The following is a 57671-nucleotide window of genomic DNA, read 5'->3' on the forward strand; positions in this document are numbered from 1 at the left end:
GGCCCCCGCCGACCCCCCCCCCCCCCCCCCGCCCCCCCCCCGCCCCCCCCCCCCGCCGCGGCCGATCCGTCCGGCAGTGAGTTGCTGCTCGTGCAGGCGGCCAGGATCGCCCCCGCCCACTCCACCCGCGACGAGACCGGCCTCGACCCCGCCTCCCTCCGCCCCGTCCCCCTCACCGATGCCGGAACGATCAACTGGACCGCCCCCGCCGACGGCGACTGGCTCCTCATCTCCTACTGGCAACGCGGCTCCGCCCAACGCCCGGAATCGGGCCCGCACACCACCCCCGAGTCCTACGTCGTGGACCACTTCAGCCAGGCAGGCACCCAGGCGGTGATCGACCACTGGGAATCGGCGCTCCTCACCCCCGCCATCCGCAAGCTGCTCAAGCGCTCCGGCGGAGCCCTGTTCGAGGACTCCATCGAGATCGAGACCGACGCCCTCCCCTGGACACCGGCCCTCCCCGCCGAGTTCGAGCGCCGCCGCGGCTACCCCCTCACCGACATCCTGCCGGTGGTGATGCTGGCGGACGAGGACCCGGTCTTCGCCTACGACCCCGTCCTGACCCGCCGCGCCCGCAAGGACTACTGGGACACGGTGTCCGAGCTGTTCAACGAGCACCACTTCACCGCGCTGCGCGACTGGGCGCACTCGATCGGCCTGCGGTTGCGGGCGCAGCCGTACGGGCTGCAGACGGACGCGATCGAGGCCGCGGCCATCGTGGACGTGCCGGAGGGCGAGTCGCTGGGGTTCAAGAACCTCGACGACTACCGCTGCCTGGCCGGGGGCCGGGACGTGGCGGGGCGGGAGGTGCTGTCCTGCGAAGCGGGGGCGTACCAGGGCGGGGCGTACACGACGACGTGGAAGAAGCTGCTGCGCACGATGGGCGGGGCGTACGCGGCGGGTCTGAACCAGACGGTGCTGCACGGTTTCTCGTACGCCGACGCGCCCGGCGCCGGGTGGCCGGGGTTCGCGGCGTTCACGCCGTACAACGGCACGGTGGGGTACGCGGAGTCGTGGGGCCCGCGCCAGCCGACCTGGGACCACATCGCCGACATTTCCGGATATTTCGCGCGAATTCACTTGATCATGCGACAGGGTGTGCCTCGCGTGGACGTGGCCGTCTTCCGGCAGACCGGGTACACGAAGACCGGCATCGGCGCCTCCTGGTTCACCGCGAGCGGCGTGCCGAGCGGCTGGACGCACCAGTTCGTCAGCGGGCCCGTCCTCGACCTGCCCGGCGCGCGGGTCTCGGACGGGCGGCTGGGCCGGCCCGCGTACCGGGCGCTGTTCGTGGAGGGCGACCGCTTCTACGCCAACGCGTGCACGATGACGCCGGGAACGGCGAACCGGCTGCTGGAGTACGCGCGGTCGGGCCTGCCCATCGTCCTGCTCGGCGCGTGGGAGTCGGCGTCCGTGCCGGGCGTGCCGCGCGACGGCGCCGACGAACGCCTGCGCGCGCTGCTGACCGCCCTGCTCGCCGAGCCCACGGTCAAGACGGTCGCGACCGCCGCCGAGGTGCCCGCCGCTCTCTCCGCCCTCGGCGTACGCCCCGATGTCCGGTACGCGACCCCGTCCACCCTGCTCACCATGCGCCGCGTGGACGGCGAGGTGGACTACTACTACCTGTGCAACGGCAAGCACCAGGAGAACGCCAAGCCACCCGTGACCGCGATCGACCACGACGTCACGCTGTCCCGCACCGACCCGAACGGCGTCCCCTACCTCCTCGACCCGTGGACGGGCGGCATCTCCCGCGTCGCGCACTACAACCAGGACGGCGACGGCATCCGCCTGCGCGTGACCCTGCAACCGGGCCAGGCCAGGATCGTGGCCATCGGCCGTCCTGGCCTGTTCGGCGACCGCGGGGGACGGCGGGCGCACGCCACCGCCACGGACGCCGACCTGGTGCGCTACGACGGAAGCCGCCTCGTGGTACGGGCCGCCGAGGCGGGCACGTACACCACCATCCTGTCCGACGGCCGCACGCTCACCTCCCGGATCGGCCCCGTCGCGGCGCCCACCGAGCTCGGCGCGTGGCGGCTCACGGTCGAGGACCGGGGGCCTGCACGGGCCGTGCGCTCCGTGACCCTCGACCGGCTCGTCCCCTGGTCGCAGATCCCGGAGCTGGCCGACGTGTCCGGCGTCGGGACGTACACGGCCACGGTGCAGGCGGACGGCCCGGCCTACCTGGAGCTGGGCGAGGTGACGGACACCTGCCGGGTACGCGTCAACGGCCGTCGCCCCGGCCCCGTGGACCAGCTCCACCCCGTCCTCGACCTCGGCCCTTACCTCCGGCGCGGCCCCAACACCATCGAGGTGGAGGTCGCCACCCCGCTCGGCAACGCACTCCGGGTCGCGGACCCGGCCGTCTACGGCGGGCTGACGCGGCAACCCTACGGGCTGCTCGGGCCGGTCAGGCTGGTGCCGTACGGGGAGGCGCCGCTCGAATGACCCCGCCCCGGGACCGGCACCCCAAGAATCCGGACCGCCTGCCCGCCTTCTGCTGATCCCCCGGCCACACCAGACCCACAGTGTCGGCCATGACCGACTTCACTCCCCGTTCCCCCTCTTCCGATGACCGGCCCACCGACCAGCCCACCATCCAGTCCGATGACCAGGCCGCCAACCAGGACGCCGGCCGAACCCCCGGTCGGGGCGCCGCGCCCCGGCCCGGTTGGCTGCGCGCGCCGGCCGCCCTCGGACGCCGCTGGCCGACCTGGCTGGCGCTCGCCTGGGCCGCCTTCAGCCTGTCCGACGTCACCGACGGCCTGGAGTACACGATCGTGTTCGTGGTGCCCGCCGCCGGCTACCTGTTCCTCGCGGTGGCCGACCGGCGCCGCATCACCTGGGCGGTGGTGCTCGCCGCCCTGGCCACGGTGGTGATCCTGCGCGTGCTCGGCATCGACCCCGGCCCTCCGCTGGCACTCACCGTGATCGCCCTCGCCGCGCTGGGGCTGATCAACGGACGGCTGCGCGGGCCGCACCTGTACGCCCTGCAGACGCCGGGCGCACTCGCCTTCATCGCCTACGGCCTGCTGGTGGTCTCCGTACCTCCCGTCGCGGGAGGCTTCCTGGTGGCGGCGGGGCTGCTGGGGCATGCGGCTTGGGACGCGTACCACTGGCGCGCGGACAAGATCGTCGCGCGGTCGTTCGCCGAATGGTGCGGCATGCTGGACCTGACGCTCGGCCTGGGCCTGCTGGTCATCCTCCTGACCGGTTGACCAGCCTCCATCGCGGCATGCAGCATGGCACTTCCGGGTACCCCGAGGAGCCGCGTCATGGCCAGGCCTCCACCCCGGGCATCGCCCGGCGACGAACCCCCGCCGGCCTCCGCCACCGGTCCACGCAGGCCCCGCCGCCTGACCTTCACGCCCATCGTGCTCGGGCTGGGCCTCGGTAGCTGCCTCAGCGCACTCAACGTCATCCTGGCGTTCAAGGTCGGAACCGGCTTCGGCGGCGCGATCGTGACCGTCCTGCTCGGCGGCGCCGTCCTGCGACTGCTGCGGGGGCTGCACTGGCGGACGCTCTTCCTCACGTACGCCATCGCCTCAGGCGGCACCCTGGCCGTCACCGCGATCGACACCAGCATCGGCGCCGGCCTCCTGAGCGGCGCCGCACCACCGCCCTGGCCCGCCCTGATCGCCCTCGGCCTGACCGCGAACCTGCTGGGCCTCCTCCTGGGCATCCTCCTGGCGCCCTCGATCATCGACGACCACGGCCTGCAGTACCCGGCGCTGTGGCCCGTCATCGACCTCATGCACGCCCTCACCGGCGAACGCGACCACGAAACGACGTCCGGCCGGCAACGCCTGATCCTCATCGGCGCCGCCGTCGCAGCCGGCCTCTCCTTCGCAGCGACACTCGCGAACCGCGCCTCCCTTCCGCTTGCGCCCGGCCTGTCCCCCTACCTGGCCGTATCGCTGTCACCGATGCTCTTCGGGCTCGGGATGCGCATCTCCGGGACGGCCGCCGCCTGGGTGGGGGCCGGTGCGGCGTACTCCTTCGTCGTGTGGTGGCTCGGGTCGCCGCAGCGGGCGCCCGCCTACATCGAGCACCTGGCCTCGCCCTGGATCCTCGCCGTCGGGGTGGGCCTCCTCCTGGGGTACGCCTGCGGCTTCCTCGCGAAGTTGTCCGCCGGAAAGCTGCGCGGCTGGAGGCAGGGCGTCGTCACCGTCACCAACGCTGACGCCGGCTTACCCGCACCCGGCAGGAGCCGCCGCCGCTGGAAGGCGACCCTGGCCGGCACCGCAGTGCTGCTCCCGATCGCGATCGCGGCATCGTCCCCATGGCTCCCACCCACCACGACGCTCATCCTCATCGCCCTGACCCCGCTCTTCGCCCTGCTCCTCAACCGCGTCAACGCCGCGACCGGCATGGCCCCCGTGGGCGTCTTCCAGTACCTGACCCTCGTCGTCCTTGCCCTCCTGCACGTACCAGCGCACACGACGTACCTGCTCATCGCCTTCATCTGCTGCTCAGCCCTGGCCTCCGCCTACTACATCGAGGCCGCCAAGGTCGCCTCCACCTCCCCGGCGGGCCAGCTCCCCGCCAGGCACCGGCTCTTCGCCTACCAGGCGATCGGCAGCCTGGCCGGAGTCGCGACCGGCATCGGCCTGCTCTCCGCGATCACCGAACTGGGCACCCTCGGAACAGCCGACTTCCCCGCCCCCGCCTCAGCCGCCATGAACTTCCTGAACACCCTGCTCAGAGGCTCAACCGACTACACACAGGAGACCACGATCTTCCTCGTCTGCGCGGGTGTGGCCGGCCTGGCCCTCGCCTGGTCCGGCGCCATGCCCACCATGCTGGCTCTCGGCGTCCTGCTCCCGGCCGCGACCTGCGCCGCCATCCTGCTCGGCAGCCTCACGAGGCTCGCACTGGAACGCCGCAGGCACGACCACGGCACCTTCGCCGCCACCCTCGGCTCCGGGCTGATTCTCGGCGGCGGCGTCGCGAACGCCGCCCTCCTGCCGCTCCAGGTTCTTGCCTCATGAGCAGCCGACGCCAAAGCCCGGTCATCATGAACGACCGTCACAAGCAGTGAACAATCCGATACGCTACGCGTCATGCCGTCCCCCCCGCATGACGCTCTCGTCCAATTGTTCACCGATCGCCCTCAGTTGGTGACGGAGATCCTGCGCGACCTCATGCACGTCGAACTGCCCGACACTCCACTCATCCAAAAGGAGCAGCACACCTTCAACACCCGCATCTCCGAGGACATCGAGCCGGACCTGATCTTCACCATGGGTCCGAGACAAAGCCCCCTGCACGTGATCATCGTGGAGGTTCAGCAGGGCAGCGGGAAGAATCCCCTGCAACTTGCTCGCTACGCCGCCGCCGCGTGGCTGCTGCTCAAGCTCAACGTCACAGTTTTGGTCGTCTGCCCGAAGCAGTCAGACGCCGACCACTACGCGCAACCCATCGCCACGGGGCTGAACGGCTACCGCTTCCAGGCCCAGACCTTGGGACCAAGGGACATTCCGGCCATCGTAGACCCTGAGGAGGCTGCGGCCGACCTGCCGCTCGCGGTCATTTCCGTCATGGCCCAAGGCAGCGATCGCAAGGTCATCGAGGCGTTCGCCACCGCACTGAACGACACCTCCGATGAACACGCTACGAAGTACTATGAATACGCGTACAGCATGTCCGGACCCGAAATCCGGAAGATCCTGGAGGAGATCATGACGTCCACCGCCTGGCCCGTCTACAGTCCCTTCGCCCGCGAACACTTCGGTCGAGGCCGGGAAGAGGGCCGAGCAGAGGGCCGGGAAGAAGGCACGGCCAAGGAGGCCGCCGAGGCGGTGCTGCTCGTGCTGGCCAGCCGCGAGTTCAACGTCCCGGACAGCATCCAAGCCATGATCAAAAGCACCAAGGACCTCACTCAATTGCACGATTGGCTCATCCGCGCAGTAGCTGCCCCGACACTCCAAGACGTGTTCGGTGAGCCCGCCGAGCAAGGCAAAGAGTAGGAATCTCCCCGCCCACCGCGACACGTTGATCGCCGCACTCGGGCAGTTCCTGATCAGGTCGGCCGCTTCAGCCCGGCGGCCCGCTTCAGGAACACCTCCCGCTCACGCGCGTTCCGGGTCAGCCCGGCCGCGCGCCGGAACTCGGCGGCGGCTTCCTCCACGCGGCCGAGCTTGGCCAGCAGATCACCGCGAACGGTCGGCAGGTGCGCGTAGTCGCGAAGCGCACGCTCCTCCAGGAGGGCGTCGGCGATCTCCAGGCCCTGGGCGGGGCCGTCGGCCATGCCGACCGCGACCGCCCGGTTGAGCTCGACCACGGGTGACGGCGTGAGGTGGGTCAGCAGCCGGTACAGGGCGGCGATCCTGGCCCAGTCGGTGGCCTGCGGGGTGAGGGCCTGGGCGTGACAGGCGGCGATGGCGGCCTGGAGGCCGTACGGGCCGAGCGTGCCCAGGGCCTCGGCGCGGCGCAGGGCGTCCAGGCCGCGGCGGACGAGGAGCCGGTCCCAGCGGCTGCGGTCCTGGTCGAGGAGGAGGATCGGGGTGCCGTCGGGGGCGGTTCTGGCCGGGAGGCGGCACGCCTGGAGCTCCATGAGTGACAGGAGGCCGTGCACCTCGGGTTCGGCGGGCATGAGGCCGGCGAGCACCCGTCCGAGGCGCATCGCCTCCTGGCAGAGGGACGGGCGCGTCCAGTCCTCGCCCGCGCTGGCCGCGTAGCCCTCGTTGAAGATCAGGTAGATGACTTCGAGGACGGAGGCCAGCCGGGCGGGCAGTTCGGCGGGTGGCGGCAGCTCGATGGGGATCCTCTTGTCGGCGAGCGTGCGCTTGGCGCGGGAGATGCGCTGGCCGACGGTGGGTTCTGGGGTGAGGAAGGCCCGGGCGATCTCGGCGGTGGTGAGGCCGCCGAGCAGCCGGAGGGTGAGGGCCAGCCGCCCTTCGACGGGAAGCTCGGGGTGGCAGGCGGTGAAGATGAGGCGTAGCAGGTCGTCGCCGATGTGGTCGTCGAGGGCGTCGTCGAGCTCGGCCTCCGCCCACTCCTGTCGCAGCTCCATGTCGCGGCCGATCTGTTGCAGTTTGCGCTGGTAGGTGTCGCGGCGGCGGAACTGGTCGATGGCGCGGTGCTTGGCGGTCTGCGTCAGCCAGGCGCCCGGATTATCCGGTACGCCGTTGCGCGGCCATTCCTCGAGCGCCGCCACCAGGGCGTCCTGGGCCAGCTCCTCCGCCAGCCCGATGTCGTTGACCATGCGGGCCAGCGCGGCGATGACCCGGGCGGACTCGATGCGCCAGACCGCTTCGACCGCCCGGTGGGAATCGGCTACCGTCATGCGTCCTGAATATCGCGATCAGGCGGGCGGGGCGAAGTCCGCGGGGCCGAACAGCCGGAGCACGTCGGCCTGCCCCTCCCAGCCCGGCCACAGCTCGTGGTGCAGCCTGACGAAGCGGGAGGCCCACTCCACGGCCTCCTCCTTGGTCCTGACCTCGTACAGGGCGTAGCTGATCATCTCTTTGGCCTCGGCGAACGGGCCGTCGCTGACGATCAGCCGGCCGCCGCCGACCTCGACCCTGGCGCCTTCCGAGCTGGGGGCCAGGCCGCTGGTGTCGAGCAGTGCGCCGGATTCGGTGGCTTCCTGGCCGAGTTTGATGATGGCGTCCATGAGGTCGGCCGGGGGCGGGCCGTCGGGCTGGGCGGTGACCTTGAGGGTGACGAGGTAGCGCATGGTGGCGAAGCCTTTCAGTGAGGTGCCCATGGTGGTGGCGGCAGGGGTTGCGTTCAGGCCGTGGGGGCGGCTGGGAAGCGGGGTTCAGGCGGAGGAGGGCGGTTGGGAGGCGGGGTTCAGGCCGAGGAGGGCGGCTGGGAGGCGGGGTTCAGGCGGAGCGGGACAGGTTCAGCGACATTAGCGACATCCACGTCCAGAGCGCGAGGATGCCGGCGACGAACGCCAGGTTGGTCCAGGCGACCCCGCCGCCGCTCGCGATGCCGAGGAACGAGCCGAGGAAGACGATGCCGGTGACGCGGGAGTACCAGGCCCAGCCCTTGTGGCCGTCGCGGGCGTACCGGGAGGCGATGACCTGGCAGGCCGCGACCGCGCAGAGGAAGCCGACGCCGCCGACCGCCATGTGCAGGGTTCCGGAGAGGGTGATGGCGCCGGGGCCTTCCGGGGTTCCGGCGGGGAAGCCCATGGCGGGGTCGGCGGGGAAGAGGGCGGCGCCGATCATGCTGACGCCGAACGCGCCGAGGAGGATCGGGGCCCACCTCGCGCCGCGTCCCGGGGTGAGGGCGTGGCGCAGGCCCGCGGCGGCGGCGATGGTGGCCAGGGCGGTGAGGACGAAGTTGAGGGTCTGGATCCAGCCGAGGTCGCCGTTGGCCAGGTAGCTCCAGGGGTGGCGGGCCAGGTCGAAGCCCTCCCTGGTGAACGCCTGGGCCAGGGCGACGGTCACGTACATCGGGCCTGCCAGGACACCGCAGCCGAGCAGGAGGCGGTGACGGGAGATCGAGCGGGTCCGGTTGTGAGCGAGCTGGGTCATGGTGAGCCACCTTGCGTTCGCGGGGCCGGTCGGTCCGGCTCTCTGGCATGGCGGCGAACGAGCCGGGCCGTTTTCGACACGCCCCCGAAGTTTTTTCGCGGGCGGGTGCCGCTCTGTGTCGTCTGGCATATGCGCGGCCGGTCCTGCCGCGTCTACTGCTGCCATGGTGATGGGGATGGTGGGCCGTGACGGTGAGACGGCTGTGCTGCTGGGGCTGATCGGCGAGGCTCGGCTCGGCAGGGGCGGGGTCGTGCTGGTCACGGGTGAGGCGGGGATCGGGAAGTCGCGGCTGCTCGCCGAGTGCGGTGATCTCGCTCGTGCGGCGGGGCTGGCGGTGCTGGGCGGGCGGTCGGCCGAGGGGGGTGGCACCTTTCGAGCGGTCGCGCAGGCGCTGGCCGGACGGGCCTCGCCCGGGGCGCTGCCGGAGGAGTTGCGGCCGTATCGGGGGATGTTGGGGCGGCTTCTGCCGGAGTGGGCCGAGCCGGGTGACGCGCCGCCGCCGCACGTGGATCCGATTCTGGTGCTGGGTGAGGGGCTGCTCCGGCTGCTGAGGGTGGTCGGGGAAGACGCGGGCGATGCTGGGGGTGGGGGTGGTGGCCCTGGCGGAGGCGAACACGCGGGTGGAGGTGGTGGCCCTGGCGGAGGCGAACACGCGGGCGGGGGCGGTGGCCCTGGCGGAGGCGAACACGCGGGCGGAGCCGGGGGCGGGTGCGTGCTCGTCCTGGAAGACGTCCACTGGGCGGACGCGGACACGCTCGCCCTCATCGAGTACCTCGCCACGGCCAGCAGCCGATGGCCCGCCCTGATCGTGGTCTCCGCCAGGGACGACGAGCCCGGCGCCCCCGACCACCTGAGCCGCCTCCTCCTGCTGCCGGAGGTGACCACGCTACGACTCGGCCGCCTGTGCGACGCCGACATCGCGGTGCTGGCCAGAGGCCGCGCCGGCACGCTCGCACTTCCCGACGACCTGCTCAGCCACGTGGTGGTCCAGTCCGACGGTCTCCCCTACCTGGCGGAGGAACTGGTGGCCGGGATACTCGAATCGGGCACACCCCAGGTCACGCCCCGGCTCGCCTGCCGTATCGCCGCCCGCCTGACGACGCTCACGCCCGCGCAACGCACCGTGCTGGAGGCGGCCGCGGTGCTCGGCGACGAGGTGGACGCGACGGTGCTCGGGCCGGTGACCGGCCGGCCGGAGCCCGAGGTGCTGGCCGCGCTACGAGCCGCGGACCCGCGGCTGCTGGTGCGGGCGGCGGACGAGGTGGGAGGGCGGTTGCGGTGGCGGCATGCGCTCACGCGCGAGGTGGTGCTGGCCTCGGTGACGCCGCCCGAGCGGGCCGCGGTGGCCCGCCGCGCCGCCGAGGCGCTGCTGAGCCGGGCCGATCCGCGGCACGACGCGCACGCGGCCGCGCTGCTGGCGGCGGCGGGCGAGCAGGAGAGGTCGGCCGGGATCCTGCTCAGGCTGGCCAGGCTGGACCTGGCCGGCGGCGCCCTGCACAGCGCGGAGGACCTGCTGGCGCGGGCGTCCGAGGCGCCGGCTCTGCGGCCGGTCGTGACGATCGAGCAGGTACGCCTGCTGACCCTGCTCGGCCGGCCCCACACCGCCCTGGAGTCCGGTGCCTGGGCGCTGGAGGAGCTGACCGGCGACCGGCATGCCGAGCTGTGCCTGCGGCTGGCCGAGGCTGCCGTCGTCGCCCGGCGCTGGCGTGCGGCCGACCGGTACGTGGAACGCGCCGGACGTCCGGGCGACCCGTGGGCGCTGGTCCTCGCCGCCGATTCCGCGTTCGGGGCGGGTGACCTGCGGCGGGCGGTCGAGTTGGCGGCCGTGGCCGTGGAACGGGCGAAGCGGGCGGGACGCTGGGAGACGGTGTGCCGGGCGTTGACGACGATCGGCCGGTGCGCGCTGGGGCACGACCCGGAGCTGGCGCGCGAGGCGTACGGGCTGGCGGCGCGGGTGGGGGCGGAGCACGGCCTGCTTCCTGCGCGGGTGACGGCGCTGTTCGGGCTCGCCGCGATCGAGTTGCTCGGCTCGCCGGACTCGCCGCTGCTGGCGGAGGCGCGTGAGCTGGCCCGGCGTACGGGGTTGCTGGCCGAGGTGGTGCGGACGGATCTGCTGCGGGTGAACTCGGCCGTCACCGTGGAGGGGCCGCGTGCGGCCCGCGACCTGGCCGTGCGCACGGCAACCCAGGCCGGACGGCTGCGGCTGCACGGGATGCGGGCGGTCGCGGAGGTGTTCGCCGCCATGGGGTACGCGGCCGAGGGCGACGCGCCCCGGATGGAGGCCGTGCTGGCCGACGCGGCGGCCCGTCCTGATCCGCCCGTCGAGGTGGCCGCGCAGGTGCACGCCGCCCGCGGGCTGCTGCACCTGCTGCGGCACGACCTGCCGGAGGCGACCGCGCTGTTCGACGCCGCGTTGCGTGACCTGGTGGGGCGTTGCGAGGCGGGGCCCGTACACCATTGGGGCCTGTGGGCGCTGCTGCGGACGGTCGTCGCCGACCGTGGCGCCGAGGCGCGCGAGACGCTGCGCCGCTCGCCCGCGGTGTTCCGGGCCGCGAACAGGGCGGGGCTGCAGTACGCCGACGCGGTCGCCGCCGGGCGGGAGGGGCAGCGGGAGCGGGCGGCGGCGCTGTTCGCGGACGGTGACAGCACGCTGGCCGGGCACCACTGGTGGCGGCGGCTGCTGCGGCTGTTCGCGCTGGAGGCCGCGATCGCCGACGGCTGGGGCGATCCGGTGCCCGCTCTCCGTACCGACCTGGAGGCGCATCTGCGCGCGGGCGACGCTCAGCTCGCCCGCATCTGCCGCGATCTGCTGCGCGGGGCGGGCGCGCCCACCCGGCGGGGCCGCGGGCTGGCCACGGTCCCGGACGGGCTGCGCGCCGCCGGGGTGACCAGCCGGGAGATGGACGTGCTCGGCCTGGTCGCCGAGGGGCTGTCCAACAGGAAGATCGCCGAGCGGCTGTTCATCTCACCGCGCACCGTGGACACGCACGTGTCGAACCTGCTGGCCAAGACGGCCTCCACCGACCGGGCGGACCTACGTGCCCGGGCCCGCCGTCCTTAACTCGGTGAAAACCACGGATCCGCCGCCACCCCCGCCGCGGCGAAGCTCGTTCACAGAGTCACTCATCTGTGAAGGAGTTCCATGTCCACCGCAACGGTTCGGCGCCGCGTCAGCGCGGCCCTGCTCTGCACCATCGCGCTCTCCGGTCTGACGGTCGCCGCCGCCCCCGCTCAGGCGGCGGTCTCGCACGTCGAGTTCGGCCTGAAGACGCCGCTCGGCACCCTGGTGCTCACGGCTCGCGAGCCTGTGCCCCACTCCAAGGTCGGCTTCACCTTCGACAACGACAGCAGCCTGGCCCAGTGGGCCTTCATCAGGGAGCCGGACAACTCGACAGGCCGGTACGTCCTGCGGCACACCGAGAACACCGGCAACCCGCTCTGCCTCGACGGCCTCCCCGGCTTCGTCACGCTCCAGCCCTGCAACGGCAGGCTCGAACAGCTCTGGACCTACAGCAGCAGCCTCGGCCTGAAGACCTCGCTGACCGGCCAGACCGCCTTCCTGCCGGCGGGCGACGTCCTCAGCCCGGGGACGAACCTGATCACGAGCACGCAGACGACCCGCCTCACCCGGCTCTTCGTGCCCTGATCGCGAACGAACGGGGCTCACAACCCTTGACCCAGCCTGTTGAGCGGTGTCATATATATTCACCGCCAACTATCCATTCGCGCGTAGAGAGGCCGAATGTGAAGGCATCGATCCCCGTTCTCGTCACAGCGCTCGTCTTAGTCACGACCCCGGCAGCCGCGGAGACCGGTCCCCGGTTCTCGGCGCCGGGACGTGGCGGGACCTGCGTGGACGCCCCCCTCACGATCACCTTCCCCGAGCCCGTCACGCTGGGCTCGGCGGGAGCCATCGAGATCCGGCGCGCGGACGGCACGCTCGCCGACCGCATCGAGGCGGCCACCGCCAGGACGGACAAGAAGAACATCGGCCAGGCGATCTCGGACACGGGGCTGCCGCACGACTTCTCGTACGAATCGATCATGGTGGACGGGAGCACCGCCACCGTCCACCCGCACCACCAGCTCGACTACGACCAGCGGTACACCGTCACCGTCGAGGCCGGCGTCTTCGCCGGGCAGGACGCCGCGAGCTGGAGCTTCGCCACCAGGAAGCACCCGCCCCGCAACCTGCGCCACCTGACGGTCTCCGCCTCCGGCGCCGGCGACTTCTGCACCGTCCAGGGCGCCGTGGACGCGGTGCCGACGGGCAACACGCGGCCGGTCACCATCGACGTCAAGCGCGGCGTCTACACCGAGATGGTGTACGTCCGCGAGGACCGGCCGCACCTCACCGTCAAGGGCGCGGGCGCGGGACGCACCGTGATCCAGTACCCCAACAACGACCTGCGCAACGGCGACAAGGCGCTGGTCAACGGCGGTCCGGCCGACGTGTGCCCGCGCCGCGTGCTGGAGACGTCCGACCTGCACAACTGCTGGCGGCAGACGTTCGGCGTGGACGCGGCCGACTTCCGGCTCGCCGACCTCACCGTGCACAACACGACCCCGGACGGCGGCTCGCAGGCCGAGGCCTTCCGGGGGAACAACGACCGCATCGCGCTGGAGCGCGTGAACCTGTTCAGCAACCAGGACACGCTGCGGCTGCAGGGCAAGGGCTTCGTCACCGACAGCCACATCCGCGGGGACACCGACTTCGTGTGGGGCACGGGCACCGTGTTCGTCCAGGACTCGGTGCTGGAGTCCACCGACCGCGGCTACATCTCGCAGAGCCGCAGCGACGCCACGCGGCCTGGCTACGTGTTCGTGCGCACCAGGTTGACGCGGTCGGCCGGGGTGCCGGACGCGTCCGTGGTGCTGGGGCGGACCGCGGTGTGGCGCTTCACCCACAGCCAGGCGGTGTTCATCGACACGAAGATGGACGCGCACGTGGCGCCGGTGGGGTGGCAGATCGATCCGAACGACTGCGCGCAGGCCGGGTCGGCGTCGTTCTGGGAGTACAAGAGCACCGATCTGGACGGGCTGCCCATCGACACCTCGCAGCGGCTGGCCTGCTCGCGGCAGCTCACGGCCGAGGAGGCGGGGCGGTGGAGTGATCCGGCGTTCGTGCTGGGTGGCTGGGATCCGGAGGCCGGGCGTTGACGGAGGGAAGTGGCGAGATGACGGACACAGCAGGCAACCAGGGTGCGAGCCGGCGCGGCATGCTCGGCGGCGTGCTGGGCGGGATCGGCGTGGCGCTGGCCGCCGGGGTGCCGGCGGGCGCCGCCCACGCGGCCGTTCCCGGCGAGAACGCCGCGGCCAGGCGTGGCGGCAAGCTCCCGCCCCGCCCGGTGGCGCCCGTGAACCAGGAGTCGGCGGCCAAGTTCGGCCCCGAGTACAAGACCCTCCCTCCAGCGGCCGCGGGCGTGGACATCGAGCCCCTGATCGGCATCACCACCCTCGAAGAGATCACCGCCCGCCGCCAGAAGATGATCGACTTCATCTGGAAGGGCGCCGGCCTCCCGAAGACGACCCCCACCGTCGAAACCGGCGTGGCCACCCCCGACGACCTCGCCTCCCTCACCGGAGTACGCAGGATCGACCTCCTGACGGTCCCGCTCAAGTACAGGATCACCGCCAAGGTCTACGACCTCCTCCCCCGCAAGCCGTGGAACCACCGCCTGGCCCTCTACCACAACGGCCACGGCGAGCCCCTCGACACCATGCTCCGCACCATCCAGCCGCTCCTCGACCGGGGCTACCGCGTGATGATCTACGCGATGCCCTTCCACCACTGGAACGCCGGCCAGCAGATCGAGGACCCGAAGACCCCGGGCACGATGCTCCCGAGCCCCTCCCACAAGGAGCTGGGCCCCTGGGAGAGCGACACGTTCTCGACGCTGACGTTCTTCCTGGAGCCGCTGGTCGTCACGCTCGACCACGCCCAGGCCGGCTACCGCCCGAGGTCGGTGGAGATGCTCGGCCTGTCGGGCGGCGGCTGGACGACCACGGTGTACGCGGCGCTGGACCCCCGGATCAACCGCAGCTACCCGACGGCGGGCTCGCTGCCGTTCTTCCTGCGGGCGGCCTCGCCCAAGCCGAGCCCGACCACCGGTGACTGGGAGCAGACGCGGGCGTCCTTCCCCGGCTTCTACTCCTCCATCACGGCGGGCACGGCCGACGACTACCTGCAGATGTACGTGATGGCGTCGGTCGGTGAGAACCGGGGGCAGTTGCAGATTCTCAACCGCTTCGACGAGTGCTGCTTCAACGGCGTGAGTCACCGCGTCTACCAGGCGCCGGTGCGTGACCGGGTGGCGCTGCTGGCGGGCGGGCGGCCGGAGCGGGGGCGGTGGGACCTGCTGGAGGACGCCACCCACGACGATCACACGATCTCGCCGCACGCCCTTGACGTGATCCTCTGGGATCTTGACACGGCAAATGTCACAACCTAATATCGGAATATAGATACATCGATGAATAAATATTCATGACGGGAGTCGCATGGCGGGCAGAACCTTTTCCCATCGGCGCCGGGTGATCATCAACACCGATGCGAAAAACGAGGCGGACGACCAATTCGCCATTGTGCACGCCCTGCTCTCCCCCAGCCTGGATATCCGCGGTCTGGTGGCCGCGCATTTCGGCAACCGGCGCACCCGGTCGAGCCTGGAGGAGAGCCGGGCGGAGATCGAGCTGCTGCTGCGGCTGATGAAGCTCGACGGCCGGGTGCCCGTGGCGGACGGCGCGCCGTACGCGCTGCCCGACGCCGGCACTCCGGTCCCCGCACCGGGCGTCGAGCTGATCGTCGAGGAGGCCATGCGCGACGTGGCCGAGCCGCTCTACGTGGCCTTCCTCGGCCCGCTCACCGACATGGCCTCGGCCCTGATGCTGGAGCCGCGCATCGCCGAGCGGGACGTGACGGTGATCTGGATCGGCGGCGGCGGGTACGACGGGGTCGGCCCGCAGGGGCCCCGGCCCGAGTTCAACCTGTCCAACGACATCACGGCCGCCAACATCGTCTTCTCCTCGGCGCTGAAGGTCTGGCAGATCCCGGCGCCGACGTACCGGATGATGGCCGTCGGCTACGCCGAGCTGGACGCGAAGGTCGCGCCGTGCGGCGAGATCGGCGACTATCTCGTCCGCCAGCTCGTGGAGTGGAACGAGCGGCAGCACGGCGGGTCGATCGAGTTCCGCGTGCTCGGCGACTCCCCCGCGATCGGCCTGATGCTGCACCCCGACTGCGGGACGTGGACCGAGCGGCCCGCGCCGAACTTCCGCTACGACGGCGCGCACGACTTCTCCGTCGTCAACCGGCCGATCCGCACCTACGACTCGATCGACGCGCGCTTCATCCATGAGGACTTCTTCGCGAAGCTGCGCGCCTTCGCGGATCACCGCTGATGGGAGGAACGAGGACCATGCTGACGTTCGGCGCCGGAATCTGGGCGTTCGGGCAGATCGTCGACAGGTACGCCACCGACGGCTACGGCCCCGCCAGGACGATGACGCAGATGCTGGACCTGGCGGCGGCCGTGGACGGGCTGGAGTGCCTGGACATCAACGTGCCGTTCGCCGAGGGCATCGACAAGGCGCCGGAGCTGGCGCGGGCGCTGGCCGACCGCGGGCTGCGGGCCAGGGCGATCACGCCGCACCTGTACACCAGGGAGTTCGCGAAGGGGGCGTTCACCAACCCCGACCCCGGGGTGCGCCGCCGCGCCGCCGAGCGCGTGCACGAGGCGGTGGACGTGGCCAGGGAGCTGGGCGCCGACTACGTGAAGTTCTGGCCGGGCCAGGACGGGTTCGACCTGCCCGGCCAGGCCGACTACGCGCGGCTGTGGGAGCTGACGGTCGGCGCGATCCGCGATCTGGCCTCGGCGCATCCTGACGTGCAGTTCGCGATCGAGTACAAGGCCAAGGAGCCGCGGGTGCGCATCACGCTCGCCGACGCGGCCCGCACCCTGCTGGCCATCGACGAGTCCGGGCAGCCGAACGTCGGCATCGTCATGGACTTCGGCCACTCGCTGCTGGCCGGTGAGACGCCGGCCGAGGCGGTGCAGCTCGTGCACCGGCGCGGCAAGCTGGTTTCGGTCGAGCTGAACGACAACTGGCGCGGCTGGGACGACGACCTGCCGGTGGCCTCGGTGCACCTGTTCGAGACCATCGAGTACCTGCTGGCGGTGCGCAGGATCGGGTGGAGCGCGCCCGTCCTGCTCGACCAGTTCCCGTTCAGGGAGGACCCGGTACGCGCGCTGTCCGAGAGCATCAGGACCATCCGGGCGCTGGAGCAGGTGTGCGACCGGATCGACCTGGAAGCGCTCGGGGACGCCCAGGAGCGGCAGGACGCGCTGGCGGCGCAGGCGATCCTCTGGTCGGCGATCGGGATGGCACGTGCGACCTAGCCAGACGATCACGGCCGCCCCGCCCGCCGGCGACCACGGAAGCCTCCTGCCCGACCACGACGCCATCGCCGAGTGGCGGCGGCTGCGCGAGCGGCTGGCGCACGCCGACAGGGACACCGCCGCCGCCACGCTGGCCACCATGGCCGGCGGCATCCGGCGCACCGTGATCAGCACGATCGCGGGAGCGGGCCTCGGCCACGCGGGCGGCGACCTGTCGGTCACCGACATCCTCACCACCCTGTACGGCGCCGTGCTGCGCGTCGATCCCGCCGACCCCGCATGGCCGGACCGGGACCGGCTGATCCTGAGCAAGGGCCACTGCTCGGTCGCCCTCTACACCACGCTGGCGACCTGCGGTTTCTTCCCCGCGGAGCGGCTGAGCACGTTCGCGGCCCCGCTGTCGCCGCTCAACGGCCACCCGAGCCGCAGGTCGGTGCCCGGCGTCGAGACCAGCACCGGCCCGCTCGGGCACGGCCTGCCGGTCGGCGTCGGCATCGCCGTCGGCCTGCGGCTGCGCGGCTCGGCGGCCAGGACCGTGGTGGTGCTGGGCGACGGCGAGCTGCAGGAGGGCAGCAACTGGGAGGCCGCCATGACGGCGGGACATCGGGGGCTCACGTCGCTGACGGCCGTCATCGACAGGAACGGCCTGCAGCAGGGCGCCAGGACCAGCGCGACCAACGAGCTGGAGCCGCTCGCGGACAAGTGGCGGGCGTTCGGCTGGGAGGCGGTCGAGGTGGACGGCCACGACCACCTGGCGCTGCTGGACGCCGTCACCGCGCCGCACGCCGCGGGCCGGCCGCGCTGCGTGATCGCCAGAACCGTGAAGGGGCGAGGGGTTTCGTTCATGGAGGATCGGGTGGAGTGGCATCACAAGGTGCCGGACGCCGGGCAGGCCCGCACGGCTCTCGAGGAACTGCGTTGATCGTCGATGAGCTGCACGACTGCAGGGACGCCTTCGCCGGCGAGCTGGTCCGGCTGGCGCGCGCCGACAGCCGCGTGGTGGCCGTCTGCAACGACTCGGTGGGCTCCAGCAAGCTGGGCGCGTTCGCCGCGGAGTTCCCCGACCGGCTGGTCAACGTGGGCATCGCCGAGCAGGACATGGTCGGGATCGGCGCCGGGCTGGCCAACGCGGGGCTGGTGCCGTTCGTGTGCGGGGCGGCGACGTTCCTGACGGCCAGGGCGCTGGAGCAGATCAAGGCCGACGTGGCGTACAGCCTGGCCAACGTCAAGCTGTGCGGGATGAGCCCCGGGCTCGCGTACGGCGCGCTGGGGCCGACCCACCACTCGACCGAGGATCTGTCGTGGCTGCGCGCCATCGCCGACCTGCCCGTGATCGTGCCCGCCGACCCCGCGCAGACCCGCGCGGCGACCAGGTGGGCGGCGGAGACGGACGGGCCGGTGTTCCTGCGGATCGGCAGGTTCCCGGTGCCCGACGTGTCGCCGCCTGATGGCCCCGCCTTCACGTACGGGCGGGCGCTGCGGCTGCGCGAGGGCGTGGACGCCACGATCGTGGCGACGGGCACGATGGTGAGCCGGGCGATGCGGGCGGCGGCGCTGCTGGAGGAGCGCGGCGTGCAGGCCAGGGTGGTGAACGTGTCCACCGTCTCCCCTCTCGACCGGGAGGAGATCATGGCGGCGGCCCGGCAGACGGGCGCGGTCGTGACGGCCGAGGAGGCGGTGCCCACCGGCGGGCTCGGGGCGGCGGTGGCGGAGGTCGTGCTGGAGACGCGGCCGGTGCCGATGCGGCTGCTCGGCACCCGCGCGTTCGCGCCGACCGGGGAGACGGACTTCCTGCTGGAGTACTTCGGGCTCACCGCCGACGGGATCGCCCGGTCGGCGCTGGAGGTGCTGGGGCTTGACCACGCTTGAGAACCCGCTCGTTCTCGGGGTGGATCAGGGGACGAGCGCGACCAAGGCGATCCTGGTGGACACGGCGGGCGAGGTGGTGTCGCGCGCCTCTGCGCCGCTGTCGCGGCGGCACCCCGGGCCCGGCCTGGTCGAGCAGGACGCCGAGGAGCTGTGGCGCAGCGTCCTGGACGCGGTGGCCGCCTGCCTGGGCAACCGTGATGGTGCGGGCAGGGTGGTGGCCGTTGGGCTGAGTGTGCAGCGGGAGTCGGTGCTGCTCTGGGACCGGGCCACGGGCGCGCCGGTGGGACCGCTGGTGAGCTGGCAGGACCGCCGGGGCACCGAGCTGTGCGCCCGGCTGGCCGCCGAGGGGGCTTCCGCCCTGGTACGCCGGATCAGCGGCCTCCCCCTGGACCCGATGTTCTCGGCGGCCAAGGCGGCCTGGCTGCTCGGCCGGCACCGGGGCGACCTCTGCCTGGGCACGGTGGACTCGTGGCTGTTGCACCGGCTGGGCGGCGGGCACGTGATCGAGGTGGGCTGCGCCTCCCGTACGCAGCTGCTCGACGTGCGGCGGCGGGCGTGGAGCCCGGAGCTGCTGGGCCTGTTCGGCGTGCCGGAGGAGGCGCTGCCCCGGGTGGTGCCGTCCACCGGAGCGTACGCCGACGCGAAGGCGCTGCATCCCGCCCTGGCCGGGGTGCCGGTGTCGGCGGTGCTCGGCGACTCGCACGCCGCCCTGTACGCGCACGCGGCCGGCGAGCCGGGGCGCGTCAAGGTCACCTACGGCACGGGCTCTTCGGTGATGGGCCTGGCGGGTCCGGAAGTGGCGGCGGGTGAGGGCTTGTGCTCGACGATCGCCTGGGACGACGGCACGCCCGCGTACGCGCTGGAGGGCAACATCCTGTCCGCCGGCGCCACGATCGCCTGGCTGGCCGGGGTTCTGGGCGTCGAGGCCGAGGAGCTGGCGCGGCTCGCGAGACGTGGCCGCCGGGGTAGGCTGAAGATCGTGCCGGCGTTCGGCGGCCTCGGGGCGCCGTGGTGGGACGACCGGGCGGAAGCGATCATGACGGGTCTCGGCCTGGACAGCCGGCGGGAGGACATGGCGAGGGCGGCGGTCGACTCGATCGGGCTGCAGGTCGGCGACGTCGTGTCCGCCTTCGAGCGCGCGGCGGGCCCGGTGGCGGAGCTGCTGGCCGACGGCGGTCCCACCGCGAACGACGACCTCATGCAGTGGCAGGCCGACGTAACGGGTCACGCCGTGCGGGTGGCGCGGCGGCCCGAGCTGTCGGCGCTGGGAGCGGCGCATCTCGCGGGAGCGGCATCCGGTGTATGGTCCCGCCGGGAGCTGTCCGGGCTGCCTCGCCATGGGCGGCGCTACACACCCGTTCTGCCGGTGTGCGAACGGCGCCGTGCCCTAGCAGAATGGCACTCGGCAGTGGCCCGGGCTCGCCACCGGACCAGCAGGAGCGGCGGAGCCGAAGCGGAGGCCAGCGATCGTGGCAGCTGACAGTCAGTTCGAGAAGAGCCGCGCGGACACGGTCAGGTTCGGCGGTCGCCGGCTGAGCCAGGAGTCCGAGCGCATGCGGCTGCTGGTCCGCGTCGCGCGCCTCTACCACGAGCACGGCGTGCGGCAGCCGCAGATCGCCGCCCAGCTCCGCATCTCGCAGCCGCGCGTGTCGCGGCTGCTGAAGGAGGCCGCGGAGATCGGCATCGTGCGCACGGTGGTCGTGGTGCCCAGCGGCGTGCACGCGCTGCTGGAGGAGGACCTGGAGCGCAAGTACGGCGTGGAGCAGATCATCGTCGTGGACGCCGCGGGCGAGAACCACGACGTGGTGGCCGCGCTGGGCTCGGCGGGCGCGACGTACCTCGACGCCACGCTGATCGGCGGCGAGCATCTGGGCATCTCGTCGTGGAGCGCGAGCCTGCTGGCGACCGTGGAGGCCATGCAGCGCCGTCCGGTGCGGGTGGCCGAGGAGGTCGTGCAGCTCATCGGCGGCGTGGGCAAGGGATCGGCGCAGGTGCAGGCCACCAGACTGGCCGCGCACCTGGCCGATCTGACCGGCGCGGAGCCGGTCTTCCTGCCCGCGCCAGGGCTGGTGGGCTCGTCGGTGGCGCGGCAGGCGCTGTCCGACGACCATGTGGTGCGGCAGGTGGTGGACGCCTGGTCGCGGCTGACGACCGTGCTGGTCGGGATCGGCAGCCTCAACCCGTCGCCGCTGCTGCAGGAGAGCGGCAACGCGATCGGCGAGGAGGAGATGGGGACGCTGCGCGGGCTCGGCGCGGTGGGTGACGTGTGCCTGCGCTTCTTCGACGCCGACGGGCGGCTGGTCGACTCGCCGCTGGAGGACCGCATCCTCGGCATCTCCGCCGCCGACCTGCTGCGCGTGCCGCGGCGCATCGCGATCGCGGGCGGCCGGCGCAAGACCGCCGCCATCAGGGCCGCGCTCAGGGGCGGCTGGGTCAACACGCTCATCACGGACGTGGGCGTGGCGGAGGAACTGCTGAAGGACTGACGCACCCCAGGACAGGGCCGTCGTGCGCGCGTCGCACGGCGGCCTTCGGCGTTCCTGGACGACTCCTGAGAATTTACCGGCGCGTCATCTGGCCGAGAAACCGCTCTTGACAGTCACATCCGTGTCGTTCACGATGTGATGCAATCCACTCCATTCATGGCTGAATAAAAATTCTCACCTAGCGACAGCGTGGTCCGGAGTGTGCCGATTCATGGCACAGCCCTGCCTATTCCCGGGGCGGAAAGAGAGCGTTTCGATGACCGAGGCCGCTGGCTTCGATCCCCAGCAATCAGAATTCAGCCGCCGCACTTTCGTGCGCTCGGCGGCATTGGCCACGCCCGCCGTGGCCTGGGCGGGCCCGGCCGCGGCGGCCTCCCCGACGCCCCAGCCCAGCGGCAGCCCCAGCGCGAGCGCGCCGGCGACCACCGCGGCCAAGCCCAAGATCCCGGCCTTCCCCGGCGCCGAGGGCGCGGGCATGTACACCACCGGCGGCCGGGGCGGCGCCGTCTACGAGGTGACCACCCTGGACGACGACGGCCCCGGGTCGCTGCGCGAGGCGGCCGCCAAGTCGGACGGCACGATCGTCTTCCGGGTCGCGGGCAACATCAAGCTCAAGGGCGGGCTCGACATCACCGGGTCCAACCTCACGATCGCCGGCCAGACCGCCCCCGGCCACGGCATCACCGTCATCGGCAACGAGACGCAGATCAAGGGCAGCAACATCATCCTGCGCCACCTGCGCTTCCGCGGCGGCGACGAGATGGGCACCCCGATCGACACGTTCGGCGCCCGCGGGGTGAAGGACCTCATCATCGACCACTGCTCCTTCAGCTGGGGCGTGGACGAGTGCTTCTCCGTCTACGGCAACACCAACGTGACCGTCCAGTGGTGCATCATCTCCGAGGGCCTGACGAACTCGGTGCACGACAAGGGCCGGCACGGCATGGGCGGCCTGTGGGGTGGCGACAACATCACCTACCACCACAACCTGCTCATCCACGAGAACGCGCGCAACCCGCGCTTCAGCTTCACCGAGGGCATGAGCCTGGTCGTGGACCACCGCAACAACGTGATCTACAACCACGGCATCACCTCCTGCTACGGCGGTGAGTGGTCCAACGGCATCAACCTGGTCGGCAACTACTACAAGCCGGGCCCCAACACGCTACCGAAGATCGCCAGGGAGATCGTCGCCCCCGGCCGGTTCGGCCAGTGGCACGTCAACGGCAACGTGATCGAGGGCCACGCCGACGTCACGGCCGACAACACGCTCGGCATCACCTACCCGATCGGCGGCATCACGCTGCTGCCGCAGCCGGTCGAGTTCGCGAACGGCATCACCGAGCAGCCGCCGCAGCAGGCGTACGCGACCGTCCTGGAGCAGGCGGGGGCCACCCTGCCGCGGCGGGACGCCATCGACGCCCGGCTGGTCGGCGAGGCGCGCACCGGCACGGGCCGGCACATCAACTCCCAGAAGGACGTGGGCGGCTTCCTGCCCTTACCCACCGAGGTGGCCGCGCCTGCCGACACCGACAAGGACGGCATCCCGGACGAGTGGGAGACCGCTCAGGGGCTCGACCCGAACAACGCCGAGGACGCCAAGACGGCCGGGGCCGACGGGTACACGAACCTGGAGCGGTACCTGAACTCGATCCAGCGGGCCGGAGCGGCCAATCCCACGGTCGCGATCACCTCGCCCAGGATCGACCAGGTGTTCGCGGCGAACAAGGACAAGCAGCCCGTCGCGATCACGGCCGACGCCAAGGCCGCCGACGGCGCGACGATCGCCAAGGTCGAGTTCTTCCACGGTGACGAGAAGATCGGCGAGGCGACGGCGGCGCCGTACCAGGCGACCTGGAAGGGCGTCACCGACGGCACCTACTTCCTGACGGCCAGGGCCACCGACAGCACCGGCTCGGCCACCACCTCCTCGCTGGTGCCGATCCACGTCAACCGCGTCAGGACGCACTCGGGGTGGCAGGTCAAGGACATCGGCGAGGTGCCGATCCCCGGGAACACGGCGCTCAAGGACGGCGTGTTCACGATCAAGGGATCCGGCAAGGTCGCCGGCTGGAAGGACTCCTTCCACTTCGCCTACAAGGCGGTCGGCTTCAGCAAGCGCGGCGAGGTCCTGGAGATCACCGCCCGGCTGGACGGCGTGAGCAAGAACCACGTGGACGCCGTGGCCGGGATCATGATCCGGCAGGATCTGGAGCCCAGCTCGCCGTTCATGATGGCCGGCATCGGCTACTCGGCCAGCAACGAGGACGGCTCCCGCAAGCGCGCCAAGGCCATCAGGGTCGCCTCGCACGGCACGGCGCCGAGCGTCGGCGTCTACCCGCCGACCAGCGATGATCCGCTGGACGACGACAAGTCGTACTGGCTGCGGCTGGTCTGCCGGAGCCTGCCGACCGGCGGGGACACCGAGTTCGAGGCCTTCCTCTCGGAGAACTCGCTCAACTGGGAGCGCATCGGCTACGAGCGCATCGTCATGCGGACCGGCAGGTTCTACGTCGGCCTCGCCGTGGACGGCAACCAGGAGGCGAACGGCGTCCACGTCTACACCACGGCGACCTTCAGTCAGGTCAAGGTCAATCGTTAGACCCCGAACGGAGCACCCATGACAAACGAAGCGTTCACGAGGAGGAGCCTGCTCCGGGGCGGGGGCCTGCTGATGCTCGCCACGGCCACCGGCTGCAGTTTCTTCGACACCAGCCCCAGCGCGGCCGGAGGCGGCGCCGCCCAGGTAGCCGACGCCTCGGCCAAGGAGGCGCCCGCGCTGGCCGAGCTGGTCAAGGCCGGCAAGCTGCCGCCGCTGGAGCAGCGCCTGCCGAAGAACCCGCTGGTCGTGACCCCGCTCAAGGAGCCCGGCAAGTACGGCGGAAGCTGGAGCTCGGCCATGGTCGGCGAGGACGACCTCGACTGGCTGTACTACACGCTCGCCTACGAGCCGCTGGTCCGCCTCAAGCCCGGCACGAACGGCCAGAAGGGCCCGGACGACATCATCCCGAACGTCGCCGAGTTCGAGGTCAAGGACGGCGGCCGGGAATACGTCTTCCGCCTGCGCGAGGGCCTGAAGTGGTCCGACGGGCAGCCCTGCACGGCCGACGACATGATCTTCGCGTTCGAGGACGTGACCACCTACCACGACCTGCACACCACCGGCGTCTACGACCTCTTCCTGGAGAACGGCAGCACCACCGAGAAGGCCAAGGTCGAGAAGGTGGACGAGCGCACAGTGCGCTACGTCTACAAGGAGCCGAAGGCGGGCCTGCTGTTCCAGATCGCGGTCTCCACCTTCGAGCGGGGCGGGGCGAGCGGCCTCCTGCTGCCCAAGCACTACCTCAAGCAGTTCCACAAGAAGCACAACCCGGACGCCGACAAGCTCGCCAAGGAGCAGCAGCTGGAGGACTGGACCCAGCTCTTCATGAACAAGAACGACGTCCCGCACAACGCCGAGATGCCCACGCTGCACCCGTGGAAGATCAGCAACGCGCTCGGCAACGGCACGGCGGTGGTGGCCGAGCGGAACCCGTACTACTGGAAGGTCGACCAGCAGGGGCGGCAGCTCCCCTATCTCGACCGCTTCAGAGCCGAGGTCCTCGGGGACGTCGAGGTGGAGCTGCTGAAGATCATGAACGGCGAGATCACCATGCAGACCCGCAACTTCAACACGCCGGAGAACAAGCCGCTGATCGCGCAGAACGCCGAGAAGGGCAAGTACCGGCTCTTCGACGTGCCGAGCCGGCTCAGCAACACGATGATCATCCAGTTCAACCAGACGATCGGCGACGACGACCTGCGCGAGCTGTTCCAGAAGGAGGACTTCCGGATCGGCCTGTCGTACGCGATCAACCGCAAGGAGATCATCGACGGCGTGTACGCCGGCCAGGGCGAGCCGTGGCAGGCGGCGCCCTCCAAGGCCAACGCCCTCTACGACGCGGACTTCGCCAAGCAGTACACCGAGTACGACGTCGCCAAGGCCAACGAGTTGCTGGACAAGGCGGGGCTGACGAAGAAGGACTCCGGCGGCAAGCGGCTCGGCCCCGACGGCAAGCCGCTGACCATCACCGTCATGTCCAACACCGACTTCCCGCACCACGTGCAGGCGCTGGAGTTCGTCAAGAAGCACTGGGACGCGGTAGGGGTCGGCCTGCGGGTCGATCCGGTCGCGGCCACGCTCTACACCGAGCGCACGATGGGCAACAACCCGCAGGCGTCCGTGTACACGTGCAGCGACTTCGACATCATCACCGGCACCGGCGGCGACCACTACTACGTGCCGAGCAACTCCGGCAGCGCCCGCTACGCCATCCGCTGGGCCCTGTGGTACGGCAGCAAGGGCAAGAACGGCGACGAGCCGCCGGCGGAGGTGCGCGCGCAGCTCGACGCGTTCACCGCGATGCGCACCGAGCCGGACTTCAACAAGGCGCTGGAGCACGCCAAGGAGGTCGTGCGCATCTCCAAGGAGCAGTTCTACGCGATCGGGATCAGCACGTACCCGAACGAGTACGGCATCGTCTCCAACACGCTCAAGAACGTGCCCGACACCATGGCCAGCGCACAGGTGACCCCCGGGCCGACCATGCCCGAGCAGTACTCCTTCTGAGGTGCCGACGTGCTGAGATATTTCGGCCGCCGCCTCGTGTACGTGGTGGTGACGCTGTGGGCGATCTCGATCGTCACCTTCGTCATCATCAACCTGCCGCCGGGTGACTACGTCTCGACGGTGATCGCGAACGCGCAGGCCGGCGGGGAGAGCCTCACCCCGGCGCAGATCACCAACCTCCGGCTGCGGTACGGGCTGGACGACCCGCTCCTCGTCCAGTATTGGCGCTGGATCTCCGCCATCGTCCTCAACGGCGACTTCGGTCAATCGTTTGCCTGGAAGCAGCCCGTCTCGACGCTCATCGGCGAGCGGGTGCTGCTCTCGGCGATCCTGTCGGTCAGCTCGCTGCTCCTGGTGTGGGCGATCGCGTTCCCCATCGGGATCTACAGCGCGGTCAAGCAGTACTCCATCGGTGACTACGGCTTCTCCTTCCTCGGCTTCATCGGGATGGCGATCCCCGAGTTCATGCTGGCGCTGATCCTCATGTACATCGGGTTCCGCTACTTCGGCGCGAGCGTGGGCGGGCTGTTCTCGCCACAGTTCCAGGACGCGGCCTGGAACCTGGGCAAGGTCCTGGACCTGGCGGGGCACCTCTGGGTGCCGATCGCGGTCATCGCGGTCTCCGGCACCGCCGGCATGATCCGGGTGACCAGGGCGAACCTGCTCGACGAGCTCTACCGGCCCTACGTGCACACGGCCAGGGCCAAGGGGCTGCCGGAGTGGAAGCTGCTGCTGAAGTATCCGGTGCGGATGTCGCTCAGCCCGTTCTTCAGCACGGTCGGCTGGCTGCTGCCCGGCCTGATCGGCGGGGAGACCATCGTCTCGGTCGTCATGAGCCTGCCCACCGGCGGCCCGCTGCTGCTCAGCGGCGTCATGAACCAGGACATGTACCTCGTCGGCAGCTTCGTCATGATCCTCAGCGTGCTGACCGTGGTCGGCACCGTGGTGAGCGACCTGGCGCTGGCGTGGTGGGACCCGCGCATCCGCAAACGGTACAACAGAGAGTAGCGCCACATGTTTCTCAGGCGACCCACGAGACAGGAAGCAGGGACGCTGCCGCAGTGGCGGCTGATGTGGCGGCAGTTCCGCAAGCACCGGCTCGCCATGATCGGTGCGGGGATCCTGATCCCGGTGTACTTCGTGGCCATCTTCGCGGAGTTCTTCGCGCCGATGTCCAGCTCGACGGCGAACACCTCGCTGACGTACGCGCCGCCGCAGGTCCTGCACTTCTCCGGCGAGCACGGCCTGCACGTGTACGGGTACACGACCGAGCGCGACCCGGCGACGTACGCGCAGACCTACACCGAGGATCCGTCCAAGGTGACCGAGATCGGGCTGTTCGTGCACGGCGACGAGTACAAGCTGCTCGGGCTGATCCCGTCGGACATCCACCTGATCGGGCCCGAGACCAAGGGCCAGCCGTTCTTCCTGCTCGGCTCCGACGCCAATGGCCGGGACCTGCTGTCCAGGCTGATCCACGGCGCCCGGGTGTCGTTGTCGATCGGCTTGGTGGGCGTGGCGGCGAGCTTCCTCCTCGGCATGCTCATAGGCGGCATTTCCGGATACTTCGGGGGCGGCGTCGACAACGTCGTGCAGCGGGTCATCGAGTTCCTGATGGCGATCCCGACGCTGCCCCTGTGGATGGCGCTGTCGGCCGCGCTCCCCACCGACTGGGGGCCGCTGACCCGATATTTCGCCATCACGGTGCTGCTGTCACTGATCGGCTGGACCGGCCTGGCCCGCGACGTGCGCGGCCGGTTCCTGTCGCTGCGCGAGGAGGACTTCGTCACCGCCGCCCGGCTGGACGGCGTGGGCCGGCTGTCGATCATCTTCCGGCACATGATCCCGTCGTTCGCCAGCCACATCATCGCCTCGCTGTCGCTGGCCATCCCGGCCATGATCCTCGGCGAGACCAGCCTGAGCTTCCTCGGCCTGGGGTTGCAGGCTCCGGCCGTGAGCTGGGGCGTGCTGCTGGAGGGCGCCCAGAACGTGCGCGTCGTGGCGAACGCGCCGTGGCTGCTCGCCCCGGGCGTCGCGGTGGTGGTCGTCGTGGTCGCCATGAACTTCTTCGGTGACGGGCTCAGAGACGCCGCCGACCCGTACGGCAACAGGAAGGTGAGCAGGCGTGCCCGCAGACGACGTGCTGCTTGAGATCGAGGACCTGCGCACGCACTTCCTCATGGACGACGGCGTCGTGTGCGCCGTGGACGGCGTGGACCTGAAGGTGCGCAAGGGCGAGACGCTGGCCATCGTCGGCGAGTCCGGCTGCGGCAAGAGCGTCATGGCCCGCTCGATCCTGCGCCTGGTGGACCCGCCGGGCCAGATCGAGGGCGGGAAGATCACGCTGCACCGCGAGAGCGGCCCCGTCGAGCTGGTCGGCGCGGACACCAAGCTGCTGCGGCAGGTCAGATGGAACGACATCGCGATGGTCTTCCAGGAGCCGATGGCCTCGCTCAGCCTCGTGCACACCATCGGCAGCCAGATCGTCGAGGCGGTGCGGCTGCACGACAACGTCGGCAAGACCGAGGCCCGCAAGCGGGCGATCGAGATGCTCGACCGCGTCGGCATCCCGATGCCGCACCGGCGGGTGGACGCCTACCCGTTCGAGCTGAGCGGCGGGATGCGGCAGCGCGCCGTGATCGCGATGGCGTTGTCGTGCCGGCCCAGCCTGCTCATCGCCGACGAGCCGACGACCGCACTGGACGTCACCACACAGGCGCAGATCCTGGAGCTGCTGCGGGATCTGCAGGACGAGTTCGGCATGGCGATCATGCTGATCACGCACGACCTCGGGGTGGCGGCGCAGGTGGCCGACAGCATGGCCGTCATGTACCTGGGCCGGGTCGTCGAGTACGGCACCGCCGAGCAGGTGCTGGCCGCGCCCCGCCACCCCTACGCGCAGGCGCTGCTGCGCTCGATGCCCCGGCTGGGGCGGGCCAGGCAGCGGCGGCTGACGGCGATCAAGGGCATGGTGCCGGCCCCGTACGCGCGGCCGGACGGCTGCTTCTTCCACCCGCGCTGCGACCACGTCGTGGCCGGGCGGTGCGACGCGGTCGAGCCGCGCCTGCTCCAGGTCGGGGACCGCCAGGTCTCGTGCCTGCTGTACGAGGAGGAGGACGTATGAGCACCGAACCGCTGCTGCGGATCGAGGGACTCACCAAGCACTTCCCCATCCGCAGCGGCCTGCTGGGCCGGCAGGTCGGCGCGGTGAAGGCGGTCGACGAGGTCGATCTGGAGATCCCGGCGGGCACCACGCTCGGCCTGGTCGGCGAGTCCGGCTGCGGCAAGACGACGCTGGGCCGGTGCATCGTGCGGGCGCACGACCCGACCGGCGGGCGGATGCTCTACCGGCGGCCCGACGGCTCGGTGATCGACGTGGCGGGGCTGAAGGAGAAGGAGCTCAAGCCGTACAGGACCGAAGTGCGGATGATCTTCCAGGACCCGCACTCGTCGCTCAACCCGCGCAAGACGCTGCGCGAGATCATCGGCGAGCCGATGCGGGTGCACGACTACGGCACCAAGGAGGAGATCGACCAGCGCGTCGGCGAGCTGCTCGAACGCGTCGGCCTGCGCCCCGAGTACGCCAACCGCTACCCGCACGCCTTCAGCGGCGGCCAGCGGCAGCGCGTCGGGATCGCGCGGGCGCTGGCGCTCTCGCCCCGGCTGGTGGTCGCCGACGAGGCGGTCAGCGCGCTGGACGTGTCGGTGCGCGCGCAGATCCTCAACCTGCTGATGGACCTCCAGGAGGAGTCGGACCTGGGCTTCCTGTTCGTCAGCCACGACCTGGGCATCGTCGAGCACGTCTCCGACGTGGTCGCGGTCATGTACCTGGGCCGGGTGGTCGAGCAGGGCCCCACCGAGGAGCTGTACACGCGGCCGCTGCACCCCTACACCGAGGCGCTGCTGTCGGCCGTGCCCGACCCCGACCCGGCGGCCAAGCGGCACCGCGAGCGGATCAAGCTGCTCGGCGACATCGCCGACCCGGCGAACGTGCCGCCTGGATGCCCGTTCAACCCGCGCTGCGTGTACGCCAAGGACGAGTGCCGCACCGAGCGCCCGCCGCTGCGCGAGGTCGGCGGGCGGCGCGTGGCCTGCCACTTCGCGGAGGAGCTCGACCTGCGCGGCGTCCCCGACCCCGACGTACGAGAGGTGAAGGCGTGACCGACCCCCGAGCCGACACGAGCCCCCGAGCCGACACGGGCCTACGAGCCGACACGGGCCCCCGAGCCGACACGGGCCCCCGAGCCGGCGCGGCCGTCCAGGCGGCCGACCCGCGCTTCGACGGCATCGTGCGGCCGTCCGCCGTGCTGCCCGGCGCCCGCGAGGCGCTGCTGCCGGTGCCGCACGGCCCCGACAACCACGCGGTCAACCTGCTGCTCACGCGCGGCGGCGAGCTGCTGTCCACCTGGTTCAGCGGACCACAGGAAGGCGACCCCGGCACGAACGTGGTGGTCTCCCGCCGCACCGGCGACCGCTGGGCGGACCCCCTGCTGGTCGCGGCGGACCCGCTGCGCAGCGAGCAGAACCCGGTGCTGTTCGAGGACGGCGACGGGCTGGTGTGGCTGCTGCACACCTCCATGGAGCCGCACGACCAGACCACCGCGCACGTGGTGGCCCGCACCTCGGCCGACGCCGGCCGCACGTGGAGCGAGCCGCGCGTGCTGTTCGCCGAGCCGGGCACCTTCATCCGGCACCCGCCCGCCGTCCTGGACGACGGCACGTGGGTGCTGCCCGCCTACCACTGCACCGCCGCCGGCGACCACAGCGTGGTCAAGCTCAGCGCGGACGGCGGGCGCACGTGGACCGAGCACCAGGTCCCGGACAGCGGCGACCTGGTGCAGATGACGATCGCCCAGCGGCCCAGCGGGGCGCTGCTGGCGATGTACCGCGACCGGCGGGCAGGGCGGATCTACGCCTCCACCTCGGCCGACGGCCGCGCCTGGTCCGCTCCGGAGCGGACCGAACTGCCGAACAACGACTCCTCCGTCCAGCTCACGAGGCTCGGCGACGGACGGCTCGCGCTCGTCTACAACGACGCGAGCCTGGAGCGCAACCAGTTCAGGTGGGTGACCAAGAACGGGCAGCGGCGCAGGAAGGCGCTGCGCACCCCCCTGGTCGTCGCCCTCTCCGAGGACGGCGGCGCGAACTGGCCGCACCGGCGGGTGCTGCAGGACTCCGACTCCGAGTACTGGCAGAACGAGCTCGGTTACTCCTATCCGAGCGTCATCGACGGCCGAGCAGGGCGGCTGCACGTCGCCTTCTCCTACCTGAGGAAGACCATCAAACATCTGGAGATCGACGCTTCATGAGACTCAGACAGAGCTTTTTATACGGCGCCCTGGCGGTCGCCGTCGGGGTGCCCTCGTACGTGGCGGGCTGGCATGACGACGAGGTGAAGGTGGCGCCCACGGGCGCGTACGCCTGCCGCCAGGACGTGGCCGCCCCCGACCCGAACGTGCCCAAGGTGCACGCCGCCGCCATCACGCAGGCTCCGACGGGCGACATGCTGACCGTCTACTACGGCGGCACGTCGGAGGGTGCCGCGAACCAGGCGCTCTACCTGTCGCGCCTGGAGGCCGGCAAGAAGACCTGGTCCAAGCCGGAGGTGGTGTTCGACGAGCCGGGCAAGGCCGACGGCAACCCGGTGTTGTGGTCGGACGGCAAGCGGGTCTACCTGTTCTTCGTCGTCATCGAGGGGCACGGCTGGGAGCAGGCCTCCATCCGGCTCATCACCTCCGACGACGGCGGCCGCACCTGGGGCGAGCCCACCACCATCCGCTCCGAGTGGGGCTGGATGGTCGGCACCAACCCGATCCGCATGTCGAACGGCGAGGTGCTGCTGCCCATCTACGACGAGGCCAACTCCACGTCCGGCTTCTACGTCTTCAGCCAGGACCTGAGCACGTGGAAGGCGTACCCGGAGGACACCGGGGCGTGGATCCGCACGCCGGGCGGCTCGATCCAGCCGACCGTGGTGGAGGCCGAGCCGGGCAGGCTGATCGCGTACATGAGGACCGGCGACAAGGCGATCTACAAGAGCGAGTCCACCGACTTCGGCCGCACCTGGAGCGCTCCCGTCGCCGAGCCGATCGGCAACCCGAACTCCCGCGTCGCCGCGCTGAAGCTGGCCGACGGCAAGCTCGTGCTGGCCTACAACCCGTGGGTGGAGCACCGCTCCCCGATGCGCGTGTCGCTGTCGCCCGACAAGGGGCGCACCTGGGAGAACACGGTGGACGTCGAGGCGCAGTCGGGCCCGCAGTTCACCTACCCGGTGCTCGCGCAGAGCGCCGACGGCTTCATCCACATGGTCTATTCCTACAACCGCAACAACATCCGCCACGTGGTGTTCAACGAGGAATTCCTCCGCAACTCGGTGGGGCTGCTCTCCAACTGGCCCGAGCACACGATCACCGAGTTCAAGAACAACGTCCGGCGGAACGTCGTGCGCCAGTGCAGTTATTCGCCCGTCAAGGAGAGTGAATGATGAGCAAGGTTCGTGGGATCGCGCTGCTGGCGCTCGCTCTGTCCGTCACCGCCGTCCCCGCCAACGCCTCGGCGGCGGCGTGCAAGGACGTCGGGAACAAGTACAACCTGCCGTTCCAGGTCTGCGACGACGAGCTGTTCATCTTCGCGGCCAACTACAAGCCGTTCGAGGCGACCGTCGCGGACGAGCAGGCCTCCGCGACCAGGGTCTTCGACGAGGTCATCGGCAACAAGCTGCGCGCGGCCTTCCCCGACGTGAAGATCAAGTACGCCACGTGGGACTACCCCGTGCGGTACGAGGACCTCAAGAAGGCCGGGGTCACGCCCGACATCATCATCGAGGACCCGAAGAACCGCATCGACCGCGACCTGGAGCCGCTGGGCTGGGTCGGCGACATGACCGCCGACCTCCAGGCGGCCGGCATCGACCTGAACACGCTGAACAAGGCCGCCGTGGAGCTGACCAAGTCGCGCTCCGACGGCGGGATCTACGGCGTGCCGCTGTTCATCGACGAGCACGTGCTGCTCTACAACAAGAAGATCTTCGACAAGTTCCGGGTGAAGTACCCCTCGCCCGGGATGACGTACGACGAGGCGTACAAGAAGGCCAAGCAGCTCACCAGGGACGACGGCCTGGACCACTACAAGGGCTACATGCAGCACCCCGACCAGTACCTGGACTTCAACCAGGCCGGGCTCTACCCGTTCCTGCCGACCACGAGCGAGCAGCCGAAGCCCGAAGAGCTCAAGGTCGACATCAGCAGTGACGCCTGGAAGACCTACGTCGACAACCTGTACCGCTTCCTGGAGATCCCGCGCAACGACTTCACCACCGTCACCGACTTCTTCAAGGGCGACATGAGCCAGCCGGGCCACCTGGCCATGGCGGTCGAGACGCTGTCGCGGCTGAACATGTACGCGGGCAGCGAGCTGTTCATCGAGGACGGCGACGAGGCGGCCTTCGCCGAGCAGGCCAAGAGCGTCGACATCGGGGTCAGCGCGGTCCCGGTGCTCAAGCGCGGCGGCAAGACCATCTACCAGCCGAACACGAGGGCCGCGTTCGTCCCGCCGTCGGCAGCGCACAAGGATCAGGCGCTGCGGATCGTGAAGTGGCTGGTGTCGGAGGAGGCCCAGACGGAGATCTCCAAGCAGGGCGTCAAGGCCGTGCTGCAGACCGACGCCGTCGTGTCGAACTTCGGCAAGAACGTGCCCGAGCTGGCCAAGCTCGACACGTCGGCCGTGTACTGGGGCGAGAACGCCGCCGTGACGAACTACCAGAACACCGAGTTCTGGGACCTGCCGCTGTGGTCGGTCTACCGCCAGCACATCCTGCGTGACGGCGGTACGCCCGAGCAGGCGCTGACCCTGTCCCAGCAGCAGGACATCCCCAACTACATCAAGGCGCAGGCCGCCGCAGGGAAGGATTGGTAACACTGTCCCCCACCGTGGAACGCTGGGGCGTCCACGAGATCGAGCTGACCGGGCCGTCCGACGGCAACCCCTTCGCTGACGTTCGTCTGTCGGCCCGGTTCCAGTTCCGCAATCGCATCGTCGAGGCCGACGGCTTCTACGACGGCGACGGCGTCTACCGCGTCCGGTTCATGCCGGACGCGGTGGGTCCGTGGAGCTACACCACCGTCAGTAATGTGACCGAGCTGGACGGCCACGCGGGCGCCTTCGAGGTGTCGCCCGCGTCCGAGGGCAACCACGGCCCCGTGCGCGCGTCCGGCATCGACTTCGAGTACGCCGACGGCACGCCGTACCTGCCGTTCGGCACCACCGCCTACCACTGGACGCACGACCTGGACGAGGAGCGCGAGCGGCGCACGCTGCGCACGCTGGCCGCCTCGCCCTTCAACAAGCTGCGCATGTGCGTGCTGCCGACCGGCGCGATGACGCCGCCCGAGCTGCCGTTCGCCGGCACGGACCCGGACGGGCTGGACAAGACCCGGTACAACCCGGTCTTCTTCCGCCACCTGGAGGCCCGCGTCCAGGACCTGCTGGAGCTGGGCGTCGAGGCCGACATCATCCTCTTCCACCCCTACGACTTCGGCCGGCGCGGCATCCAGGACATGGGCCGGGAGACCGACCACGCCTACCTGCGGTACGTGATCGCCCGCCTGGCCGCCTACCGCAACGTGTGGTGGTCGGCCGCCAACGAGTACGACTTCAACAAGTCCAAGACCGTCGAGGACTGGGACGACATCCTGCGCGTCATCGTGCGGCTCGACCCCTACGAGCACCTGCGCTCGATCCACAACGGCACCCGCATGTACGAGGTCGCCACCCTGTACGACTTCACCAAGCCGTGGGTCACCCACCAGAGCATCCAGCACTGGGACGTCACCCCCACCGACGAGTGGCTGCGCGCCTGCGGCAAGCCCGTGGTGCTCGACGAGATCTGCTACGAGGGCAACATCGGCAGGCGCTGGGGCAACGTCACCGGCGAGGAATTGGTGGACCGGTTCTGGGAGGCCATGGCGCGCGGCGGCTACGCGGGCCACGGCGAGTCGATGTCCGGCTTCGAGGAGCGGGCGTGGATCGGCAACGGAGGCGGCCTGTACGGGCAGAGCCCCGCCAGGATCGCCTTCCTGCGCCAGGTCATGGAGGCGCGCCGGGACGGCGTGCTGCTGCGCTACCTCGGGCGGCGGCAGGCGTCCGCCGTCACGGTGGACCTGCCCGACGACGGCTGCGCCTACGAGGTCGAGCTGATCGACGCCTGGAACATGACGATCACCCCGGTGGACGGCGCGCACCGGAAGCAGGCGCGGGTGGCGCTGCCGCGCCGGCCGTACCTGGCGCTGCGGATGACGAGGGTTTCATGATCATCAATGGGATGGCGACGACCGCGCTGGCCTGGCACCTGCAAGGCGGCAACCGGCGCAAGCGGACGCTCGCCACGCTGGAGTCCTCCCCCTTCGACCGGGTGCGGATGGCGGCGCTGGCCGGCCGGTGCAGCCTCGACTCGCTGGAGGAGCGGGTGACGGAGCTGGCCGGGATCGGGGTGACGGCCGAACTGGTGCTGCTGCACCCGGACGACGGCATCGCCGACGCGCCCGCCGCGGCCCGCTACCTTACGGAGGTGGTGCCTCGCCTGGCCGCGCACCCGAACGTGTGGTGGTCGCTGTCCGCCGACCCCTCGCTCTTCCCCGGCATCTCCGAGCACGACTGGGTGCGCCTGGCCGGCCTGGTCGCCGAGGAGGACCCCGGCCACCACCCGCTGTCCATCACCGTGCCCGCCGACTCGCCGCTGCTGTGGCGGCGCGGCTTCACGCACGGCAGCGTCACCGCGCGCAGCCCGCGCGACGCGTGGGTCCAGACGCGCGACCACCACCAGCCGGTCGCCATGGACATGTGCGGCTACGAGGGCGACGCGCCCGACCCGTGGCTGAGCCTGACCCCGCAGGACGTCGTGGCCCAGGCCTGGGACGGGGCCGTGCGGCGGCGGTGCGTCACACACGGCGAGTCGTACCTGGACGAGGACGGGCTGACCTGGTCGCAGGGCGGCGGGACGCTCGTCGGCGAGGCGGTGCCGCGGCTGCGGCTGCTGCGGCAGGTGCTCGTCACCATCCCGGACGAGGCCGGGTACGTCGATCGCGACGCGCCGATGTCGCAGGTGCCCGGTGAGTTCTACCTGGAGTTCTGCGGCGAGCACCGCTTCCCTGAGCGCACCTACGACGTGCCGGAGGGGCGGTACGAGGTCGAGGTGATCGACACGTGGGAGATGACGGTGACGCCGCACGGGGTGCAGGAGGGGCCTTCGGTGACGGTCCCGCTGCCCGGGACAGTCGGGCAGGCCATCCGGTTGCGGCGGGTGTCATGACGCCGGTGCTCCCGCGCATCGCCGAACCCGGAGGGAAGCTCGTCGAGGTGGTGACGGGTCCCGAAGGTCCGGAGATGCACCTGAGCCACCGGGACGCGGGCGGCCCGCATCTGCGCGCGCCGCTCCGCGGCCTGCTCACCGCCTCGGCGGGCCGGCCGTGGCGCGTCGAACCCGCCGAGCCCGGCACCGTCCACCTGCGCGGGGACACGGTCGTGGTGACCGCGCGGGCCGGCGGGCTGAGCGCGAGCCTGAAGCTGGCCTTCACCCCCGGCGGCCTGCTCACCCTCACCACCACCTGGCGCAACGACACGGACGGCGAGATCGCCGACGTGGCGGCGGGCATCCTGCTCCCGCTCCCCGTCCAGGACGCCCACGTCACCATGCCGGGCGTGCTCTACAACGACAACCCGTCGTCCGACCCGGACCGCCAGGTCCCGCACCTCGGGTACGTGTGCGAGGAGCACCGCCTGCCCATCCCCGCCGTCAACGCCGCCTGGGACGACCGTTACGTCAGCCTGTTCGCGCACCCGGAGGCCGCCAGGGACGGGCAGGGCAGGGTCTCCTACGGCTCGCTCGGCGTCCTTCCCGGGCCCGTCGTGACGGCGATGAGCGGGGTGATCGCGTTCAACGGCGCCCCGGATGTCTGCTACGTCAGCAAGGCCCAGGTGGAGGAGCGGCCGCTCGGCTACCGGGACCTCGCCCCGGGAGAGACGATCGTCACCCGTCACACCCTGGACTGGGGTCCGGTGGAGCCGCGCGGCCTCGGCTTCACCAGGCTCGTGCACACCCGGCTCTACCAGGACGAGGGCGCCAGGCCGCTGCCGATCGACGAGATCGTCCGGCTGAAGACCATCGCCATGGACGCGCGCTGGGACGGCGACGGCTACCTCGCCTACGAGGGCGTCCGTCACGGCCGGCCCCGCTCGTACCTGTACGGGTGGACCGGCCAGTGCATGAAGCTGGCGCGGTGCGACGCCATGCTCGGGCGCTTCGAGCGGGCCGGGCGGGCGGCGGACTTCTACGTCGAGGGCAGCGCGACGCCGGTACGCGGGCTGCGCCACGCCCGCTACCTGGTCGACGAGGGCCGGTGGGAGATGTTCCGCAGGAACGGCGCCCACGGCGGGGATTTCGTCTCCAGCCGCGCGCACGGCGAGACGATCGCCGACCTGGCGGCGCTCGCGCTGCAGTTCAGGGAGGCCGGCCTGGACGTGCCGCCGCAGTGGCAGGAGGCGGTGGAGGACGCCGCCGCGCTGTTCTGGCACACGCGGCTGCCCGAGGGCGTCGTCCCGATCGGCTGGACGCCGCACGGCACGGCTGTCTCGCCCATGGTCAGCGCGGCGGGCGTCGCATGCGTGCAGGCCATGCTGGGGGCGTACCGGCTGAGCGGCGAGCGCATGTGGCTGATGCGGGCCGAGGAGGTGCTGGCCGCCTACCACCGGCTGCACGCGGCCACGTACGAGCGGCCGTTCGCGCACGCCACCCTCGACGCCTCAGGGGAGGACAAGGAGGCCGGGATGTACTTCTTCCTGGCCGCCTGGGAGCTGTATCAGCTCACCGGCCAGGAGCACCACGCGCAGTGGGCGGAGACGGCGGCCGACTGGCTGCTGACGTTCGTCTACGTGTGGTCGCCCGACTTCGACAAGGGCAGCACGTTCGAGCGGCGCGGTTTCAAGGCGTGCGGCTGGCCGTCGGTCAGCGTCCAGAACCACCACCTCGACGTGTTCTTCCCGACCTCCGAGCTGAGCGAGTTCGGCCGGACGACCGGCCGGGCCTGGTACGCCGAGCAGGCCGACCGCATCCTGCACGCCATGGGCCAGGGCATCTGCACCGAGCCCGGCGACTGGGGCTTCCAGACCCCCGGCGAGCAGGGCGAGGGCTTCTTCCAGACGAACTGGCAGCGCACCGGCGAGGCGAACACCTGGAACCCGTCCTGGGTCATCGCGCTGCCGCTCTACCACGCCCTGCGCATGAGGAAGGATTCATGAACTTCGCCACCGAGGAAGAGGCCTGGCGGTACGCGGACGAGCTGCGCGACCGGGTGCGCCCGCCGGAGTTCCCCGACCGCTGGTTCGACGTGACCTCCTACGGGCAGGGCACGCAGGCGTTCAGGGCCGCGATCGAGGCCTGCCACGAGGCGGGCGGCGGCCACGTCCGCGTCCCGCCCGGAACGCACCCGACCGGCGCCATCCACCTGCTCAGCAACGTGGACCTGCACGTAGAAGCGGGCGCGACGATCCTGTTCAGCACCGACCCCGCCGACTACCTGCCCGCCGTCTACACCCGCTTCTCCGCCATCGAGTGCTACAACTACTCCCCCTTCATTTATGCCTTCGGCCAGGAGAACATCGCGATCACCGGCGAGGGAACGCTGGACGGCTCGGCGGGCCCCGAGCACTGGTGGCCGTGGGTGGGCACGCCCGAGTTCGGCTACCGCGAGGGCATGCCTTGGGAGGACGAGGACTGGGCCGCCCTGCAACGCATGGCCGTTGAGGGCGTGCCGGTCGAGGAACGCGTCTTCGGCGCGGGCCACTACCTGCGGCCCAACCTGATCCAGCCGTACCTGTGCAGGAACGTGCTGGTGGAGGGGGTGCGCATCGTCCGCTCCCCCATGTGGGAGATCCATCCGGTGCGGTGCGAGAACGTGCTGGTCAGGAACGTGTCCATCTACTCGCGCGGCCCCAACAACGACGGCTGCGACCCCGAGTCGTGCAAGTCCGTGGTCATCTCCGGCTGCGTGTTCGACGTCGGCGACGACTGCATCGCCGTCAAGGCCGGCCGCGGCCCCGACGGGCGGCGGGTCGGGGTGCCGTGCGAGGACGTGCTGATCGAGGACTGCGAGATGCGCTACCGGTACGGCTCCGTCGCCATCGGCACCGACACCACCGGCGGCATCCGCAACGTGTTCGTGCAGCGCTGCCGGTGGGGCGGCGAGGGGCTCTACTTCGGGCTCTACATCAAGACGAACTCGGTGCGCGGCGGCTTCGTGGAGAACGTCTACGTGCGGGACGTGGAGGTCAGCGAGCTGACCAAGGAGGTCGTGTCGATCGATCTTTACCACGGTGACGGGCACAACGGCGACGACCCGCCGCCGATCCGCGACGTGCACGTGGCGGGGGTGCGCAGCGATCGCACGCGCAGCGCGTACCTGCTGCGGGGGTATCCAGAGCAGCCGCTGCGGGACATCACGATCAGGGACAGCTCGTTCGCGCGGACGTCGCGGGCGGACGTGGCCATCGACGTCGAGGGGCTGTCGATCACCGGGGTCACGGTCGGCTAGCCGCACGCGCTTCGACGAGGGCGGTGGCCGCACGCGCTCATGCGGCCACCGCCCTCGCCCTGGTCCTCGCTCAGTGCAGAGGTGTCCAGATCGTCATCGGCCCCGCCCCGCGGTTGGCCCAGGCGTAGTACGGCACGAACGTGAGGTCCACCGGCCCCGTGTGCTCGGGCTCGCGGGGTGCGGCGGCGGTGCGGTAGGGGAAGCCCGCGTCCTCGTCGCGATGCGCGTGGATCCGCCCGCGCGCGATCACCGGCACCACCTCGGCGGGCAGGCCCGCGATCGGGGCGCCGTCGCGCAGGCCGGGAGTCGCGGCCACGCACAGGTCGTCCACGATGACGCCCGGGTGGTCGGGCTGCTCCAGGCAGTAGACGAGCGGGCCGCGCTCGACCGCGACCTGGCCGCGGGCCACGTCGAGGCGGGGCACGGCGGCGGTGAGGCGGGGCCGGACGGCGAGGTCGAGCGTGAGGCGGTCACCGGGCCGCCAGGCGCGCCGGATCCGCTGGTACGAGCCCGGCCGCGGCTCCGCCTCGCCTCCTGCGCCGGCACCCGGGCCGGAGGCGTCCGCCCCGCCGCCCGCGAGGCCGCCTCCGGACGCGCCCGGCTCGACGGACGCCGTGGCGCCCTCGGCCCACGCCGGGATGCGCGCCGCGAGCGTCCAGGGCCGGTCGGGGGTTTCCCGCACCACGACCTCGACGCGCCCGTCCCACGGGTAGCCGGTCTCCACCTCCAGCAGCACGTCTCCCGCCCGCACGGTGCCGGACGCGTACAGGTGGAGCTGGACGCCGTCCTCGGATTGGGTGGCGAGGTAGTGGCCGAGGGAGGAGAGCAGGCGCATGACGTTCGGCGGGCAGCAGGCGGTGCCGTACCAGTCCTGGCGGCCCCGGGCGGCGGCGCGCCGGTCGTCCGGGTTGGCGCCCGCGCGCACGCGCAGCGCGTTGACGTAGAAGAAGCGGTCGCCGCCGAGGGAGAGGCCCGGCAGGACGGCGTTGTACAGGGTGCGCTCCATGAGGTCCGCGTAGCCGGGCTCCCCGGTGGCCAGGAGCATGCGCCACGACCACTGCACACTGGCGACGGCGGCGCAGGTCTCGCAGTAGGCGGTCTCGGGGGTCAGCTCGTGCGGCCCGCCGAACTGCTCGCCGTACCAGACGGAGCCCAGCCCGCCGGTGAGGTACGTCTTGGTCGCCACCATGTCGTGCCACTGGCGGGTGAGCGCGGCGAGCAGGCCGTCGTCGCCGGTCTCGGCGGCGACGTCCGTGGCGCCGGCGGCCAGGTACAGGGCACGGACGGCGTGCCCCTCGACGGTGGTGGCGTCGCGCAGCGGCACCCGGTCCTGGCGGATGCCGGGCCCGTGGTGGCCCTTGAGCGGGAGCCGCTCGTGCCCGCGATCGGTGACCATGCGGGCGGCCAGGTCGAGGTACGGGCGGACGCCGGTCTCCCGGTAGAGCTCGGCCAGGGCGGTCTCGATCTCCGGGTGCCCGTCGAGCGCGTCGGCCGGCAGGTCCTTGACGAGGTGGTCGGCGAACTTCGCGGCCACCCGCAGCAGCGTGTCGTCGCCGATGGCGCGGCTGCCGGCGACGGCGGCCTGCATGAGGTGCCCGGCGCAGTAGAGCTCGTGGCTGGAGGCCATGTCGCAGTAGCGTTCGCGGCCGGTGAGCTGGGTGTGGGTGTGCAGGTAGCCGTCCGGGGCCTGGGCGGCGGCGACCAGCCCGGCCGCCTCCTCGTACGCCCGCGCCAGCTCGTCGCTGTCGGCTCTGCCGCGCTCCCAGGCCAGCGCCTCCAGCCACTTGTAGACGTCGGAGTCGGCGAAGACCTTGCCGCGGTGCTCTCCTCCGGCGCCGCGGGCGGCGGCCTCCAGGTTGGCGAAGGCGCCGGACTCGCGGATGCGCCGGGCGCCCAGCGGGATCGTCACGTCGCGGTTGACCCGTTGCCGGGTGCCCCAGAAACCGCCCTCGATCCGCGCGCCGGAGGCGGGTCGCAGGGTCACTGCCGCTTCGGGGCGCGGACGCACCACCGCATCATCGCTCATGCGGCCATCGTGCCTCAGGTTTACATATCCAACAAGACATGAATATATATACACATCTTGACGGCGGTGTCAGATGCGAAGGAGGCTGACTGAGAGGTTTATGCGCCCTTGAATATTTATGAGGTGAACATGCCGGAGATTCCCGACACGGTGTTGCTGGAGGAACGGGCCGAGCTGGCGATGAACGCGGTGGCCGGGCTCCCCGACCCGGACCTCGGCGGCATCCCGTACTTCAGCGCCGACCTGCTGGCCCGCCCTGCGACGCTCCAGCACGGCGACTGGGACTGGGGCTCCAGCCACGGCCGGCTGCTCGACGCCTGCCTGCTGGCCAGGCAGATGACCGGCAAGGACACCTGGCGGGAGGTCGAGGAGGGCTTCAGGACCAGACTCACCGGCTTCTTCGGCCCCGACGGGCTGAGCTACCGGCAGGCCAGGCCGGAACGCGGCTGGCCCGCCAACGCCAACCTCATCGACCAGCGGGCCGTGCTGCTGTCGCTGACCACGTGGTTCGTCTCCGACGGCGCCCCCGAGGCGAAGCGGCTGGTGGACCGGCACGTGGCCGCGCTCAAGCGGATCGCGATCAAGGAGCGGGACGTCTGGTTCTACCCCGCCTCCGAGTACACCCCTGACGGCTGGCCCTCCCCCAACGCGATCGCGCTGCACCTGGCCCCCGACCCGGCCTCGTTCAGCGGCCGGCTGATCATGCCGCTGCTCCGCTACCACCAGGCCACCGGCAACGAGGACGCGCTGGAGCTGTGCGGCTGGTTCGCCCGGCTGATCGTCGAGAAGAGCGGCGTCTACAACGAGGACGGCAGTTTCAACGCCGCCCGCGCCTACCGCAGCGGCCACTTCCACACCCGGCTCGGCACCCTCGAAGGACTCGCCCGCTACGCCGCGCACACCGGCGACCACGAGCTGACCGCGTTCGTGCGCAGGAGCTACGACTGGGCGCTCGGCCAGGCCACCGCGTTCGGCTGGACCCCAGGCGACCTGGCCGACCAGCGCTACGAGCACGAGAGCTGCTCCCTGGTGGACCTCATCGGCACCGGCACCACGCTGGCCCGCTCCGGGCACACCGCGTACTGGGGGGTGGTCGAGCGGTTCCTGCGCAACCACCTCGTGGAGTCGCAGCTCCTCGACCTGAGCTGGGTCGAGTCCGCGCCCGACGCGTCGGGCGACGAGCCCGGCTGGACGACGCGCGTCCGGGTGGGCGAGCGGGTGCTCGGCGCCTTCGCCGGGTACGGCGCCCCCAACGACTACGTGTGCGACGTCGAGCTGGGCCGGGGCCACACCGCCGACGTGCAGGCGTGCTGCGTCGGCTCCGGCGTGCGCGGCCTGTTCTGGGGCTGGAACTCCATCGTCACCGGCAACCGGATCAACCTGCTCCTCACCCGCGCCACCAAGCAGGTCACCGTGCTCAGCCACCTCCCCCACGAGGGCCGGGTGGACCTCGACGTGCACGAGGACCTGCCCGAGCTGCGCCTGCGGATCCCCGACTGGGCCGGGTACGCCAAGGTCCGCGTGTCACGCGAGTCGGGAGGCTACGACGGCGGCCAGGCCGGGGCGTGGGCCCCCGACGGCTACCTGTCGATCCCCGCCCCGCGCGCCGGCGAGCGCGTCACCGTCACCTTCCCCGTCCCCGAGACGACCAGCACCGAGGTCGCCGCCGGCCGCGAGTACCAGGTGCGCTGGCGCGGCGACGACGTGATCGGCATCAGCCCCGAGGGGACGGCCAGGCCCATGTACAGCGGGCGCAAGGTCCACCCGACGGCCCCCAGGCGCGACTACACGCTGGCCCGCCCGGCGCAGGAATGGACGTGGTGACGATGAGCTGGTCTCTGCCCGAAGCGGTCTCCGCCGAGCGGCTGCGGCCGTACGACCTGCGGTGCGAGCACCTCGCCACCCCCCTCGGCATCGGCACGCCCGCGCCCCGGCTGGCCTGGCGGCTGGCCTCCGACCGGCGCGGCGACGCCCCGTCGGGTCACCGGATCACGGTACGCGGCCCCGGCGACGCCCTGGCCTGGGACAGCGGCTGGATCGACGGCCAGGCCCCGCACGCGGACTACGGCGGCGCGCCGCTGGCCTCGCTCACCCGCTACACCTGGCAGGTCGAGCTGCGCGACGGCGAGTCCGCGCGGTCCTGGTTCGACACCGGGATCCTGCACCCCGGCGAGTGGCGGGCGGCCTGGATCACCCACGACCCGGAGACCGAGCCCCCGTTCGAGCCGCCCAAGGACGACCGCGAGCCCCGCTCCGTCCGCACGGCGTCCCTGCCGGCGCCGCGCTACTTCCGCCGGGTCGTCGAGCTGCGCCCGGCGACCGCCGTCCGGATCGTGTGCACCGCGCGCGGCCTGTACGAGCTGCGGGTCAACGGCCACCGCGTCGGCGACGGCGAGCTGACGCCCGGCTGGACCGACTACCGCAAGCGCGTCCCGTACCAGGTCTATGACGTCACGGATCTGGCCGGGGACGGGCCGCTGTGCGTGGGAGCGGTGCTGGCGGACGGCTGGTGGTCCGGCAGCCTCGGCTGGGACGGCAGGCAGCAGGCCCAGCGGTACGGGCGGCGGCCGGAGCTCCTCCTGCAGCTCGTGGCCGAGCACGCGGACGGCTCCCGCACGGTGGTCGGCACCGACGGGACCTGGCGGGAGACGACCGGCCCGCTGCGCTACGCCGACCTGCTGATGGGCGAGTGGTACGACGCCAGGCTCGAACTCGACGGCTGGGACCTGCCCGCCTTCGACGACTCCTCGTGGGCGCCCGCCGGGATCGCGGACACCGCCACGGACGTGCTCGTGCCCTCCGCCGGCGAGCCCGTGCGGGTGACGCAAGAGCTGGCGCCCGTCGAGATGCGCGTCCGCGACGGCCACAGCATCGCGGACCTCGGTCAGAACATCGCCGGACGCGTCCGCCTGACCGTGCGCGGCGCGAAGGCCGGTACCAGGATCACGCTCAGGCACGGTGAGGCGCTCACCGACGACGGCGACCTCTACACCGCCAACCTCCGCTCCGCCGAGGCCACCGACCATTATGTGGCGGCGGGGCGGCCGGAGGAGACGTTCGAGCCGCGCTTCACCGTGCACGGCTTCCGCTACGTCGAGGTGAGCGGGCACGGCGACTTCGACGTCGTCGGGCGGGTGATGCACTCGGACACGCCGGTGGCGGGCGACTTCTCCAGCTCCGACGCCATGGTGAACCAGCTGATGAGCAATCTGCGGTGGAGTCAGCGCGACAACTTCGTCTCCGTGCCGACCGACTGCCCGCAGCGTGACGAGCGGCTCGGCTGGACGGCCGACGCGCAGGTGTTCCTGCCCACGGCCTGCTACAACGCGGACGTGGCGGCGTTCTTCACCGGCTGGCTGGCCGACCTGCGCTGCGGCCAGGACGCGGTGGGCGGCGCGGTGCCGGACGTGGTGCCGCATGTCATGACCGAGCGGCACGGCGCGCCCGCCTGGGGCGACGCGGCCACGATCGTGCCGTGGCACCTGTACCGGGTGTACGGGGACGAGCGGATCCTGCGCGACAGCCTGCCCAGCATGAGGCGGTGGGTCGATCACATCGAACGCCACAACCCGGGACTCGTCTGGCGCGACCGCGTCGGCAGCCACTACGGCGACTGGCTGCAGGCCGGGGTCACGACCTCCCGCGACGTGATGGCCACCGCCTACTTCGCGCTCAGCGCCGACCTCACCGCGCGGGCCGCGCGGGTGCTGGGCGACCCGTCGGCCGGCCGCTACGCGGCGCTCAGGGAACGCATCGGGGAGGTGTTCGCGCGCGAGTTCATCGCGGCCGACGGAAAGATCACCGGCGACACGCAGACCGCCTACCTGCTGGCGCTCGCCCACGGCCTCGTGCCCGGCGACCTCGTGCCGGCCGCCGTCTCGCACCTGGTGGCCGACCTGGAGCGGCGCGGGCGGCGGCTGACCACCGGATTCGCCGGGGTCGCGCTGCTCGGCCCCGTCCTGTCGGAGCACGGGCACGCCGACCTGGCGTACGCGCTGCTGCACGACGACCGCTACCCCTCCTGGGGCTACTCGATCAAGCGCGGCGCCACCACCATCTGGGAGCGCTGGGACGGCTGGACCGAGGAGGCCGGCTTCGGCCCCGTCGCCATGAACTCCTTCAACCACTACACCCTCGGCTCGGTCGGCGCCTGGCTGTACGGCGGGGTCGCCGGGCTCGGCCAGGCGGAGGGCTCGGCCGGCTTCCGCCACCCGGTGATCCGGCCGCTGCCCGGGGGAATGCTGAGGTGGGCCTCCGCCGCGTACGAGACGCCGCTGGGGCGGCTGGCCTCGCGGTGGGAGGTGGACGGGGGGACGCTGCGTCTGGACGTACGCGTGCCGCCAGGGGCCGTGGCCACCGTCCACGTGCCCACCACGGATCCGTCGTCGGTGCGCGAGTCGGGCAACCCTGTCCCCGTGGTGTCGCAGGTCGGGTCGGGGCGGTACGCGTTCACGGCGGCATGGGACCGGTGACCGGCGGCCGCCCGGTGACCACCTGGGCGGCCGCTTCCGAGCGGCTCGGAGGCCCGCTGCGTGATCTGACCGTGCGGAACGTGGTGCGGGCCGGCGTGGGCGGGATCGGGCTGCGGGTGCGGCTCACCAACGCCTTCGGGGACCGGGAGGTCACGTTCGGGCGCGTGTACGTGGGAGTGTCACGGGCCGGGGCCGTCCTGGAGCCGGGGTCGAACCGGCTGGTGACGTTCGGCGGCTCCCCCCAGGTGACGGTGGCACCGGGGGCCACGGCCCTCAGCGATCCGCTGTCGCCTGAGGTGGCAAGCCCAAGCGATCCGGTAGCGGTGCGGGCCGGGCAGCGGCTCGCGGTCAGCGTGTACGTGCGCGGCGAGGCCGACACGCTGACCGGCCGCAACCGCGCCACCGTCCCGTCCCCCGCCGGAGGGGAGCCCGCCGTCTCGCCCGCCTACCGGTCGATCGCCGGCGATCACGCCGCGGACGAGGGCGGCGCGGCGTACACCGGCGAAAGGGCGGTCTGGCACTGGCTGGACGCGCTCACCGTCGTCACGGCCGAACCGGTGCCGGTCGTGGCGGCGCTCGGGGACTCCCTCACCACCGGCGTCGGCTCGGAGACCGGGAACGGCTGGGCCGACCTGCTCGCCCACCGCCTGGACCTCGCCGTGCTCAACGAGGGCGTGTCCGGTGGAAAGGTGCTGGCCGCGGGGACCGGGCGTCCTGCCGAGGAGCGGCTGAGCGCCGAGGTCCTGACCAAGCCGGGCATCGGGACCGTGATCCTTCAGGCGGGGCTCAACGACCTCGGGGCGGGCGCGCGGGCCGGCGACCTCGTGGCCGCGTACCGGCGGATGGCCGCCACGGCGCACGCCGCCGGGGTCCGGATGATCGGCGGGACGATCACCCCGTACGCGGGGGCCGAGTACCACACGGCGGAGGGCGAGCGTGCCCGGCTGGCGGTGAACGCGTTCATCCGTGAGAAGGGCGTGTTCGACGGGGTGGCCGACTTCGACGCGGCGCTCCGCGATCCTGCCGAGCCGTGCCGGCTGCTGCCCGCGTACGACTGCGGCGACCACCTGCACCCGAGCGCGGCGGGCCACCTCGCGATGGCCGCCGCCCTCGACCCGCGGTCAATGTGGCGAGACCAGCCGGCCTCGCTGTAGTGACGGCTCAGTCCCACACCACATCGGCGGGCACAATCGCCGCCTGCTCGGGCGGGGAGGCATCCACCGTGAGAACTTCGGCCCAAACCGAAGTGCCCAGGGAACCCGGCTGTGTCCCCCATCGAGTGGCCTGTGCCTCTACAAGGACCAGGCCACGTCCGTGATCTTCGTGATCTTCCGACAGCCGGGGCTGCGGAATGGTGAGGGCCCCCGCGTCAGCGACCACGATGCGCACCAGCCCGTCGCCGACCTCGGACACTTGCACAGCAACCAGGCCGCCCGGCAGCCCGGAGCGCGTGTGCACCACGGCGTTGCTCAGCAGTTCGGTGAGGACGAGGCGCACACGTTCCAAGTCTCGGTGCCCAGCCGCCGTCAGCACAAGCGTGACGCATCGCCGGAGAAGTGGCACCGAGGATGTGTCTCCCGGCACCACTACCTCCGTGAGAAGCCGCTCGCTCCTGGCTGCTGCCCAGATCCGCCGCATGGTGGCACCCGCCTTGCCCGCTCGGCAGCTCCGGTGGCGCATCGTCATGGTTCACGTTGCGTCCTCACCGGTCGGAATCAGACAGCGGAGGCGCTGATGAAAGAGCACGAGAGCGGCGGCCTTGTCATCGACGACGAACACCTGCTGCCCTTGCCTCCGCGTCCGTTCTGCGACGACAGCCTGCCGGTTGACCGCATCGCACACAGCGGCGACCTCGACGCCGGGCACCCTCTCAGAGAGGAGGATCACAGCGGGACGCCGTTGGTCGAGGAGGTGCCAACATTCGTCCCGCCATCGAATGGTGAGCCGAGCGTTGGGCGTCGGGTCGTGCGGCACAGGCATCGGCTCTCCGTTTTCGTATACCAGTCTAGTGATTTCGTATACGAACTTGCAGGTACGTGTACGCTCTTGTCAAGCGTTATGCGAGAACTGGGAAGGTAGCTGTGGCGGAACGGGAACCTGCCTACGAGCGGATCGCCGATGAGCTCCGCCAGAAGATTCGCTCAGGCGATCTGGCTCCAGGTGCCCGCCTTCCTTCCCACCGCCTCATCGCCGAGGAATACGGCGTCTCGGACATCACCATTCGCCAGGCCATTGATCTCCTGCGGACGGAGGGGCTGGTCGAGACCAAGCGCGGGTCGGGCACCTCAGTGCGGTCGCGCCCTCCGATCCGCCGTCTTTCGATGGATCGTTACCTGGCCGACAAGGGATCTCAGGCGGTTCCTCAAACGTCGTTCACCAGAGACCAGGGCATCGCCTGGTCGCAGTACCGGCTGGACAAACGGTTCGAGTGGATTCAGGCCGACGAACGGCTGGCGGGGCTGTTCGACGTGCCGGTCGGGACGCGGGTACTGGAGCGGCGATTCGTGTTCTACGCCTCCGGGGTACCGAGCCAACTGAGCCGTTCGTGTCTGCTCGCCCGCGATGTCGAGGGCACCCCCGTCGCTGACCCTCACAACGAGCCGTGGCCGGGCGGCAATATCGGCCAGCTTCGCTCACTGGGTATCGAGGTCGACGGTGACATCGTCGAAGAAACCTCCGTTCGCATGCCGACTCGGGAGGAGATGGACCTGCTCGATATCGGCAGCGGAACGCCCGTGTTTTCGATCACCCGATTGATGTCCTCCCACGGACGCGTGGTGGAGGTCGCCGACCCGATCGTGATCCCGGGCGATCGCGCGGTCCGAGTCGATCGGATCTCCATCTGAGTGGATCTCCCTTGCGGTCATGGTCCATGTGGATTGAGCCGCCGCGCCACCTCGACCGTGGACCCGAGCCGGCGCTGACGCGGCCTCTCACCCGAAGATCATCTGTCAGCTCTGAAGATGGATCGCCGGCTCCGGGCGGTGGATCCCCCGGGGCCGGTAGCCGAGGGTGTCGGAGAGTCCGAGATAGTCGGCGAGCAGCCAGATGATGGCCAGCCACATCTCCGTCCCCTGCAGCCCAGGCGTGCGCGCCGCGCCGCTGCCTCCGCTCAGCGCGAAGCTGAACCCGGCGCCGTCCTGCCACCCGGCCAGCGCGCGGGCGAGGTGCTGCCTAGCCCACGCCTCGCCCTCCGCGCGACGATGCCGGGTCTGCTTGCCCAGCAGCCACAGCGGATGGATGACGTCGAGGACGTTGCAGGCGTTCCCGGTGTCCGGGCCGAAGTAGCGGGGGTCGCGGGCGTGGGTGAGGACGGTGTCCACGGCTCGTTCCGGATCCGGCAACGGCATCCCGAACTGGGCGAACGTGCCGCGTGTGAGCCGGTAGAAGCCGTTGACCACCATGAGCCAGCCGGAGTCGTTGTCCGGCTCGCCCCACATGCCGTGGGTCTGGCGGACGCGGGTGAGGAGCCAGCCGTACAGGGTCTCGACGTCGCCGCGCAGGCCGAAGTCGGCGAGGTTGCGGTAGAGGCCGGTGCCGATCGCGTCCACGACCGAGCCGGACGGCCACGCCTCGCGCGTCCAGTCGAGGTTGTCGAGGAGGGCGGTCAGATCCTGGGAGCGGAGGTCGTGGACGGCGTGGACCGGGTGGTGGAAGGCGGTGCCGAGGAGGTTGAGCGCGTAGCCGACGCAGAGTACGTGGTAGGCGGTCACGCCCTCCAGCTCCGGTCGTCCTCCGTCGGCCGTCTCGGGTGAGCCTGGGGCGCCGAGTTCGGGGATCAGGCCGGTTACCGCGTCCTGGCGGTCGCGGAGGAAGGCGATGATCTCGTCGCGGGCCGGGGTCGGCGGGGGGCCGGAGAGCAGGAGGTCAGCGATCTCCACGGCGTCGCACCAGGCGCGTACGGTGGGCGGGGCGCCGGGGCGGTCCACGTAGCGGTCGCCGGTCCAGCAGCGGAACAGCACCGCTTCCGCCTGTGCCCGCGCTCCTGCGGCGAACCGGGACAGCCGCGCCTCCAGGTCCTCACCTGGTACGGCGGCGCGGCCGGCGCCCGTCCCGTCCACCACGGCGGCGCGGCCGGCGCTCGCGGGGCGGGGGGTGCGGCGGTCGCGGATCGGCCGGGCCGGGTTGCCCGCCACCATGGCCCAGGCGGGCACGTCCTTGGTGACGACCGAGCCCGCCCCGATGACCGCGTGGTCGCCGATCGCCACACCGTCGAGGATGACGACGTTCGAGCCGATCCACACGTCGTTCCCGATGCGGATGCCCTGGCTCGTGATGGGCTGGCGGAAGACCTGCCGGTCGGGCGCGGTTCCGTGGTTGAAGCCCAGCAGGGACGTGTGCGCCCCGATCCGTACGGCCTCGCCCAGCTCCACCTTGCCCCGCACCACCGCGTACGGGTTGACGGTGCAGTCCCGGCCCATGGACACGTCGTCGGTGAGGTAGGCGTGCGCGGCGACGTAGGAGAAGTCGCCCATCCGCAGCCTGTCGGTGTAGACGGCGGCCAGCGGCGAGATGAACACCTTCCCGGCGGCGTCGAGGCCGATCCTGTCCCGCACCTCGTCCAGGTGGGCCTCCTGGGCGCCGCGGTCCTCGTCGGTGGCCTCGCCCCAGTACTTCCAGGGGCAGAAGTCGAACTTGTGCTGCTCGGTCATGGGGCAATGTCCTCTCGGTGCACGGCGAGCATCATGGACCAGGAGTAACGGCGGACCGCCAACCGGTAGCGCTCGGGCAGCGCCGGGCCGCAGGAGGCGCTGCCGACGCCCTGCTGGCCGTGGTCCAGGTTCAGCCACACCCGCCCGGAGTCGGCCAGGTCGTGCGGGCGGCGGGCGGTCTGCAGCGCCTCGCTCGTCCAGCGGCGGGCGGTGAAGTCCAGGTGCGGCGCGCCGTCCACGCGCAGGGTGGGCAGCCCCGGTCCCGACAGCTCCAGCCAGCGGGTCTCGACGTGGTTGCCGTTCTCCTGCGGGACGAGGTACGGGGTCTGCAGCCCGTCGATGGACCCGGCGAACCTGCCGACGCGGGCGGCGGCGCGGCTGTCGGCGTAGGACTCGCCGGGGCCCCGGCCGAACCATACGACGTCGGTGTAGCCGCCGGGCAGGGACCAGCGGGTGCCCATGCGGGGCGGGGTGATGGTGAGGTGGCCGTAGGCGGTGTCGTCCCAGTCGCCCACGGGATCGGCCTCGACGAGGAGGTGGAGGGCGCCGTCCTGCCAGCGGTAGGTGCAGGTGGTGCGGAAGCCGAGGGTGCGGGTGGCGGGGCCGCTGCGGCCGTGGACGACGAGGGTGTGGGGGTCGGGGTGTTCGACGGGGCCGGTGCGGTGGAGGAAGCGGTCCAGTCCTGCCGCCTGCCAGTCGGCTGCCAGGGCGTTGCGGGGGCCCTGGCCGTGGTCGTTCTCCGTGGGGGCGCGCCAGACGTCGAACGTGGGGCCGTCGAGTTCGAGCCTGCCGAGATGGGTCAGGCGTCCGGTCCTGACGTCGAACGTCGCCTCTCCGAGCGACACCATCCCGCCTCGGTGCGACGCGGCGCCAAGCGGCCGGCCGACATGCGTCGGGCTGGCGTGGGGCTGGGTGGCGTGGGACTGGGTGGCGTGGGACTGGGGGGCGTGCGTCGGGTCGGCGTGCGACTGCTCGGCGTGGGGTTGGTGCTCCTGGGGACGGGCCGGGGTGCCGGAGCCGAGGCGGGTCTGGCCCCAGGCGACCACGTGACCGGCCGCCGCCCAGGGCGTGTCCTCAGCGAGCGCCGCCTCGACGGTCAGCCACGTCTCACCGCCGGAAGCCGTGTCAGGCACCAGGCCGGCGACCGCGTCCGGCAGCGGCACCCGCACCTCCGACCGCGCCGCGCACTCGGGCACGGACAGCACCCCCGACGCGACCCGCACCCCGTCCACCTCCACGAGCCACCGGAAACCCAGGTGCGCGAGCGTCGCGAAGTCGTGCTTGTTGACCACCACCACCGAGGAGCCCTCCACCGTGATGGCCACCGGTTCGATGGCCTTGCGCAGCTCGGCGAGCCCCGGCGACGGCGTCCGATCGGGGAACAGCAGCCCGTCCAGGCAGTACCGCTCCCCGTTGGGCTGGTAGTCGATGTCCCCGCCGTGCCGGTAGTACCGCCGCCCGCGCGCATCGACCGCCGCGAGCCCGTGATCGATCCACTCCCACACGAAGGCCCCGCAAAACCGCTCGTACGACTCCAAGATCACCTGGTAGTCCACGAGCGATCCGGGCCCGTTGCCCATGGCGTGCGCGTACTCGCACAGCAGGAACGGCAGCCCCCGCCGCCGCACGTCGTCGGGGGATCCCGCGACGACGTCCGAGGGGGTCTCCTCCTTGCGCTGCCCGATGCGTTCGAGGTCGTCCAGTGACGGATACATGAGGCTGTAGAAGTCGGAGTGCCGGTAGCTGGGGTCGCGTTCGTAGTGCAGTGGCCGGGTGGGGTCGCGTTCGCGGATCCACGTCTCGATGTCGGCGAAGGCGGAGCCGCTGTCGCTCTCGTTGCCGAGGGACCAGATGACGACGCTGGGGTGGTTCTTGTCCCGCTCGACCATGCGTTCGACGCGGTCGAGGAGGGCGTCGCGCCACATGGGCTCGGCGGGCGGGTTGCCCTCCCATCCGGAGTAGATGAAGCCGTGCGTCTCGATGTCGCACTCGTCCACGACCCACAGCCCGTACTCGTCGCACAGCCGCAGGAACTCGGGGTGCGGCGGGTAGTGGGCGGTGCGGACGGCGTTGACGTTGTGCCGCTTCATCAGCTCGATGTCACGGATCATGGTCTCGCGGTCGAGGGAGCGGCCGCGGTCGGGGTCGTGCTCGTGCCGGTTGACGCCGCGGAACAGCACGGGGGCGCCGTTGACGAGCAGCCGCCCGCCGGAGATCTCGACGGTTCTGAAGCCGATGGCCAGCGCGATCGTCTCGCCGGCGGCGCGCAGGGTGCCGCGGTAGAGGCGGGGGTGCTCGGCGCTCCACGGCTCCACCTCGCCGACGGTGACCTCCTGTCCCGTGGGGACGGCGATGCCCAGCTCCGGCACCTCCACCAGGCCTGGCATGTCGGAGGTGACGAGGAGGGTGCCCGATCCGGCGGAGTAGGAGGCGCGGACGGTGAAGTCGTCGATGCCGTCCTCGGGCCGCGACAGCAGCTCCACGTCGCGGAAGATACCGGGCAGCCACCACATGTCCTGGTCCTCCAGGTAGCTGCCGGACGACCAGCGCTGCACCCGTACGGCCAGGACGTTGCCGCGCGGCCGGACGACGTCGGTGACGTCGAACTCGAACGGCAGCCTGCTGCCCTTGGAGTGCCCGAGCAGCTCGCCGTTGAGCCAGACGGTGCCGCAGGAGTCGACGCCCTGGAAGCGCAGCACGCTGCGCCCCGGAGGCCAGGTGGCGGGCAGGTCGAAGTGGAGCCGGTAGTCGCCGGTGGGGTTCTGGTCCGGCAGGTGCGGCGGGTCGATGGGGAACGGGTAGGCGGTGTTGGTGTAGAGGGGCCTGTCGTGGCCTTCGAGGACCCAGTGCGACGGCACCCTGATCGTGTCCCAGCCGGTGTCGTCGAGGCCGGGGTCGGGGAACGACGGGCCGGTGCCGTCGGCGGTGCCGGAGAGCCGGAAGAGCCATCGGCCGTTGAGCGGGAGGCGGGGCGCGTCGGAGACGAAGTCCGCACGCGGCGCCCGCCGTCCGGTGCCCGGCCCTGGGTCCTCATGAAAGATCAACGCCGCCTCCGGGAGGTGAGACAAAACGTTTTAACCCTATAGAGCCGATGGTCCCCACACCAGATCTCACAGGCATTGACATCCGGGCGTGAATATATATATCATCCGGTAAATCGTTTTAAGATCGCCTGGGGACTCTCATGACGCCATCACCCCCGACGAGCAGCACCGGCATCCGCTTCGGCACCGCCTACTACTGGGAATACCAGCGGGCCCCCGACCTCAAGCGCGACCTCGACCTCATGGCCGAGGCCCGGATCGACACCCTTCGCGTGGGCGAGTCCGTCTGGTCCACCTGGGAGCCCCGCGACGGCGGGTTCGACCTCGGCTGGCTGACCCCCGTCCTCGACGGAGCCCACGAACGCGGCATGCGGGTCCTGCTCGGCACCCCCACCTACGCCGTTCCGCCGTGGTTGCAGCGCAAGCACCCCGAGCTGGCCGTCGTACGGGCGGACGGCCGGCGCGTCCCCTGGGGCGCGCGCCAGGAGGTCGACTTCACCTCCCCCACCTTCCTCCGGTACGCCGAACGCGTCATCCGCCAGGTCATCGGCGCCCACGGCGGCCACCCGGCCGTGCTCGGGATCCAGCTCGACAACGAGCCAGGGCTGCACCTCATCCACAACGAGCCGGTGTTCGAGCGGTTCAAGGCTTGGCTGGCAAGCCGGTACGGCGACGTCGGGCGGCTCAACGAGGAGTGGGGCCTGGCGTACTGGTCGCACCGCCTCACCTGCTGGGACGACCTGTGGCGGCCTGAAGGCAACACGACCCCCTCCTACGACCTGGCCTGGCGGCGGTTCCAGGCCGAGCTGACCACCGAGTTCATCGCCTGGCAGGCGGGCATCGTGCGCGAGCTGGTCCCCGGCGACCGCGAGCTGACCACCTGCCTGGCCTACCAGCGCCCGGCCTTGCACGACGTCGAGCTGTCGCGGCACCTGACGGTCACCAGCGGAAACGCCTACTACCTGCCCCAGGACGCGCTGGCCGGCGACTCGCCCGTGGAGATCACCTGGTTCGCCACAGGACCGGCCGCGCTGTTGCAGGCCGCCGACCGCATGTACGCCTCCAGGGAGCAGCGGTTCTGGGTGACGGAGACCAACGCGGGCTCCATCGCCGGGTCGCAGCTCAACCTGCCGCCCTACGACGGCCAGCTCCGCCAGGCGGCGTGGGCGCTGGTCGCGCGGGGCGCGGAGATGATCTCGTACTGGCACTGGAACACGCTGCCCTACGGCGCGGAGACGTACTGGGGCGGGATACTCGGGCACGCCATGGAGCCCGGCCGCGTTCACGACGAGATCGCGGCGCTCGGCGCGGAGCTGGAGCGGGCGGCCGACGACGTCACGGGGCTCACGCCGGACGCCGACGTCGGGTTCCTGTACTCGCACGACAGCAAGTGGGCGCTGAACTTCCAGCCGCCGCTCACCCCCGACGGGCGCAACCCCGACCCTGACTCCTACGAGCGGGTCCTGGCGACGTTCTACCAGGGGGCGGTGGACGCGGGGCTGCAGGTGGCGTTCGTGTCACAGGTCAAACGTTTGCCTGTGCTCGTGGCGCCCGCGCTGTACTGCCTGACGGACGAGACGGCGGCGGAGCTGGAGGCGTACGTGCGCGGCGGCGGGCACCTGATCATGACCTTCCGCACCGGGTACGCCGACGAGGAGGCCAGGGCGCGCACCGAGATCGCGCCCGGCCCGCTGCGCGCGCTGGCCGGGGTGCGGTATCTCGAATACTCGACGCTGCTGCGCCCCGTCCCCCTGCACGGGCTCGGTCTCGAGGACGTGGCACGGCACTGGGCGGACGGGCTGGAGCTGGAAGGCGCCGAGCCGCTGGCCCACTACGACCACCATCACTTCGGCCGCTGGCCCGCGATCACCCGCCATCGCGTGGGCGAAGGCACAGTCACCTACGTGGGCACGCTGCCGGGCAGGAAGCTGACGGCCGAGCTGTTCCGCCACGGAAAGCCCACGGCCCTGGTGGCCACGCGGTCCCAGCAGGTCACCGTGCACTCGGCGGTCAACGCGCGCGGCGAGCGCCTCTGGTTCGTCCACAACTGGTCCGACCGCGAGAGCACGGCGACCCTGACCGCCCAGGCGACCGAGGTCACCGGCCGCCGCGAACCCTTACCGCCGGGCCTGCTACGCCTGGCCCCCTTCGACATACGAGTGGTGAAATGACCCGGTTCCACCCCACCTGGGAGTCTCTGCGCGCCCACCGCATCCCCCAGTGGTTCGGCGAGGCGAAGTTCGGCATCTGGTCGCACTGGGGCCCGCAGTCCGTGGCCCGCTCAGGCGACTGGTACGCCCGCCACCTCTACGGCACGCAGCCCTGGTCCGAGCCCTGGGAACGCAAGCGGGCCGGCCGCCAGCACGCCCACCACCGCGCCCACTTCCCGGGCGGCGGCGCCAAGGACCTGTTCCACCAGTGGCGCGCCGAACGCTTCGACCCGGACGAGCTGATCGACCTCTACGTGTCCAGCGGCGCCCGCTACTTCGTCGCCCTGGCCACCCACTGCGACAACTTCGACCTGTGGGACTCCCGTCAGCACGGCTGGAACGCCGCCCGCGTCGGCCCGCGCCGCGACATCGTGGCCGCCTGGGAACGGGCGGCCAGGGCGGCGGGCCTGCCGTTCGGGCTGAGCTTCCACCAGAACTGGACGTGGCGCTGGCTCGACGTGGCCCACGGCAAGGACCCGGAGACCGGCGAGCCGTACGACGGCACGCTGACCAAGGCCGACGGCACCGGCACGTGGTGGGAGGGCCTCGACCCGGCCGAGCTCTACCCGGAGCGGCACGACCCGGGCGCGAAGCCGCCGGCCCGCGAGGCGCAGCGCTTCTACGCCCGCGTCCGCGAGGCGCTCGACCGCTACCGCCCCGACCTGGTCTACCTGGACGACGGCCGCCTGCCGTTCGACGCGGGCAGCGTGGTGGAGTCGCAGCCGGTCAGCACGGCGGGCCTGGACCTGCTGGCGCACTACTACAACACCTGCCCGACCGGCGGCGCCGTCACGATCAAGGACGTGCCGGACGCCGACCGCACGGCCGTCCTGCTCGACTGCGAGCGCCGCCAGCTCGACGAGGCCCAGCCGCACCCGTGGCAGTTCGACACGAGCGACGGCGAGTGGTTCGACTGCTCCGACGACGACCCGATGTTCCACCCGCGCAAGAGCGCGCAGCAGATCATCCACACGCTGATCGACGTGGTCAGCAAGAACGGCTGCCTGCTGCTGAACATCCCGCAGCACGCCGACGGCACGGTGGACGCCCACGCCCGCGAGCTGCTGGCCGGGGTGGGCGACTGGCTGCGGGTGTGCGGCGAGGGCGTGTACGGCACCACGCCCTGGCTGCGCGCGGCCGAGGGCACGACCGGCCTGGGCACGACCAAGGGGTACGAAGGGTACAACGAGGCCGACCGCGCCTACCGGCCGAGCGACATCCGCTTCACCCGGCGCGGCGACACCCTCTACGCCACCCTCCTGGCCTGGCCGAAGGACGGCACGGCCGCGATCACCAGCCTGGGCGCCGCCGCCGGGCTGGCGAAACGCCCGCCGGTCACCGTCGAGCTGCTCGGCCACGGCCCGGTCGGCTGGCGGCACTCGGAGAAGGCGCTCTACGCGGACCTGCCGCCCCGGCCGCCGACCAAGGCCGCCCACATGCTCAAGATCACGGGAGTGTCATCGTGAAGAACCTGCGTACCTGCGACCTGACCGACCCCCTCGGCCTTGAGGCCACCCGTCCCGCGCTGAGCTGGCAGCTCACGGACGCCACCGCGCAGACCGCCTACCACGTCCAGGTGGCGGGTCTGTGGGACAGCGGCGAGGTGGAGTCGGCCGACCAGCGGGTGCTCTACGGCGGCGAGCCGCTGACGAGCGGGACCGCCGCACGCTGGCGGGTCCGGGTGCGCGACGCGGACGGCGCCTGGTCGGGCTGGAGCCGGGAGGCGAGCTTCGAGCTGGGCCTGCTCTCCCCGGACGACTGGAGCGCCGCCTGGATCACCCACCCCGACTGGTACGACGAGAACGACGATCCGCGCGTCGGCGAGG

The 57671-nt window shown here is 71.4% G+C and carries 42 protein-coding genes (1 of these 42 running past the window's edge); 35 read left to right on the forward strand and 7 right to left on the reverse strand.

What is annotated here, in order from left to right; translation table 11 throughout:
* The first annotated feature begins 90 nt into the window (after positions 1-90).
* The 4 genes from FXF51_RS51435 to FXF51_RS51450 all read left to right on the forward strand — a co-directional run bounded on the left by FXF51_RS51435 (position 91) and on the right by FXF51_RS51450 (position 5975).
* Positions 91-2454, forward strand: a complete 2364-nt coding sequence (locus FXF51_RS51435) for a glycosyl hydrolase (RefSeq protein ID WP_262380444.1) — start codon at positions 91-93, stop codon at positions 2452-2454.
* 89 nt (positions 2455-2543) lie between these two features.
* Complete coding sequence (locus FXF51_RS51440) at positions 2544-3224, forward strand: hypothetical protein (protein WP_148442169.1); 681 nt, start codon at positions 2544-2546, stop codon at positions 3222-3224.
* 57 nt (positions 3225-3281) lie between these two features.
* Positions 3282-4997, forward strand: coding sequence for an OPT/YSL family transporter (locus tag FXF51_RS51445; protein WP_187415027.1), 1716 nt, complete (start codon positions 3282-3284; stop codon positions 4995-4997).
* Between the two features lie 129 nt (positions 4998-5126).
* The gene (locus tag FXF51_RS51450) at positions 5127-5975 is read left to right on the forward strand and encodes a hypothetical protein (protein ID WP_262380440.1); all 849 of its coding nucleotides are present in this window, start codon (positions 5127-5129) and stop codon (positions 5973-5975) included.
* A 53-nt stretch (positions 5976-6028) separates the two neighbouring features.
* On the opposite strand, the gene FXF51_RS51455 is transcribed toward FXF51_RS51450, so the two are convergent.
* The 3 genes from FXF51_RS51455 to FXF51_RS51465 all read right to left on the reverse strand — a co-directional run bounded on the left by FXF51_RS51455 (position 6029) and on the right by FXF51_RS51465 (position 8495).
* Complete coding sequence (locus FXF51_RS51455; protein ID WP_148442171.1) at positions 6029-7294, reverse strand: RNA polymerase sigma factor; 1266 nt, start codon at positions 7292-7294, stop codon at positions 6029-6031.
* 18 nt (positions 7295-7312) lie between these two features.
* Positions 7313-7717 (reverse strand): YciI family protein, encoded by a 405-nt coding sequence (locus FXF51_RS51460; protein ID WP_262380441.1) that lies wholly within the window; start codon positions 7715-7717, stop codon positions 7313-7315.
* 118 nt (positions 7718-7835) lie between these two features.
* Positions 7836-8495: a DUF998 domain-containing protein gene (locus tag FXF51_RS51465; protein WP_148442172.1), complete on the reverse strand. Its 660-nt coding sequence runs from the start codon at positions 8493-8495 to the stop codon at positions 7836-7838.
* 175 nt (positions 8496-8670) lie between these two features.
* Between FXF51_RS51465 and FXF51_RS63590 the strand changes: the two genes are divergently transcribed.
* The 23 genes from FXF51_RS63590 to FXF51_RS51580 all read left to right on the forward strand — a co-directional run bounded on the left by FXF51_RS63590 (position 8671) and on the right by FXF51_RS51580 (position 39441).
* Complete coding sequence (locus FXF51_RS63590) at positions 8671-11556, forward strand: helix-turn-helix transcriptional regulator (RefSeq protein WP_222871845.1); 2886 nt, start codon at positions 8671-8673, stop codon at positions 11554-11556.
* A gap of 81 nt (positions 11557-11637) precedes the next feature.
* Positions 11638-12141, forward strand: a complete 504-nt coding sequence (locus FXF51_RS51475) for a hypothetical protein (protein WP_148442174.1) — start codon at positions 11638-11640, stop codon at positions 12139-12141.
* A 206-nt stretch (positions 12142-12347) separates the two neighbouring features.
* Positions 12348-13655, forward strand: a complete 1308-nt coding sequence (locus FXF51_RS51480; protein WP_148442175.1) for a pectinesterase family protein — start codon at positions 12348-12350, stop codon at positions 13653-13655.
* Between the two features lie 17 nt (positions 13656-13672).
* Positions 13673-14947 (forward strand): hypothetical protein, encoded by a 1275-nt coding sequence (locus FXF51_RS51485; protein WP_148442176.1) that lies wholly within the window; start codon positions 13673-13675, stop codon positions 14945-14947.
* Positions 14948-14996: 49 nt separating this feature from the next.
* Positions 14997-15896 carry a nucleoside hydrolase gene (locus FXF51_RS51490; RefSeq protein WP_148442177.1) on the forward strand — a complete coding sequence of 300 codons (900 nt, stop codon included), beginning with the start codon at positions 14997-14999 and terminating at the stop codon, positions 15894-15896.
* Positions 15897-15913: 17 nt separating this feature from the next.
* On the forward strand, positions 15914-16894 hold the full coding sequence (locus FXF51_RS51495; protein ID WP_148442178.1) for a sugar phosphate isomerase/epimerase family protein: 981 nt from the start codon (positions 15914-15916) through the stop codon (positions 16892-16894).
* Complete coding sequence (locus FXF51_RS51500; RefSeq protein ID WP_222871847.1) at positions 16884-17816, forward strand: transketolase; 933 nt, start codon at positions 16884-16886, stop codon at positions 17814-17816. The genes FXF51_RS51495 and FXF51_RS51500 overlap by 11 nt, the downstream gene beginning before the upstream one ends.
* A complete protein-coding gene (locus FXF51_RS51505) occupies positions 17813-18763 on the forward strand; it encodes a transketolase family protein (RefSeq protein ID WP_222871848.1) in 951 nt (316 codons plus the stop codon). The genes FXF51_RS51500 and FXF51_RS51505 overlap by 4 nt, the downstream gene beginning before the upstream one ends.
* Positions 18750-20243, forward strand: a complete 1494-nt coding sequence (locus FXF51_RS51510; RefSeq protein ID WP_148442180.1) for an FGGY family carbohydrate kinase — start codon at positions 18750-18752, stop codon at positions 20241-20243. Before FXF51_RS51505 ends, FXF51_RS51510 begins: the two co-directional genes overlap by 14 nt.
* Entirely contained in the window at positions 20233-21249 is a 1017-nt protein-coding gene (locus tag FXF51_RS51515) for a sugar-binding transcriptional regulator (RefSeq protein WP_262380442.1), read from the forward strand. Before FXF51_RS51510 ends, FXF51_RS51515 begins: the two co-directional genes overlap by 11 nt.
* 256 nt (positions 21250-21505) lie before the next feature.
* Positions 21506-23851: an Ig-like domain-containing protein gene (locus FXF51_RS51520; RefSeq protein WP_148442181.1), complete on the forward strand. Its 2346-nt coding sequence runs from the start codon at positions 21506-21508 to the stop codon at positions 23849-23851.
* An 18-nt stretch (positions 23852-23869) separates the two neighbouring features.
* Positions 23870-25858, forward strand: a complete 1989-nt coding sequence (locus tag FXF51_RS51525) for an ABC transporter substrate-binding protein (RefSeq protein ID WP_148442182.1) — start codon at positions 23870-23872, stop codon at positions 25856-25858.
* 9 nt (positions 25859-25867) lie between these two features.
* Positions 25868-26866, forward strand: coding sequence for an ABC transporter permease (locus FXF51_RS51530; RefSeq protein ID WP_148442183.1), 999 nt, complete (start codon positions 25868-25870; stop codon positions 26864-26866).
* 6 nt (positions 26867-26872) lie between these two features.
* Positions 26873-28009, forward strand: a complete 1137-nt coding sequence (locus FXF51_RS51535) for an ABC transporter permease (protein ID WP_148442184.1) — start codon at positions 26873-26875, stop codon at positions 28007-28009.
* Positions 27984-28982 (forward strand): ABC transporter ATP-binding protein, encoded by a 999-nt coding sequence (locus FXF51_RS51540; protein WP_262380443.1) that lies wholly within the window; start codon positions 27984-27986, stop codon positions 28980-28982. Before FXF51_RS51535 ends, FXF51_RS51540 begins: the two co-directional genes overlap by 26 nt.
* Positions 28979-30019 (forward strand): ABC transporter ATP-binding protein, encoded by a 1041-nt coding sequence (locus tag FXF51_RS51545; RefSeq protein WP_148442185.1) that lies wholly within the window; start codon positions 28979-28981, stop codon positions 30017-30019. The genes FXF51_RS51540 and FXF51_RS51545 overlap by 4 nt, the downstream gene beginning before the upstream one ends.
* Complete coding sequence (locus FXF51_RS51550; protein WP_222871849.1) at positions 30016-31167, forward strand: sialidase family protein; 1152 nt, start codon at positions 30016-30018, stop codon at positions 31165-31167. Before FXF51_RS51545 ends, FXF51_RS51550 begins: the two co-directional genes overlap by 4 nt.
* On the forward strand, positions 31164-32342 hold the full coding sequence (locus FXF51_RS51555; RefSeq protein ID WP_148442186.1) for a sialidase family protein: 1179 nt from the start codon (positions 31164-31166) through the stop codon (positions 32340-32342). Before FXF51_RS51550 ends, FXF51_RS51555 begins: the two co-directional genes overlap by 4 nt.
* Positions 32342-33772, forward strand: a complete 1431-nt coding sequence (locus FXF51_RS51560; protein WP_187415029.1) for an ABC transporter substrate-binding protein — start codon at positions 32342-32344, stop codon at positions 33770-33772. The genes FXF51_RS51555 and FXF51_RS51560 overlap by 1 nt, the downstream gene beginning before the upstream one ends.
* Before the next feature lie 14 nt (positions 33773-33786).
* Positions 33787-35166: a DUF5060 domain-containing protein gene (locus FXF51_RS51565; protein ID WP_222871850.1), complete on the forward strand. Its 1380-nt coding sequence runs from the start codon at positions 33787-33789 to the stop codon at positions 35164-35166.
* Positions 35163-36164: a DUF5605 domain-containing protein gene (locus FXF51_RS51570; RefSeq protein WP_148442189.1), complete on the forward strand. Its 1002-nt coding sequence runs from the start codon at positions 35163-35165 to the stop codon at positions 36162-36164. Before FXF51_RS51565 ends, FXF51_RS51570 begins: the two co-directional genes overlap by 4 nt.
* Positions 36161-38149 carry a hypothetical protein gene (locus FXF51_RS51575; protein WP_222871851.1) on the forward strand — a complete coding sequence of 663 codons (1989 nt, stop codon included), beginning with the start codon at positions 36161-36163 and terminating at the stop codon, positions 38147-38149. The genes FXF51_RS51570 and FXF51_RS51575 overlap by 4 nt, the downstream gene beginning before the upstream one ends.
* Entirely contained in the window at positions 38146-39441 is a 1296-nt protein-coding gene (locus tag FXF51_RS51580; RefSeq protein WP_148442190.1) for a glycoside hydrolase family 28 protein, read from the forward strand. The genes FXF51_RS51575 and FXF51_RS51580 overlap by 4 nt, the downstream gene beginning before the upstream one ends.
* A gap of 70 nt (positions 39442-39511) precedes the next feature.
* Here the strand turns inward: FXF51_RS51580 and FXF51_RS51585 are convergent, their stop codons facing one another.
* Positions 39512-41467, reverse strand: a complete 1956-nt coding sequence (locus FXF51_RS51585; protein WP_148442191.1) for a glycoside hydrolase family 127 protein — start codon at positions 41465-41467, stop codon at positions 39512-39514.
* 129 nt (positions 41468-41596) lie between these two features.
* On the opposite strand from FXF51_RS51585, the gene FXF51_RS51590 reads away from it, so the two are divergent.
* From FXF51_RS51590 to FXF51_RS51600, 3 genes are read left to right on the forward strand one after another with little or no spacing between them, the layout of a single operon-like run.
* On the forward strand, positions 41597-43291 hold the full coding sequence (locus FXF51_RS51590) for a glycoside hydrolase family 127 protein (RefSeq protein WP_222871852.1): 1695 nt from the start codon (positions 41597-41599) through the stop codon (positions 43289-43291).
* Positions 43292-43293: 2 nt separating this feature from the next.
* A complete protein-coding gene (locus tag FXF51_RS51595; RefSeq protein ID WP_222871853.1) occupies positions 43294-45939 on the forward strand; it encodes a glycoside hydrolase family 78 protein in 2646 nt (881 codons plus the stop codon).
* The gene (locus tag FXF51_RS51600; RefSeq protein WP_148442193.1) at positions 45927-47093 is read left to right on the forward strand and encodes a GDSL-type esterase/lipase family protein; all 1167 of its coding nucleotides are present in this window, start codon (positions 45927-45929) and stop codon (positions 47091-47093) included. The genes FXF51_RS51595 and FXF51_RS51600 overlap by 13 nt, the downstream gene beginning before the upstream one ends.
* 7 nt (positions 47094-47100) lie before the next feature.
* On the opposite strand, the gene FXF51_RS51605 is transcribed toward FXF51_RS51600, so the two are convergent.
* Positions 47101-47625: an ATP-binding protein gene (locus FXF51_RS51605; protein WP_148442194.1), complete on the reverse strand. Its 525-nt coding sequence runs from the start codon at positions 47623-47625 to the stop codon at positions 47101-47103.
* A gap of 48 nt (positions 47626-47673) precedes the next feature.
* Between FXF51_RS51605 and FXF51_RS51610 the strand changes: the two genes are divergently transcribed.
* Entirely contained in the window at positions 47674-48018 is a 345-nt protein-coding gene (locus FXF51_RS51610; RefSeq protein ID WP_148442195.1) for a hypothetical protein, read from the forward strand.
* 2 nt (positions 48019-48020) lie between these two features.
* Complete coding sequence (locus FXF51_RS51615; RefSeq protein ID WP_148442196.1) at positions 48021-48785, forward strand: GntR family transcriptional regulator; 765 nt, start codon at positions 48021-48023, stop codon at positions 48783-48785.
* Positions 48786-48890: 105 nt separating this feature from the next.
* Here FXF51_RS51615 and FXF51_RS51620 read toward each other — a convergent pair whose 3' ends face one another.
* A complete protein-coding gene (locus FXF51_RS51620; protein ID WP_148442197.1) occupies positions 48891-50591 on the reverse strand; it encodes an acyltransferase in 1701 nt (566 codons plus the stop codon).
* Positions 50588-53635, reverse strand: coding sequence for a glycoside hydrolase family 2 TIM barrel-domain containing protein (locus tag FXF51_RS51625; protein ID WP_148442198.1), 3048 nt, complete (start codon positions 53633-53635; stop codon positions 50588-50590). Before FXF51_RS51625 ends, FXF51_RS51620 begins: the two co-directional genes overlap by 4 nt.
* Positions 53636-53775: 140 nt before the next feature.
* Between FXF51_RS51625 and FXF51_RS51630 the strand changes: the two genes are divergently transcribed.
* The 3 genes in view from FXF51_RS51630 to FXF51_RS51640 are tightly spaced (each overlapping or abutting the next) and all read left to right on the forward strand, a layout consistent with a single transcriptional unit that may run on beyond the window.
* On the forward strand, positions 53776-55806 hold the full coding sequence (locus FXF51_RS51630) for a beta-galactosidase (RefSeq protein ID WP_222871854.1): 2031 nt from the start codon (positions 53776-53778) through the stop codon (positions 55804-55806).
* Positions 55803-57311 (forward strand): alpha-L-fucosidase, encoded by a 1509-nt coding sequence (locus FXF51_RS51635; RefSeq protein WP_148442199.1) that lies wholly within the window; start codon positions 55803-55805, stop codon positions 57309-57311. Before FXF51_RS51630 ends, FXF51_RS51635 begins: the two co-directional genes overlap by 4 nt.
* A protein-coding gene (locus tag FXF51_RS51640; protein WP_187415031.1) for a family 78 glycoside hydrolase catalytic domain crosses the window boundary here: on the forward strand, positions 57308-57671 show its start. 2177 nt of this gene lie beyond the right edge of the window; the window shows 364 of its 2541 coding nt (coding positions 1-364); the start codon lies at positions 57308-57310; its stop codon lies beyond the right edge, outside the window. The genes FXF51_RS51635 and FXF51_RS51640 overlap by 4 nt, the downstream gene beginning before the upstream one ends.

Source organism: Nonomuraea sp. PA05 (assembly GCF_008086045.1).
Taxonomy (GTDB): Bacteria; Actinomycetota; Actinomycetes; order Streptosporangiales; family Streptosporangiaceae; genus Nonomuraea; species Nonomuraea monospora.

Coding starts and splice junctions, on each gene's coding strand:
- FXF51_RS51440 (WP_148442169.1), top strand. CDS start 2,544: ATGACCGACTTCACTCCCCGTTCCCCCTCTTCCGATGACCGGCCCACC.
- FXF51_RS51445 (WP_187415027.1), top strand. CDS start 3,282: ATGGCCAGGCCTCCACCCCGGGCATCGCCCGGCGACGAACCCCCGCCG.
- FXF51_RS51455 (WP_148442171.1), bottom strand. CDS start 7,294: ATGACGGTAGCCGATTCCCACCGGGCGGTCGAAGCGGTCTGGCGCATC.
- FXF51_RS51460 (WP_262380441.1), bottom strand. CDS start 7,717: ATGGGCACCTCACTGAAAGGCTTCGCCACCATGCGCTACCTCGTCACC.
- FXF51_RS51465 (WP_148442172.1), bottom strand. CDS start 8,495: ATGACCCAGCTCGCTCACAACCGGACCCGCTCGATCTCCCGTCACCGC.
- FXF51_RS63590 (WP_222871845.1), top strand. CDS start 8,671: ATGGTGGGCCGTGACGGTGAGACGGCTGTGCTGCTGGGGCTGATCGGC.
- FXF51_RS51475 (WP_148442174.1), top strand. CDS start 11,638: ATGTCCACCGCAACGGTTCGGCGCCGCGTCAGCGCGGCCCTGCTCTGC.
- FXF51_RS51485 (WP_148442176.1), top strand. CDS start 13,673: ATGACGGACACAGCAGGCAACCAGGGTGCGAGCCGGCGCGGCATGCTC.
- FXF51_RS51490 (WP_148442177.1), top strand. CDS start 14,997: ATGGCGGGCAGAACCTTTTCCCATCGGCGCCGGGTGATCATCAACACC.
- FXF51_RS51495 (WP_148442178.1), top strand. CDS start 15,914: ATGCTGACGTTCGGCGCCGGAATCTGGGCGTTCGGGCAGATCGTCGAC.
- FXF51_RS51520 (WP_148442181.1), top strand. CDS start 21,506: ATGACCGAGGCCGCTGGCTTCGATCCCCAGCAATCAGAATTCAGCCGC.
- FXF51_RS51525 (WP_148442182.1), top strand. CDS start 23,870: ATGACAAACGAAGCGTTCACGAGGAGGAGCCTGCTCCGGGGCGGGGGC.
- FXF51_RS51535 (WP_148442184.1), top strand. CDS start 26,873: ATGTTTCTCAGGCGACCCACGAGACAGGAAGCAGGGACGCTGCCGCAG.
- FXF51_RS51545 (WP_148442185.1), top strand. CDS start 28,979: ATGAGCACCGAACCGCTGCTGCGGATCGAGGGACTCACCAAGCACTTC.
- FXF51_RS51555 (WP_148442186.1), top strand. CDS start 31,164: ATGAGACTCAGACAGAGCTTTTTATACGGCGCCCTGGCGGTCGCCGTC.
- FXF51_RS51560 (WP_187415029.1), top strand. CDS start 32,342: ATGAGCAAGGTTCGTGGGATCGCGCTGCTGGCGCTCGCTCTGTCCGTC.
- FXF51_RS51570 (WP_148442189.1), top strand. CDS start 35,163: ATGATCATCAATGGGATGGCGACGACCGCGCTGGCCTGGCACCTGCAA.
- FXF51_RS51575 (WP_222871851.1), top strand. CDS start 36,161: ATGACGCCGGTGCTCCCGCGCATCGCCGAACCCGGAGGGAAGCTCGTC.
- FXF51_RS51580 (WP_148442190.1), top strand. CDS start 38,146: ATGAACTTCGCCACCGAGGAAGAGGCCTGGCGGTACGCGGACGAGCTG.
- FXF51_RS51585 (WP_148442191.1), bottom strand. CDS start 41,467: ATGAGCGATGATGCGGTGGTGCGTCCGCGCCCCGAAGCGGCAGTGACC.
- FXF51_RS51590 (WP_222871852.1), top strand. CDS start 41,597: ATGCCGGAGATTCCCGACACGGTGTTGCTGGAGGAACGGGCCGAGCTG.
- FXF51_RS51595 (WP_222871853.1), top strand. CDS start 43,294: ATGAGCTGGTCTCTGCCCGAAGCGGTCTCCGCCGAGCGGCTGCGGCCG.
- FXF51_RS51600 (WP_148442193.1), top strand. CDS start 45,927: ATGGGACCGGTGACCGGCGGCCGCCCGGTGACCACCTGGGCGGCCGCT.
- FXF51_RS51605 (WP_148442194.1), bottom strand. CDS start 47,625: ATGACGATGCGCCACCGGAGCTGCCGAGCGGGCAAGGCGGGTGCCACC.
- FXF51_RS51610 (WP_148442195.1), top strand. CDS start 47,674: ATGAAAGAGCACGAGAGCGGCGGCCTTGTCATCGACGACGAACACCTG.
- FXF51_RS51620 (WP_148442197.1), bottom strand. CDS start 50,591: ATGACCGAGCAGCACAAGTTCGACTTCTGCCCCTGGAAGTACTGGGGC.
- FXF51_RS51630 (WP_222871854.1), top strand. CDS start 53,776: ATGACGCCATCACCCCCGACGAGCAGCACCGGCATCCGCTTCGGCACC.
- FXF51_RS51635 (WP_148442199.1), top strand. CDS start 55,803: ATGACCCGGTTCCACCCCACCTGGGAGTCTCTGCGCGCCCACCGCATC.